The organism is Pseudomonas syringae group sp. 26L6, assembly GCF_032587815.1.
Taxonomy (GTDB): Bacteria; Pseudomonadota; Gammaproteobacteria; order Pseudomonadales; family Pseudomonadaceae; genus Aquipseudomonas; species Aquipseudomonas amygdali.
The window spans coordinates 1-57,671 of the sequence record NZ_JAWHPJ010000056.1 but is presented as its reverse complement, the minus strand read 5'-3'; the positions used below and the strand labels follow the sequence as shown (position 1 = coordinate 57,671).

Below are 57,671 nucleotides of genomic sequence, written 5' to 3'. Positions count from 1 at the left end.
AGATGCCATAGACATAGCCGGAACAGCCCAGTGAAATGTCGAACGCAGCGACATTGGTCGACAGACCCAGCTTGTCCTGAACGATGGCTGCGGTATGCGGCAGCCCCTCTTCGTCACCGTTCTGGGTGACGACGATCAAAACGTCAATACTTTCGCGCTTGAGCTGCGGGTTGTTGGCAAACAGGGTATTGGCCGCTTCAACGCACAGGTCCGAGGTTTCCTGGCCAGCGTCTTTACGCGGCAGGAACGTGGAACCGATTTTCCCGAGGATGAAATCTTCATCCTTGCCGAAACTGGCACCTTGAGCGTAGTTATCCACGCCAGCAGTGGGCACGTAACTCGCTATGCTTTTAATGCCAATCATCATGGCTTCCCGATGAGTAAACAGGTCATTTTTCGTCCCGATCAGAATCAGGGCGCTACCGAATAAGGGTGATTGCAGACATTTTCAGGGCGCAAGGCGTGTGAAAGCAAGCCAGGCGCGTGTCGCTCCCTATAACACAATACAGTGAAGATGCACGTTATGACCCGCAGGTCACGCCGGTTTGCACGCTTTGCGATTATTGGCGGAGGGAAAAAACAAAATGCTGCCGCAGCAGGAGGGCGACGATCCGGCCGTAAAACAGCCGGATCGCGTGATGCATGCAGCTTAAACCGCCAGTGTGAACCCCTTGCCGTCGAGATCGAGATTGGCGTTATAGGCTTCGTCCTGGGCAAACTGCGCCGCCCACTTTCCGGCCAGCGCGCCAAGCGCTGGTTGGGGAGCATTTACCACGCCTGAATGCACCACCTGAACATGCGGGGTCCAGACCGTCAGATAGCCCGCCTGCGCCGCCTTCAGGCACAGGTCGACATCGCCCAGAGACTCGGCAAAAGCCTCTTCGTCCAGCCCGCCCAGTGAGTCGTACAACGCTTTGGCAATCATCAGGCAGGCCGATGACACCGCGGAGTAGTTCTGCTCGACCACCAGCCGCTGCATATAACCGCGCGACGTCTTTGGCTCGCCAACGAAACCGGAACCGACACCGCCATTAAGTCCCAGAACAAGACCTGCCTGAGTAATGGTTCCTTCACGATCAACCAGACGGACCCCGACCACGCCCACTTCCGGACGTTGTGCCTGGTTGAGCAGCGACTCGATCCAGCCGACATTGACGATCTGGCTTTCGGCATCCAGCAGAATCAGGTACTCGCCCCTGGCTTCCTGGCTGACCAGATTGCGCAAGGCGGCCGTGCTGACACGCTGCTCGGCGCGGAATACGCGTACCCGGCTGGACAGCTGCTGCTGCTGATCAAGCCACGTCGATAATTCGGCAGAGGTGCTGGCGTTATCACCGATCAACACTTCATAGCGCTGATAGCGGGTGCGTTGCAGGATACTGTGCAGGCAACGTTGCAGTTCCGGCAGATTGTCCTGGCTGTGCAGCAGAATCGAGACCACCGGCCGATGGGCATGGCGATAATCGATCTTGTAGGTGCCGGGCAACGCCGAGCTGACCTCAGCCTGATAACCCCGCTGCCCCAGATGACGCGTCAGCGCCTTTTGCTCGTCCTGATTCTCTTCAAGCTCGGGGGCATCGCAGATCAGTACCGGCTCGCTCAAATGCGCCAGACCGCTCATGCCGCCTTGCTCGATCAGGCGCAGCAGCAGGTCGAATTCCAGCGCCTTGGGAAACTCTCGCGAATAGCCGCCCGCCTCGACCAGCAGTTCGCGGCGAATCAGCCAGTGCCGAGCGGCCAGCGTCGGCACACTTTGCAGCAGATCGAGGTTGAAGCCCGGACGGAACAACGGCGCCAGGGTGCCGTTGGCTTGACGGTGAATTTCATCCACAGCAACGGCTCGGCACTGCCCGGCGTCAGTCAGCTCGGCGCTGGCCAGCAGCAGACCGCTGCGGGTGAACTCTTCACCCGCCTGCGCCAGCATCAGCCAGTCGCTGGAAGCCTGTTTGACGACCTGATTGATCTTGTCGACATAGTTGCTTTCGGTGACTTTGACGAAGTGCAGTGTGTCGTTCAGGCTGGTGGTTGCCGGCAGATCACCGGTGGTGAATACCACGACCTTGAACGCTCGATAGTGGCTGTTGATAAGGCTGTCGAAGGTTGCCTGCAGCTTGAACACATCGGCGTCCAGATCAAGCAGCAAAATACCGATTTGCGAACCTGCTGGCCGACGCGTCAGCTGCGTGGTGAGCTTTTTCAGTTGTGCCGGTGCCGGATCACGCGCATCGAGCCAGTCGAGCAGCTTGCCGGAAGGCATGCCACGCAACAGCTGGCTGTTATCGAAAGCGGAATCAGACTGCAGGCGCTGGCCCCAGGCAACGATGCGCTCGGCGCGCTCGATGTCGTCCTCGTCCTCGGACTTGCCCAGCTCATCGGCCAGACGTTGCACGACGCTGTGACTGAAGGAGTAGTGTGCATAGGCTTGCCACAGACGGCTCAAAAGCGACTCGGCGTCCGGGTTGCTCTGTACACGCAACAGCTCGGCCTGCTTGACCAGCACGGACTCCAGCCCTTCCATCTGCACCTGCCCTGCCGGCAAGAGATGGATCAGAAACTCGATTTGCGCCAGTTCGTCGAACAACGGCTGGTTGTAGAACGGCAGTTCAACGAACTGGCGAGGCTCGAACTGCGCATCTGCCTGCGTCAGGGCAACGTTCCACGCTGAACTGATGATTTTTTCGCCGCCCTGATACGGCTGGGTTTCGAGGCATTCAGCCATGGCTGCCAGGCCGGCCAGTACAGCGTGCTCGCCCTGCTCACCTTGCAGATCGCGGCTATTGCCGAGCGACGAAACAACCAGGCGCGCAAGGGTTTCGCGCTCGGCTTTGGCCTTGGGGTCGATATGCTTGACTGCGCCTGCTATGGCAGCGCCATAGCGATGCTCTGCCTCCTTGCCGGCGTTGACGTGCAACGCATAGGGAATGGGCAGGATGCGCAATGAAGCAGCCGCAACCAGAAAGGCCATATGGCCGATTTCCTGCCAGTGCCGCTCGGTGCCCTCAGGCACTGACGTGAACCACTGACGCGCCAGCCTGGTCCGGGTCACGGCGTTGAGCAGTGACACGCTCTGACCCATGAAGCTCAGAAGCCGCTCGCCGGCCTGATCAGACGCGTAGTCCTCATGAACCTTGCGGTCGCGGCGGAAATAATCCACGTGATCGACGTAAGCCTGGTAACCCAGGCTATAGCCCTGGCAAGCACCGTAACGCTCGTTGCTTTCAAGGAAACTCACGGCCTCGGTCAGTGCGTCAGGCAGCAGGAAACTGTCGACCTGCGCGTACACCACAAAGGGCGTGGACACCTGCTTGAGGCCTTCTGCAATTCTGGCGCTGAGCCCGGTTTCACTGAGGGCGGCGTTGTGGACGTACTGCAGCCCGGCACGCTCCGCAACCTGCGCGTCGAGCGCAGGCGAGGCATCGACCACAATCACATTGCACGGATAACTGCTGTAGTACTTCAGCGCACGACGCAGGAAATCCGGCTGATTCTCGGCGAGCAACAGCAGGGTCAAACGCTGGCTCAACGGGGTGGTTTCATTTCCAGAATGGCTTTGCATGAGCTTTCCTTGATAGCGTGCCGATCGCGTCTCTAATCCTGGTGACCAGAAGAAACTCTGATAACCAAAAGACCCGGTCAACGCAAGAGCAAACAACACAGCTCCAGCCATCAGTGACTGGAGCGCATTAAACAGGTCGGGTCAGTCGGGCAACCAGCCGTTAGCCCAATATTGCAGGTTTTCTCCACGCAACATGAAATCGCGCAAGACGGTTTCGCGCAATTCGTCGCCCATACGATAGCTCGCATTGGGGTCTGACAGGTGCATGCGAATCGCCTGCAACCATTCTTCGGAGCTGTTGGTGTAGACCCGCGTAGCCGGCAAATGGCCCCGGTACGCCTCGGTGTCCGAACAGATGACCGGGTAGCCGCACGCACCGTACTCCAGCAGCCGCAGATTGCTCTTGCAGTCATTGAAGATATGAAATTCCAGCGGTGCCAGGGCCAGATCAAGGTTCAGGCTGGCCAGTTTGGCCGGGTAGGTTTGCAGGCTTACAGCTGTGTGATACTCATGAATGTAAGGCTTGAGCAAGTCCGGGCACATGCCGAAGAACACCCACTCGACCTCATCGGCCAGTTCACGCACGACATCGACAATCAATTCCAGGTCGCCCCGATGACTGGTCCCGCCGCCCCAGCCGATGCGCGGCTTGCCGGAAGTGCGACGCTGGCTTTTGAGGCTGCTCCACAAGTGCGTCGCCAACATGTTCGGTACGACACGAATATCGCTGTGCATGCTCGACAGCACCTGAGCCAGTGGCTGGGTAGACACCACCACTCGGTCGCACAGGCCTATGCCCTTGCGCAGCATCTCGGCAATGTTGTCGGGCATGCTGCGCCTGTGCTCGTTGCGCTCGGGCACATCGATGATGTAGTCATCCAGTTCAAAAATGCGCATGGCACTGGAGTAATTCTTGGCCAGAACGATATCCTTGATCTTGGGTTCGGAATAACGTCCTTGAAAGACGATGACATCCGGACGCTGGCGCTCGATCTCGACGGGCGTAGTCGACTCATAGGACATTCGGCCTACCACTCGCCCGGCTGCCATCAACTCAAGCAAGGGTTGGCTGACACGGTAGTGGCCTACCGCCGACGAGTTGACCAGCATGCCCAGAATCGAAGGCAGATGGCGGGTGCAGAACGGTTCCCAGCCCATTTGCAGACCTGGGTCAAGATCGAACGCCTGCACTTCATTGAGCTGAAGACTGGGGTTATAGGCCGGGTCCCGAGCCATTTTCGGCAGCCATTTTTCAAAGAACGATTGCTGCTCTTTATCCAGCGCCTGACGAGACGTTTCAGAGCGCTCGGCGGCGGCAGGCTCGGCCAATACCAGAGACGAATCGGGTGTGCCGACAATCAGGTAGCCGTCACGCCCGACCCGCATGCACAGGTCCAGATCCTGCAGCCCCTGAGTGAAGGTTGCTGCTTCCATGCCGCCTGCGTGGTCGAACACTTCCTTGCGGACCATCAGGCAATTGCCACTGACCGCGCTCCAGTTCTGTGTCAACTGCAAGCGCTGCATGTAGCTGCTTGAGCCTGTCGGATAATTGATGAAGGGCCGACCCGCCAGCCCGTCCATGCCCATCACCATCCCTGCATAGAGAATATTGCCCTGAGGGGTGAGGATTCGTGGACCGACGATACCGACTTCGGGGCGCTGAGCATGGTTGAGCAGGCCTTGCAGCCAGTCAGCCTGATGCAGCACGGCATGTGGGCTGAGCATGAGCAGATAATCGCCGTTGGCGTGCCGGGCGGCGAGGTTCTGGGCGCTGGCTTCGCTGCCGGGCTCGGTCAGCGCATAAATGCGCAGCTTGTCGCTGCCCAGCTCACTCATCGCGGCAAACCAGGCGCGGGTATCGGCGCTCTCGCTGGCGTTGTCGACGATCAGCACTTCAAAATAAGGGTAAGTCGTGTTGCTGAGCAGGCTTTCTACACAGCGCTCCAGGGCTGCCAGTTGATCCCGGGTGGTAATGATCACCGATACCAGCGGGCTTGTAGCATGCCGGTACTCGATCCGGTTCAGCAGTGGCAGCTGATCATGGTGGATGACGTGCTCTCGGCCAATGCGCGAAAGATGGGCCGATACGACCGACTCGTTATGCTCGATCACCTGAGGCAGCGAAAGCCATTCAGCGTAGGTCAGGGTCGATTCAACCTGAACCTCAGAGATGTGTTCCACAGCCTGAGGCCCGACGCCTTCCACCAGGCGCCAGATGAAATCGTGCGGTGCCAGCTCGCCGTGCACAGGGTCGAAGCCGCCTGTGTCCAGCAGCTTGCGGCGCTGGAACGCCAGCGTGCGGCCAACGTAAGGATAGGCCCGCATCAGGTCCAGGTTGAAATCAGGCTTGAAGATCGGCTCGCTGGATTTTCCATCGACCAGCGCGCCTTCGTCGCTGTAAATGCACAACAGGCCCTCGCTTTGCGCGACTCGCTCTGCCAGCACCAGCAATGACGGCTGAGTCAGCCGGTCCCCGGCACGCAGCAGATAAACCCAGTCGGCGTTCTCCAGCAGCGGCAGCACTTCGTTCAGTTGGCGTGCCCAATCCGGCTGCAACGAGAAACGCAGCACCTGCGGATCGTCAACATCGGCATTGGTCAACACAACCACTGAGTCAGCGGCGTAATCCTGCTCGGCAATGCTGCGCAGGGTGATATCCAGCCCTTCGGCATCGCCAAACGGGTCAACGACCACCGGAACGATGCGCGGCTGCCATGTCCAGTGTCCGATGCGTTTCTCGATCAGTTTTCTCTGCGGGGCGTTAAATTGCCGACACGACAGCCATTCGGTGTAGAGCTCGGCGTAGGTTTCGCTCTTGCTGCCCACCCTGCTGTGCATGACACCCTGACGGCTGGCCATTATCCCGTAAAGGCCGACCTCGTCCCACTCACGGGGCTGCTCCAGCGCCTTGCGCAAGGGCAAAAAGCGCACCCAGCCCTGGGCCGGGGCCTGCTCACCGCTACGTGCCTTGAGCATTTCGCTCAGCCAGCCCCATTCAGTGGCGGCCTTTTGAATCACGTCGGGCTGGCCGCTGAAACGATCCGGGTGCCGGCGCTCGACGTTTTGAATAGTATGCAGCGCCACCAGGTTGCCACGGCGCAACAGGCATATGAACAGGGCAAAATCCAGCAGTGCGATAAAACCCTGTCCCGACTGGGCAATCGAAGGCAGGTACTCCATAACATCGGCCCGGCGCATCAGAGCAGCACTGAACCCACCCAGATAATTGCGTGGCGTACGCTCGAAAATCGCCAGCATGTCCTCGCCTTTGAACACGGCGTCATAGGGCACAAGCCCGACGTTTTCCAGACGGGGTGGCAATACATAGTCATCGATGTCGACCAGATGTCGTCGGCCAACGACCAGACTCACGTCTTCATAGGCATCCAGGGCGCCTGCCTGATTAGCGATGAAGTACGGAAAGAGGCGGTCGTCGTCACACAGAAACTTGATGTATTCGCCGCGCGATTCTTCAAGGCACTTCAGCAGATTGGCCTGGAACCCCAGCCGCTGCGGGTTGCGCACGTAACGCGCAAGGTTGCTGGATGCAGGCACCAGTTCGTCGAAAACGGCCTTGATTTCATCGGTGCGGCAATCGTCGCAGACAATGATTTCCAGGTTGTCGTAAACCTGATTCAAGGCACTTTGTAGCGCGGCGCGGAAGAACCGGGGATTGAGGGCAGGAATGACGATACTGACGAGGGGGACTGAATTCACTATTGCAGACTCGCGAGCGGCGGGAAGTTACCGGTCAAGTAACCTCCCTCACCGCTGAAATAAAGACGGCGGATGCTCAATGCCAAGGTTACAGCTGGCTGAACAGGTTCAGCTTGGACAACTGGACAAATACCTGCTGAGAGGCATCCAGCATAGTCTTCTGCAACGTCAATCGGGTGGTGGCCTCAACGATATCGGCGTTGACGTAAGTGCCTTGCTCAACTGTGTTGTTACCCTTGAGCAAATCGTTGGTCGTGCCCTGCGCCGTCGCCGCCAATTGCCGTGCGCCGCCGGCGGAGCGCGCTGTGGACGCCTGGTCGATGCTGCTGGCAATGTTGCCAAGCGCCGAGCCCAATGCGGCATCAAGCTTTTGCGAGGCAACCAGATTGCCGTCAGTGGGTGTCGACAATGCCTTGATCGCTGCGGTCAGCGTATTGAGGATGTTCTCGGTCTGGTGCGTGCCGGACTCCACGACAAACTGGTCACCGGCTGCTGGCGTACCGCTGACCGTAAAATTGACGCCCGACGCATTGGCCGTTGAACCGGTCAACGTGCCACTCGACACCGGCTTGCTGCTGCTGGTGACGGGCGACGCATACAGGTCGTAGGCAGTGGCACTGGTGAACTTGAGAATCGCACCATTGGGCGGAAAGGTGTTGTTGAACGCCGTGCGGTCAGCCGTTGTGTTGCCTACTGCCGAACTGCTGATAGTAGCGGCCGACGTGTTACCCGGGCTGCGCGAGGCCGAGACCGTGTCCGGCGTCGAGGCCAGTTCATAGCTGCGATTGGTCAGTGCAGTAGCGGCCGTTGCAGGCGTGGCAGATTCGGCAGCTGACAGGTTGATGTTCATGGTCAGCTCGACACCGCGGAAGGTGAAGGTCTGATCAGCGAACGAGCCATAGCTGAATTTACCGGCAGTTGACGCATCGGTCGTGACATCGGTGCCGCTGGCATCGGTAATCTTGAACTGCGTGCCACTGAGGAACGTCATGGTGTACGGTTCGCCAGCCTGATAGCCCGAGTTGTAGGCGCTGGTAGACGTCACCTGACCGCCAGTCAGGCCAACCTTGCCGTCGTCGGTCGCTGGCGAAAGCAGGGTCGAGGACGTACGGGTAGTGTTGACGGCTTGCTCGAACGCTTCATAGCCTGTGGTGTTGCTCGGTAAAACCAGGCCATCACCAATCGCCAGATTGACGCTGGTCTGGTCCCCGCTATAGCTGTAAGTGCCATCGGCATTCTGCGCGTACGGCGGAGCCGAAGACTTGGACCCGGCAAAAATATACTGGCCGTTGGAGTCCTGGCTGTTCATCAAGCCGAGAAGCTGGCTCTGATACTGCTTGAGTTCAGCGGCCTTGGCCAGGCGGTCGGAATCGGTGTAGGCACCGTTGCCTGCCGACACGATCACTTCACGGGCTGTCTGCATCGTATCAACGATGCTGGTCAGCGCGGTCTCGGAATTGACGATGTTGGTATTGATCGTGCCGATGTTCGACGCGTACTGGGTCAGCATGGAGTTCTGCTGAGCCAGTTGCAGGACACGTGCAGCGCCTACCGGATCATCGCTGGCGGTATTGAGTTTGATGCCGCTGGAGACCTCTTCACTGGTCTTGAGCACATTCGAATAAGTACGCTGATAGTTGGTGTTGGTGGATTCGTAGAACTGGGTAGTTGAGATCCGCATGGTTCACGACTCCTTAAAGGCTGTTGATCAGCGTGCTGAAAATGGTTTGGGCCGCCTTGATGATCTGCGAAGAGGCGGTGTAGTACTGCTGATACTTGATCAGGTTGGCCGCTTCTTCATCAAGCGACACGCCGGAGACCGAATCACGCGCCGATTTGGCCTGTGCAACGACGGCAGCGCTGGCGGTGACATCGCTCTTGCCCTGCCCTGCCAGCGTACCGACCACCGAGACCAGATCGGCGTAAGCGCCGGACAGGCTGGTGCCCACGCCGCCGTTGGTGACGCCGACAGTCTTGGCCGTCTGCAACCCTACTACTGCCAGCGCGTTGCGGTTGTCCGAAGAGCCGGCACCCGTCAGGCCGATGCTGAACGTGTCATTGACCAACGGCGAACCGGAGAGGGTCATCTGCACTTCGAATGCCGTCTTGCCGGCTGGCGTGGTGGTGTTGTCGGTGTAACCGATGCTCAGCTTTATGGCGTTGCTCTGGCCCTGAATGATCGTGCCACTTACCGCGCTGCCATTCTGGTCGAGCACGGGCGCACCACTGGCATTGATCAGCGTGTAGCTCTGCACACCGGTACTGCTGACCGCGCCCATCACCAGCTTCATCGGCGCGGAGTCTTTGATCGCGTTACGCAGGTCAGACGTCTGAACGCTGTTATAGATGTCCGATTTGGTATTGAGCACGGGCTGCGTGAAGCCACCTGTACCCGAGTTGCTGGCCCCGGCAGTAGCGGTCAATGGCGCGGCGGCTGCAATGTCCTTGGGATCGGTCAACACCACCGAGATACCCGAGGCGCCGTTGCGTGTCGGAGTGACCTTGAAAACGTCGCCAGCAGCCAGCGCATTGCCATTGAGGCTGACACTGAAGCCATCGAACTGTTTAGGCGGGTTGTCAGTCAGCGCACCGGTGCCGACGCTTTCGCCGTTGGGCAGGCGACGAACCGTGAAGTTGGAGGCGTCGCTGAAGGTGACTTCATAATCGTCGGCGGTCAGTTTGCTGGTATCGCCAATGGTCACGTCCAGGTTGCCGGAACCGGCACTGTTGGTGGTCTTGCCGGTACTGCGCTGCGAAATGGCGTCGGCACTGTTGATGTTGGAATACAGGCTCGAACCGAAGTTGCCTTTGCTGTCGATGCCCTGGCTCATCTGGCTGTTGACCTGATCGGCCAGCACCATCGCGGCACGGCCAAGCTCATTGGTCGCAGGCACCAGCACGTCCGAGCGATAGCGCAGCAGACCGCCAATCGAGCCACCGCTGATCACCGAGGTGACGTCAGTCTTGGTCTGGCCGTAAGCGATTTGTACGTTGTACTGCAGAGGATCGGCAGGGCTCGGGGTCGCCGACATGGTGTACGACGTGCCACCGCTGACCAGCGATTGGCCGGTGCCGGTGTAGATATCGTAGTTGCCGTTGTTCTCGATTACTTTGACACCCACCAGCCCGTTGAGCTGGCGCACAGTCTCATTGCGCGAATCGAGCAGCGAGTTGGGCGTAGTGTTACCAGCCCCTGCCTGAGTGATCTGCTTGTTCAGGCTTGCCAGGGTCGTGGTCAGCTCGTTGACCTGTTTGGTGAAGGTGGTGAGCTGGGCATTGACGTTGTCATTCTGCGACGACAACTGTGAAGCGACCGAATTGAAGCGTGAGCTCAACGCAGAAGCCTGAGTCAGAAATGCCGAACGGTCCGACGACTGAGTAGCGTTGGTGGCAATACCCTGCATCTTGGTGAAAAAGTCAGCCAGCTGCGTGGACACGCCAGTCGCGCTATCGGACAGCAGCGTATCGGTCTTGCTGGCCTGGCCGGAGTACGCAACCGCGTCGGCGCTCAGGGCAGTACTGGTTTGCAATTGGGCATCAAGGTAGCTGTTGTAGATACGACGCACGTCGGACAGCGTCGTACCGGTGCCTATGTAACCGACACCCAGGCCGATATTGATCTGTGCCGAAGCCGTGGTCATTACCTGCTGACGCGAGTAACCGGCGGTATCCACGTTGGCCGTGTTGTTACCGATGGTGTTGATCGCGGCACTGCTGGCATTGATACCTGAGAGCCCAATTGAAATCAGCGACATGATTCAAAACCTTATAAAGTCGTGGAAGAGCCCGATGCAGCAGCGTAAGTCTGGTAACTCTTCATCTGCTTCGCGATCTGCGAAATCTTGCTGGCATAGTCCGGGTCAGTGGCGTAACCGGCCTTCTGCAATTCTTTTACAAACTGTTCCGGTTTATCGGCCGAATTGACCACTTCTTTATACCGATTGTTGTTCTGCAGCAGGCTGACCAGGTCATGGAAGCTGTCGGCGTAGGAATCGTAGGAACGGAAATCCGCGGTTTCCTTGACCATCTTGCCGTCACGGAACTCGCTGGTAATGGCGCGCGCTTCAGCGCCTTTCCAGCTACCCGCTGCCTTGATACCGAACAGGTTGTGACTGCTGCTGCCATCCTGCTGACGCATGATCGACTTGCCCCAGCCGGTTTCCAGCGCAGCCTGCGCCACCAGCATCACTGGATCGACGCCGATGCGTGCGGCTGCTTCCTTGGCCAGCGGCAGCATGGTTTCGACAAACTGATCGGCGTTGCTGAATGCGCGCTTGGCCGGTGCCAGCGGTGGCTGGGCCATGGAACGCACGTACTCAGGCGCGGGTGCCAGGTTGGGGTCGAGCGTCCAGTCGCCGTTGTTGCCGTTGCTGCTGGCCGTTGCGCGAGCAGGCACCGGGCTATTGCTGACGGCGGCTGTAGCGGAAGGCACGATGCCGGCCAGCAATCGGTCGGTGAGTTTGGTTGGCAACGACAGACGACGCGAGTTGAGCGCCGCCATGTCATTGCGCCCATCACTAGATGCCGAAACTGCCGCAGCCGCCTGATCTGCCGCCGCCGAGCGCGTGGCCCACAGCGGACGCTGATAGACACTGGTCGCCAGTCCGGTTTTGGCCGGGGTTGCATCGGTGGTCGTTGCAGGCGTGGCCGTCGTATCGGTCGGTGCTGCGTGCTGAATACCCTTGTCCTTGGACAGTTGACGCATCAACACGTCCTGCAAACCGATGCCGTTGCCACGGGTGGACAGGGTGACCGCCAATTGCTGGTCATACATGTCCTGATACTGGCGCGTCGCCGGGGTGTTCATCGGGTTGTCCTTGGCCAGCACTTCGTTGGCCGAGCGCATGGCCTTGAGCATCTGGCTGACGAACAGCGACTCGAACTCGCGGGCCACCTTCTTCTGGTTTTCCACACTGTCCTTGTCGCCATGCTTCAGCGACGCCAGACGGTTGACGTCGGTGTAGGCACCCGAATCGACCGCCGACGAAATTCCGCTCTTGGGCATGTCCATAATCGAGTCCTCAGATGACGATCAGGTCGGCTTGCAACGCGCCGGCCTGCTTAAGGGCTTCGAGAATGGCCATCAGGTCACCGGGCGCAGCGCCCACCTGATTGACCGCACGAACAATCTCATCCAGCGTGGTGCCTGGACCGAACTTGAACATCGGGTGTAGCTCCTGCTGGGCATTGACCCGCGAACGCGGCACGACCGCCGTCTGACCACCGGACAATGCGCCCGGCTGGCTGACAATCGGGTCTTCGGTAATGGTCACGGTCAGGCTGCCGTGCGTTACCGCAGCGGGCGAAACCTTGACGTTCTGACCGATCACGATAGTGCCGGTCCGCGAATTGATGATGACCTTGGCAGCGGTCTGGCCCGGATCGACTTCCAGGTTTTCCAGAATCGACAGGTAGTCGACACGCTGGCCCGGATCAAGCGGCGCGGTCACACGTACCGAGCCACCGTCCAGCGCCTGAGCAACACCAGGACCAAGCAGCTCATTGATCTTGTCCACAATCCGCTTGGCAGTGGTGAAGTCGGACCGGTTCAGGTTAAGGGTCAGGGTATTACCCTGATTGAAGCCGCTCGGCACCGAGCGCTCGACCGACGCACCACCGGGAATACGGCCCGACGACGGAACGTTGACAGTGATTTTCGAACCGTCACGGCCTTCCGCGTCAAAACCGCCGACCACCAGGTTGCCCTGTGCGATGGCGTAGACATTGCCATCGACACCCTTCATCGGCGTCATCAACAGCGCACCACCGCGCAGGCTCTTGGAGTTACCGATCGAGGAAACGGTGATATCGACCGTCTGACCCGGCTTGGCGAACGCTGGCAGATCCGCGTACACAGCAACTGCTGCAACGTTTTTCAACTGCACAGTGCCGGAACCGGACGGCACCTTGATGCCGAACTGCGACAGCATGTTATTGAACGTCTGCAGGGTGAACGGGGTCTGGGTGGTCTGGTCGCCCGTACCATTGAGACCCACGACCAGACCGTAACCGATCAACTGGTTGGCCCGCACGCCGGAGATGCTTGCGATGTCCTTCAAACGCTCGGCGTGAACGCCGAACGCTGTGGACAACAACAAGGTCGCCGCTATCAGTTGCTTGAGCTTGATCATGTTTATCCCGCTATCAGAAAGGGAACAACGGGCTGAGGAAGAACCGGTCGAACCAGCCTGGCTGGCTGGTATCGGCAAAGGCTCCAGTCCCCGAATAGGTAATACGTGCATCGGCAATACGGGTGGACGACACGGTGTTGTCGGTGGCGATGTCATCAGCCCGAACCAGCCCGGCAATCCGCACCAGCTCGTCACCGGTATTGAGGGTCATCCACTTCTCGCCACGCACAGCAAGAATGCCGTTGGGTAAAACATCCGCCACAGTCACAGTGACCGAACCGGTCAGGCTGTTGCTCTGTGCGGCCTTGCCATCGCCCTTGGTAGTACGAGCGCCGTTGTAGCCTGCGTTGAGGCTCAGGTCATTGCCACCAATCGGGTTGTTGGTGGTCAGGCCCGAACCGAACAGCGAGGTAAGACCAATACTGTTGGTGCTGTCCTTGGTCATCGCCGAAGTGGCCGCCTTGCTGGCTGCCATACGCTCGGAAAGCGTGATGGTGATGATGTCGCCGATACGGAAAGCCTTGCGGTCGCCGTACAGGTTCTGCTCGAAACCGGCCTGATAGATGGCACCATTGTTGGCAGCGGCCGACATGGGTGTACGCGGCAACACCGGAGCGTAATAAGGGTCATTGGGCTTGGCCGTCGGCGCAACACAGCCAGACAGCAGGGTGATCCCGCACAATGAAGCGATCAACACTGAAAAACGCGGAACACTAATGCGGTTCATGACACTTGAAACCTCGCGGTGTAACAGGCGCTTATCAGGCGCCCTATCGGATTGAGCAGTTTTACGAGCAACAACATCAAACACTTACAGGTTCTGAGTCAGGTTCTGCAGCATCTGGTCGGCGGTCGAGATCACTTTGGAGTTCATCTCGTAAGCACGCTGGGTGGTGATCATGTTGACCAGTTCTTCAACTGTGCTGACGTTGGAGTTTTCCAGGGTGTTCTGCAGGGTCGGCCCCAGGCCGTTGAGGCCAGGCGTGCCGATCTGCGGCGCGCCGCTTGAACCGGTTTCCAGATAAAGGTTGCCGCCAATGGCCTGCAGGCCGGCCGGGTTGATGAAGTCAGCGGTCTGGATGTTGCCGATGATCTGCGGTGTGGCGGTTGCACCTGCCAGGGTGACGGAAACAGTACCGTCCTGACCGACAGTGAAGGTCTGGGCGTTCTGTGGAACGACAATCGCAGGCTCAAGAGCGTAGCCGTTGGCAGTCACGATCTGGCCGTTGGCGTCCAGGTGAAAAGTACCGTCGCGGCTGTAGGCAACAGTGCCGTCCGGCTGGGTCACCTGAAAGAAACCACGACCGTTGACCGCCAGGTCCAGCGGGTTGTTGGTGGTCTGCAGGCTACCGGCTGTGAAGTTCTTCTGCGTACCGACAATGCGCACACCGGTACCCAATTGCAGACCGGATGGCAGCTCGCTGTCCTGAGTGGACTGGGCACCCGGCTGGCGTTTGATCTGGTACAGCAGGTCCTGAAACTCGGCACGGTCACTCTTGAAACCTGTGGTCGAAACGTTCGCCAGGTTGTTGGAGATGGTGGTCAGGTTGGTGTCCTGAGCGGCAAGACCGGTTTTAGCGACGTATAGTGCAGGAAGCATGTGTGTTCTCCTCAAGCGCCGGTTTGTCGGCGCAAGCTGTCATTGATTAGCCAAGTTGCAAGACGCGAGCCATCGACTGATCGTCTTCTTCGGCGGTCTTCATCATCTTGACGTGCAATTCGAATTGACGGGACAAGGCCAGTACCGAGGTCATTTCCTCGACCGCATTGACGTTACTCGCCTGCAGAAAGCCGGACTCGACCTGAACGGTGGCATCTGCGTCGGCAGGCCGACCGGTCTTGGTGTGGATCAGGCCATCGGGGCCTTTTTCCATGGTCTTGAGGTCAGGCTTGACCAGCTTGATACGGTCGACCTGCGCCATCACCTGTGGGCTTTCGCCCAGTGAGCGAATGCTGATTGTGCCGTCGGCACCGATCTCGATCTGCTGCTGAGGCGGCACGGCAATCGGACCGCCATTGCCCATTACCGGCAAACCGCTGCCGTCGCGCAACACACCCAGCGCATCGATGTTCATGCCGGAGCTGCGGGTGTAGGCTTCGCCACCATCGGGGGTCTGCACTGCAATCCAGCCATCACCTTTGACGGCGATGTCCAGTTCACGGCCGGTCTCCACCATGGCACCGGCGGAAAAGTCGGTCCCCGGACGTTCGCTCATCGCATAGGCACGCGACGGCATGACCTCGCCAAACACCGGCATCGAGCGGGCCTGTTCAAGGTCACGCATGAAACCGTTGGTTGATACGTTTGCCAGGTTGTTGGCGTGAGCCTTCTGCGCGATCGCGTTTTCGGATGCACCGCTCATTGCGACGTAAAGCAACTTGTCCACAGTCTTCCTCCTCCGACAGACGCTTGCCGCCTGTAGCTGTTCTGAAAGGGTTAAAGCAATTTTTGAACCAACTTGTCAGGCTCGATACAAATGCCTGATTAACCAGCAAAAACCGGCATTCGATGATGCCCTTCGGGCAAAGCGCCACCCAATAGCGGCGGAGGACTGCCGCCTGCCGATCATCAAGCAGCGAGCACCGCCAAAAAAACTTCATTGGTATGGGCTGACAAGCGGATCGACAGTGATAATCTTGCCGACACCGCAGCCCTGAACGGGAACCCTCATGCTTTTTCGTGCGTGCATTGCCGGCATCGCCAGCGCGAGCCTGATGACCCTCGCCCTCCTCGCCCAGGCCGCCCCCGCCCACTATTACAAATGGCAGGGCGACAGCCGGATTGTCTGCGCCCAGACCAGCCCCGGGCCTGGCTGGACACGGCTGAAAGGTCACTTCATCAAATCCGACTGCTCAATCTGATCAGGTCGACTGAATCAGCGTCTGCATCACGGTCGCCTCTGTCGATATGGCTTTGGAGTTGGCCTGATAAGCCGTCTGCGCCTGGATGAGAGCAATCAGCTCATCAGCCAGGACGACATTGGACCCCTCCAGCCCGTCGCCAATGAGGCTGCCCAGCGTGCCGACGCCCGGCACATCGTAATCGGCAACGCCAGAGTCGGCGGATTCGGTCCAGCGCGTATCACTGCGCGCCTGCAACCCCTGCGGATTGGCGAAGCTGGCGAGTATCACCTGACCGATATTCTTGTTCATGCCATTGGTAAACCCGGCACGCAGGATGCCATCGCGCCCCACGCTCAAGCTGCTCAACTGCCCCGCCGCATGGCCATCAACATGCGTGGAAGAACGCGAACTGGCGGCGTTGTGCTGCAGCAGGTTGGTGAAGTCGATCGTAATGCCCTTCGCACTGCCAGCCGCACCGTTGGGCACCCATTTTTCTGGCCCTGTGACCCGCTCGGCAGGCATGGCCGGTGTCCAGCCGGTCAGTTGCAGACCGTTGCTATGGGTACTCGCAAAACCAGGGCCGCCGGTCAATGACTGTACCCAGCCGCCAGAATCAAACACGATGTTTGCCGTCAGCGGGTCGGTGGAATCAGGCATCTGCGGGTTGCGGCCATCAATCAGCGCATGGATGCGCCAGCTGTTGGTGCCGTCCTTCACGAAATACTGCTTCAGCTCGTGCTGATTGCCCTGGCTGTCGAAAATCGCATTGGCAAACATATCGCTGTACGTCTTCAGGTCCGATGGATCGAACGCCGGAACCGGGCGATCCATCAACGCATCACCAGGATCAAGCATGCTGATCGATCCATTATTCAACGGCAGCGACACTGTGCCGCCATTGGCAGCGCCGTTACTGACCCAGGCACCACCGACCTCTTCAGCCGGCCGCCAGCCTTGCAGGGCAAATTCTGTGTCCGAGACCTTACGAAGGTGCTGGCTATTGCCGCTGTATGAAAGCGATCCGTTCGGTCTTTGCTCAAGGGTGACGTGCAACGGCGCCACGCTGTTCGGATCCACCGGATTGCGCCCATCGATCAGCACATACATGGACCACTGACTGTCGCCGGTCTTGACGAAGTACTGCTTGAGCTCATGATCCGCCGCAGGCAAAGCAGTAGCTCCCGCTCCAGACCCCGCGTCCTGAATGGTACGGCCAACGGCCCGCGTGTAGGTCGCAGGATCGGCCGGATCGAAGACCGGCAAACGCGCGAGCGAAGGCAGCGAGGCGTCCAGGTTGATGTTCTCGGCAACCCGCGTGGTGGCTCTGGCAGACACATTCGACGTGTCAATCTGCAAGTCGGTACGCAATCCCCGTTTGATCTTGCCCTGCTCGTTTGCCGCATAGCCTTGCAATCGTCCACCCTCGCTGTCGACAACGAAGTTCGCCGCGTCCTTGAGGAACGCTCCGGCACGGGTATAGGCAAGAGACCCACCGTCACTAACCACAAAAAAGCCGTTGCCCTGAATACGCATGTCGAGCGGATTACCCGACGTGGTCATGCTTTCGCCCTGATTGAAGTTTTGCTGCATTGAAGCAAGACGTACGCCATCACCTACAGCATTGCGACCACTGCCCAACTGGCTGGCTGAATACAGCGCCGAGAACTGCGCACGCGACGACTTGAACCCGATAGTGCCGGAGTTGGCAATATTGTTACCGGCCACCTCCAGCCTTTTATTCGCGGCATGAATGCCGCTGATCGCGGTATTGAACGACATGAAAACTCCTTTACCCCAAAGGGCAACTCATAGAGGAGTTTTGATTCTCACATCATCGCGCGTAGGAGATTTCCAAGTACATTGACTGAACTTTCTGCAAGTTTAATTAAACTCGAGCGTGCATCACTTTGTAAAAAACAACCAAAAAAAAGCCCCTTCGAAAAGGGGCTTTATTTAACGCTCTACACTATCAAGTCATCTGAATAGTGGTTTGCATGATGGTGCTTTGAGTGGAGATAGTCTTGGCGTTCGCCTGGTAGTTGCTCTGCGCCTTGATCAGGTTGACCAGCTCCATGGTCAGATCGACGTTGGACTCTTCCAGCGCCTGACCAGTGATGTAGCCGAGGGTGCCCGATTGCGGCGTGCCGCTGACCGGTACGCCCGAAGCGAAGGTTTCACGCCAGTTGGTGCCACCTGCCTGCGCCAGGCCTTGCACGTTGGCAAAGTTGGTCAGCGAGGTCTGCCCGATCACTTGGGATTTGCCGTTGGTGTAGGTCGCGAACAGGTTGCCGGTTGCATCAACGCTCATCGCGCTGAGCTGGCCAGTGGCGTAACCGTCCTGGTCCTGAGTGATCAGGCCCGACACCGACGCGGTCTGGGTAATACCGGCCATGTTCAGTTTGATGGAGGCACCCGTAGCACCGTTCGCGCCCCAGCTGGTGGTCGTGCCGGTGCCGGATTGCACACCTGGTACCCAGTTGGCGACAGTAAAGGTGCCATCAGTGTTGAACTTGATGTTCGCACTGTCGGTTGGTACGGCACCCGGCGCTGCGACGACCAGATTACCCGATGAGTCGAATGTCAGGTCGTTCTTGTCGGCCGTAGTAGTGGTCGGGTCGGAAATGCTGCGACCGTCCATCAGCGAGTACATGGACCAAGTGTTGGTGCCGGTCTTGACGAAATACTGATCCAGCGTATGCGCGTTACCCTGAGTGTCATAGGTCGGCGTGCTGTACTTCATGTTGTACGACTTGGTGTCAGTCGCGTCGAACGTAGTGAGCGACGGCAAGGCAGTGGTCGAATTCAGGTTGGCAACGTTGGTAATGGCGGTGGTTGCCTTGGGCTGAAGGTTGGACGAATCCACCCGCAGGTCGCTCAATGCACCGGTTACCACACTGCCGTTGGCATCAACGTTGTAACCCTGCAACTTCATACCGCCGCTGTTGACGACGTAGCCTTCCTTGTCGGTGTGGAATGCACCGGCACGGGTGTACAGCTTCTCGCCGTTATTGCTGAGCATGAAGAAACCGTTGCCGTTGATGGCAAGGTCGAGGCTGTTGGCAGTACCGGTAGTCAGGTTGCCCTGCGAGAACTGCTGGGAAACCGCTGCGGTTGTTACGCCGCTGCCCACATTGGTCTGGCCGGAAGTGCCGCGAATCGATTGAGCGTATTGATCGGCAAACTCCGCGCGCGACGATTTGAAGCCAGTGGTCGCAACGTTGGCAATGTTGTTGCCGGTAACGTCGAGACTTTTGTTTGCAGCATAGAGCCCACTAAGGCCGATATTGAAAGACATGTTTCACTCCTGCGCCTGGTAGGCTCTACAATCCGATGGTTTGAACTTTGGACAGGGCAACACTGCCGCTGGCCAGATTGAGCATTGTTTCTGCACCATTCACACCCAACGTGACGCTGTTGACCGTGGCAGGCAGGTAAGTCGAAAGCTGTGTGTTCTTGCCGTCAACCGAGCCTTCAGCCTTGAAGGTGTAGTTGCCCGACGCAAGCGCTGTACCGTCGCTGTCCGTACCGTCCCAGGAAAAGCTGGTGGTGCCGACTTTCTGCGCGCCCAGCTCGACGGTGTCGACCAGATTCGATTGCGAATCGTAAACCTTGATACTTGTCGCCGTAGTGGCGCTCGGAATAACGATCGAACCGGTCATACCCTTGGTGGTATCCACGGTGGTGGAGCTCGAATCGATGATCACCGAGCGACCTACCAGCGACGATGCCTGCAACGCCTGAGACGACTTGTAACTGGTTGCAATCGTGTCAACCGTCGACGTCAGGTTCTGCATGCTTTCAAGGCTGCTGAACTGCGCCAGTTGGGCCACGAACTGAGTGTTGTCCTGTGGGTCCAGCGGGTTCTGGTTTTTCATCTGCGTCACGAGCAGCTGCAGGAACGCGTCCTTGCCTAGCGTACCGGTGGAATTCGTCGCGGTGGGCGTCGGATTCTGCAGTGTGTTCAAGAACGTCGATGAGACGCTGCTTGCTGTGGTGTTATCGGCCATAACGTTCGCCTTCTATCACTGACCGAGGGTCAGAACCTTCTGCATCATGGATTTAGCGGTGTTCATGATTTCGGCGTTGGTCTGGAAAGACCGGCTGGCAGAAATCATGTCGGCCATTTCTTCCACGACATTGACGTTGGGGTAGTAGACATACCCGTCCTTGTCAGCGGAAGGATGATTGGGCTCGTAACGTGCTTCCAGGTTCGAGCTGTCTTCGATGATGCCGTTGACCTGAACGCCCTGCCCGGCTTCCCCCTGATCCTGGAACAGCGAACCGCCTGTGGACTGCTGACCCTGCATCACGGTGGCAAACACCGGGTGACGGGCGCGGTAGGTCTGGTCCATGCTCGAAGACACGGTCTCGGCGTTGGCGATGTTACTGGCCGTAGTGTTCAGACGCGTGGTCTGGGCACTCATGGCGCTACCGGCAATGTTGAACACATTGGCTAGTGACATGAATTATTCTCCGCGAAGGGCTGCAACCAGCCCCTTGAACTTGCTGTTGAGCAATGTGAAGCTGGCCTGAAAGCCCATGGCGTTCTCGGTGTAGCTGGCCTGCTCGACCTGGGAATCGACGGTGTTCTGGTCCAGCGAAGGCTGCGACGGGGTGCGATACAGCAGCGTCCCGTCATCATTGCCCATGCCTTCGGCTTCGATATGGCGGCTGTTGGTCTTGTTCAGCGCGAAATGACCGTTCTGCACCTTGTCGTTTTCGGCAGCCAGCACCGACGAGAAGTCCAGATCGCGAGCCTTGAAGTTCGGGGTATCGGCGTTGGAGATGTTGTTGGCCAACACCTCTGCACGCTGAGCCCGGAAGTTCAGAGCCTTTTCATGTATGCCTAGCGCTTTATCGAAGCTGATGCTCATTTCGGGAAACCTTTGCCGGTTGACCTGATTCTGTTGTTACTGACAAAGCAATCGGCGTGCCATGTTGCAAAAGCCAATGATTGCAGGGCCCGCAGGCGGCGGCGAGGCGGCAATGCCAGAAAAGCGGCAAGGCATTTCCGCTGTGGGAGAAGAAAGCGGCAAGAGGGGTGCCGTTTTTTTGCCAGTATCGGCTTGCCGCCTGACAATGGCGGCACTTCATTACTATTACTGCCTCATTCGGACACCCAATAAAAAAGAGACCCGAAGGTCTCTTTGACGACTGAATCAGAGGCCAAGCTCACTCAACCCAGGGTGGTCATCAGGTCGGCGCCCCAATGGCCAATGGTATTTGCGCTCGGACTCGGCGATCGGCAAATCGCTGATGCAGGCAAAGCGCCGCTGCATGAGGCCGTTTGCAGCGAACTCCCAGTTTTCGTTGCCATACGAACGGAACCAGTTGCCAGAGTCGTCACGCCATTCGTAGGCATAGCGCACCGCGATGCGGTTACCCGTGAATGCCCAGAGCTCCTTGATCAGCCGGTAGTCCAGTTCCTTGCGCCACTTGCGTTCCAGAAAGGCCTGAGCCTCTGCGCGGCCATTGATGAACTCGCTGCGGTTACGCCAGTAGGTGTCTTCGGTGTAGGCCAGCGCAACTTTAGCCGCATCGCGAGAGTTCCAGCCATCCTCGGCGCCACGGACTTTCTGGACAGCCGTCTCCAGGGTAAAGGGTGGAAATGGCGGTCTTCCTTTATCACTCATCTCAGCGTCCTCAGAACGGTTTGTAGGGCAGAAATTTTCCATCAAGGGTTATCACGGCTCGCTCACCCCCTTCCGGATCTTCGACTTTCTTGATGTCGAGCTTGAAGTTGATTGCGCTGATGATGCCGTCGCCGAACTGCTCATGCACCAATGCCTTCAGCGTAGTGCCGTAAACCTGAACCATTTCGTGGAAGCGATAGATAGTCGGGTCACTGGAAACGTCTTCGACATTGCCGCGCAACGGGATGGTTTGCAGTTCGGCGACCGCCTCCCTGTCCAGCCCGAGACGCTCGGCGACCACTTCGGCCACCGCTTCCGGCAATGGGTGCTGACCGAGCAATGCAGCTGTGACATACACCACGCTCAACCCCGTACCCTCTGCAAGCCCTGCCCACGTCAGGTTCTTTGCGGTCTTTGCCTGCAGCACACGTTCAGTCAGATTCTGGCGCGGCGCTCTGGAAATGTTGCTGTGCGGCATAGGTAACCCTCCGGAATGAATGCACATCAATCACAGCATCAGCAACTATCACCATAAGATCCAAGACTGATTTATGATCATCGCCATAATCCTGACTTATGGTGATGCCGTGCTGTTACGCCATATACGTTATTTGCTGGCGGTCGCCGACCACGGCAATTTCACCCGGGCGGCCGAGGCCCTGCATGTCTCGCAACCGGCGTTATCGCAACAGATCAGGCAACTGGAAAGCAGCCTGGGTGTACAACTGTTCGACCGCACCCGCCGTAGCGTCGTGCCGACCGATGCCGGCCGCGTGTATCTGGACCACGCGCGTCGCTGCCTGCTTGAGCTGGAGGCCGGGAAGCGTGCGCTCAACGATGTCAGCGACCTGTCACGCGGACAATTGCGCCTCGGCGTCACGCCAACCTTCAGTGAATACCTGATAGCGCCGTTGATCGACCGCTTCAGCGCGCTGTACCCCGGCGTGGCGATAATCCTCACAGAGCTGTCTCTGGAGCAGATTACCGAGGCATTGATCAATGACGCGCTCGATCTGGCCATTGGTTTTGCCGGCAGTCATGCTGTCGAGATAGACAGCCAGCCTCTGTTCGATGAACAACTGTGCCTGGTCATGGCAAAACCTGCCCCCGAAAAACAGACCGCGCTGACACTTGAGGACCTGCAAACGCTTCGCTTTGCCTTGCTCGCCCCCGGATTCGCCACTCGCCAGCTGCTGGATGCCTGGTGCCAGACGCAGAATTTCAAGCCTGCGGTCAACCTGGAGGCGAACTCGATCGCCATTTTGCTCAAGGTTGTTGCCCAGGGGCGCATGGCGACCATTCTTCCCGATGCCATCGTTCGCGAGCAGCCCGGGTTGCGCGAAGTTCAGACGATCCCTGCCCTGCCTGGGCGAACGGTTGCGCTGCTGCGGCGTAAAAACGGATACCAGAGCGCCGCCGCCAACGCTTTTGCCAAACTGGTGAGTAACAGTACGCAAACATGAATCGATGGGCAGACGATCGAAGCTGTTTTCAGCCGCGCACAAAAAAAGAGACCCGAAGGTCTCTTTTTTCAGCGCAGGCAACTGACAGACCGTCACTTGGCCTTATAGATGATCCCGGGGCTGCACTGAACCATCTGATAGTGATCCGGCAAACCATTGAGCGCTTCGGAAGCCCCCAGAAACAGGTAACCGCCTGGCTTGAGCGTACCGTGGATGCGCAGCAGGATGTCCTTCTTCACTTCAGCGGAGAAGTAGATCAATACGTTGCGGCAGAACACGATGTCGAACTTGCCCAGCGAGGCGTAGCTGTCGAGCAGGTTGAACGAGCGGAACTCCACACGGCTCTTGATCGGCGTCTTGACGACCCAGCGACCCGGACTTTTTACATCAAAGAAACGCTGCAGACGATCCGGCGACAAGCCGCGGCCGATAGCCAGGCTGTCGTACTCGCCAGTCTTGCAGTTGTTGAGCATTGCACCAGACAAATCGGTGGCAACAATCTGCACGCCCGATTTGAGCTGGCCCTGATTGGCGCGCTCGAACTCATCGATCGACATCGACAGTGAGTACGGTTCCTGGCCCGATGAACAGGCCGCCGACCAGATGCGCAGTCGCTGACCAGGGCTGGCCTTGATCTGCTCGGGCAGCACTTTGTTCTTCAGCACTTCGAACGGATAGGTATCGCGAAACCACAGGGTTTCGTTGGTGGTCATCGCATCGACAACCTGTTCGCGCAACCCGCTGCGCGGCTGGGTCTGGATGCGCTGAACCAACTCGCCAAGCGACTTGATGCTTTGCTGCTCCATCAGTTTGTTGAGGCGGCTGGACACCAGATACTGCTTGTTTTCCCCAAGCAAGATGCCACAGGCTTTTTCCAGAAATACCCGGAACTGATCAAAATCCAAATTACCCGTAGACAAGGTGCCGCCTCTCAAATCATGTGAATCACCGGGGACGACGCCCCCGGCTGGTTATTCTGCTGCATTGATCCGCGCAACGACCCTGGCCGCCAGATCATCAGGCCGGAATTTCGCGAGAAAGTCATCCGCGCCGACTTTCTTGACCATCGCCTGGTTGAATACCCCTGACAACGAGGTATGCAAGGTGATGTGCATCTTCTGCATGCGTGGATCATTACGTATTGCTGCGGTAAGGGTATAGCCATCCATCTCCGGCATTTCAATATCGGAGATCATCATCAGGAACTCTTCTTCAGGCTTTTTGCCTTCTGCGACCATCTTGAGCAGGTAGTCCAGCGCCTGACGACCATCGTTGAGCGCGACCACCTCCACCCCGACGGTTTCCAGGCAGCGGCTCACTTGCTTGCGGGCCACCGACGAGTCATCGACCGTCAGCACGCGCATGGAGACAGCCTTGTGCTGAACCTCGGCGTCAATGACACCGACCGAGATTTCTTCGGACACTGGCGCGACTTCGGCGAGAATTTTCTCGACGTCGATGATTTCCACCAGTTGGTTATCAACCCGGGTGACGGCGGTCAGGTAATGATCGCGCCCGGTCCCCTTGGGTGGTGGATGAATCTCTTCCCAGTTCATGTTGACGATGCGTTCTACAGAATGCACCAGAAACCCCTGAACCTTGGTGTTGTACTCAGTAATGATGACGAAGGAATTGACCAACGAAATCATGCCCGTGGAACCCGTCGCCATCGCCAGATCCATGATCGGGATCGTACCGCCACGAATATTGGCCACACCCCGGACGATCTTGCTCGATTTGGGCATGATGGTGAGTTTCGGGCATTGCAGTACTTCTTTTACCTTGAAGACGTTGATCCCGTAGAGCTGCTTGCCGTCGAGACGGAACAAGAGCAGCTCCAGGCGATTCTGACCCACCAGCTGAGTTCGCTGGTTTACCGAATCCATTACACCTGCCATGCCGAACCCCCTTACCAAAATGACCGCCGCCCAGACACCAGATCAACAAGCGGCACGGGCTTTGCTATTTATTACCTCATGAACGCAAAGACGACAATTTCTCGACACCTCGCATTAGAAACCCGCAGGCTTCTGTGCGCAATCGCTCTGCTGTGCCTTTGTGGCACGGTGAGCCTTGCTCGCGCAGAGAATTTCACACTGCCTGAACAGCTTATCGGCGTCACCCAAGGGTTTCTTGAGTTCACAGTAGAAGACTATTTGGCAACCAACCAGATTGACGGGCGTCATGACATACAGGTCAAGCAGCTCGACCCGCGTTTACGGATGGGTGCCTGTGACAAGGATTTGACAGCCACACTGGAAAGCCCGCGCCCGGTCGGCCGGGTTACGGTGCGGGTACGCTGCGAAGGTTCTTCGCCCTGGACAGTGTTTGTGCCAGCCCAGGTGCTGCTGTATCGCAACGTCGTAACCGTGATGCGCCCGTTAAAACGCGACGCCATCGTTACTGAACAAGACGTTGCGCTGCGTGAGCGCGACGTGAGCAGCCTGGGCCAGGGATTCCTGGCCTCCCTTGATCAGGCAGTCGGTCAGAAGGTTGTCCGACAAATGGTCATCGACCAGGTCGTTACCCCGGTGGCGCTGGAACAGCCACAAATGATTCACAAGGGCGACCAGGTGGTCATCATCGCCCGCAGCGGTTCGCTGGCGGTGCGCATGCCCGGCGAAGCGATGTCCGACGGCGGTTTCAACGAACAGATACGGGTGAAAAACCTTAATTCCCAGCGGGTGATCAAAGCGAATGTCACCGGCCCAGGGCAGGTGGAAGTGGCCATGTAATGCATTGATGCTGGCGCAGAGGGTGTGTTTTTTTTAGACTGCGGGGAATATCCGACGGTGAAAAGCGTCTATTGGGAAGCTTTCTCACAATCGGCCTAAAGTTTGATAGGGGTTGGCCGAAAACAAGGCAAGCGTCCAAACACCCAGAGGTTTTTTCAATCATGGTCATAGATTTCAGTCGCCTTAACAATTCACAGTCTGTTGCCGGTACAACACGTACCAGTGCCAGTAAAGACACCGTCAAAACCGATGCGACAGCTCCTGCAGCCACCGCAGGTATCAAAAGCACCGGGGAAACTTTTTCTTTGAGCAGTGAGGCTCAACAGTTGCAGAAAATCACGGACAAGCTGACCGATCTGCCAACCGTCAATAGTGCTCGCGTTGCCGAGCTCAAGCAGGCCATCGCCGACGGTAGTTACACAGTGGACAGCAACCGTGTCGCCAGCAAGCTGTTGAATTTCGAAACCCAACGCTAAGCCAAGGCTGGCGCTGGATATTCTGGACGCTTAAAAACCAGAGCATGCGATGCAAGACACTACTTTGTTGCAGATGATCACTGACGACATGGTTTCGGCCCGACAGCTTCTAGAGCTGCTGCAGGCCGAATCCCTGATTCTTCACGGCCGCGACATGGGCGAGATGGAGCAGGTGCTGGCGCAGAAACAGGCGCTGGTCATTCTTCTCGATCAACATGGGCGCAAACGTAGCCAGGTGCTTGCGGGCATGGGGCTGCCAGCCAATCGCAGTGGTCTCCAGCAACTGGCCAGCCAGTCGGATGTCGGCGAGCAATTGCTGATGGCCGGTGACGAACTGAATGCGTTGATCAATGAATGCCAGACGCTGAACGAGCAGAATGGTAGTCTGATCCAGCTGCAACAGATCAGCACCGCTCATCAACTTCGCATACTGAACGGCGGTGAGACGCCCACGCTCTATGACAGTCGCGGGTCAACTGCGCTTAGAGCAAAACCACGCCCTCTGAGTCAGGCGTAACTTCCTGTATCAAGGTTTCGTGCGTAGTGGCAGAATGCCTGTTGTTGCGTTGCCGTAGTATTTTGCCTGGAGATTCAAGAACGTGAATGGCTCAAGCGCGGACGATGCTCCGCAGCCCCCGAAGGTCCTCAACACACCTTTGGAAATTGCCGCTAACCTGCGGTTGCTACTCGAGAGTCATGATCCTCTGATCATTACCTTCCATGAGCGTGCTCAACGCTTTCAGAGCTACCTGCTTGAAGTCGACCGTGACAGCAACGTCATGGCGCTCGACGAAATGATCCCCCGTGATGGCGAACGCTTTTTAAGTAATGGCGAATCTTTCCGCGTCGAAGGTTTTCACGACGGCGTGCGTATCGCCTGGGAAAGCTCGTCTCAGATGGAGATTGTCGATACCGACGGGCAGCGCCTGTACCGCGGACCGATGCCTGAAGAAGTGATTTACCACCAGCGGCGCAACGCATTTCGTGCAGCGCTGAAGCTGGCACAGCTGGTCGACATCGAGATCGGCGGCGACCGTTTGAAATCCCCTCTGACCGGCAAACTGCTGGACATCTCTGCAACCGGTTGCAAACTGCGCTTTGAAGGCGATGTGTCCGAGCGCATGCAGTTGGGCCAGGTATACGAACGCTTTATTGCGAAGTTGCCATTCGGAGCAATGACAGCCCCCGTAGAGCTGCGTTATCTGCACTTCGAAGAAAGATTTCACACCACCTTTGCCGGCGTGCGCTTCCACAACATGAGTGGGCTTGTGCAGCGTCAGGTTGAGCGTTTCGTCTACCAGTTGCAGCGTGAAGCTCGCCGCTTCGACAAAGACGACGACTTCTGATCCCCGCTTCTGCTTGCTGGTGATTGCGGCAACCTGCCGCAATCACACCGTAATCCCCTGCTCTGCCCCCCGCTACACTCAAGCCTTCCAGGTCTCGCTTTCACGCTCGCGTTCGTGCTCTTCAGCTTCGGCTGTTTCCGTGCCCGCGACCGGCTCGGCCTGTGCCTCGGTTTCTGCGTCGGCGTCGGCCACCACTTCAGACTCAGGTTCGGACTCCGGCTCGACGGTGGTCTGCATCTGCTCCTGAACCACCTGCTCATCGACACGCGGGTCCAGTGCAACCACCAGGGGCGAACTGGACATGCTGTCCGGCATGGCGACGTGATGCAGCGGTGCGTTTTCGACCTGATGCAAATGGGTAACGGCCTTGGGTCTGATCAGCAGCACCAGAATCACCCCGGCACCACAGACGAACGCATACAGCATGTGGCCGCCAAACAGCTTCATGACCACGCCGGCAGCCAACGGGCCGATACTCGCGCCGATGCCATAGGTCATCAGCAACATGGCCGTCAGCGACACCCGGCGCTCGGCCTCGACGTGGTCATTGGCAAATGCCACCGCCAGTGGATAGAGGCAGAACTGCATCAGCGAGGCGAGAAAGCCGACGCCGAACAGGACTTCGACCGGCACACTCGGAAACACCGCCAGCGGCAATGACGCCACCACCAGTGCAGCGGCAAAGATGCGCATCAGTACGGATCGGTCATAGCGGTCGGAAAGCAGACCCAATGGCCACTGCACCAGGAACCCGGCCAGAATGCAGCAGCCCATGAACAGACCGACCTGCTCGGTGGACAGCCCCTGTTCGGCGGCGTAAACCGGTGCCAGACCGTAGAACGAACCGATGATTAGCCCGGCACCCAACACCGCCGTCAGCGACTGCGGCACACGCTTCATGAAGAAGAGCGGCTCCAGCGGTGCCGGGTGCAAAGGTGCGGGGTGAATTGCCCGGGTCATGGCGACCGGCACAAGACACAGCGCGAAGCACAATGCCACCAGCATCAGCAGCTCAGGGCCCAGTTGCGGGTGGACCACCAGTACCAGTTGCCCCAGCACCAGGCCCAGATAGGACGCAATCATGTAACCGCTGAACACCATGCCGCGCTGTTTGGCGGCGGCCTGCTCGTTCAGCCAGCTCTCGATGACCATGTATTGGCACATCATGCCAAGGCCGACAATCACCCGCAGCACCAGCCAGGCGGGCAACCAACTGATCAGGCCATGCCCGAGCACCGCAGCACCAACGATACCGGCGCAGGTGGCATAGGCCCGAATATGACCGACACGGCCGATCAGACGGTGACCGATCTTGCCCCCCAGGACCAGACCGAAATAGTTGGCGGCCATCAGCGCACCGACCCACAGACTGTCGACCTGATCGGCCGCCAGGCGCAGGGCCAGATAAGTGCTCAGCAGACCTGAGCCGATCAACATCATCAACGAGGCAAAATAAAGCGCTCGAAAGGACTTCCAGATTTGGCGCATCAACTTTCCAAAAATAGGGAGTCGCCCGACCGGGCGAGCCCAACACTGCGATTCTTAAACCTGAGCAGCCAGAACGCGCCGTTCCCAGGGGGTTATCTCGTCGAAAAAACTGGTCAGTTCCAGGGTCTTCGACGCGATGTAGCCTTCGATGAATTCATGACCAAACAGTTCCTTGGCCAACTGACTGCTTTTCAGACGCTCCAGAGCGGCGTGCAGGGTACACGGCAATGACAATTCTTCCGGCACCTCAATCGCGCCTTGCATGGGCGGGGTGGGTTCCAGCTTTTGCTCGATGCCATGCAGCCCGGCCGCCAGGCTTGCGGCGATGGCCAGATAAGGATTGGCGTCGGCGCCTGGCAAACGGTTCTCCACCCTTCGAGCCGCCGCTGCACTCGACGGGATGCGCAGGCCGGCTGCGCGATTGTCGTAGGACCAGCAGGCGTTATTGGGCGAAGCATAGGGCTGGCACAGGCGCTGATAGGAATTCACGTTGGGCGCGAACAGCGCTGTGAAATCAGCCATGCAGGCCTGCTGACCCGCGATAAAGTGACGAAACGTGTCAGTCGGTTGGCCATCTGCACCACTGAAGACGTTTACCCCGGAGTCTGTTGCTACAACGCTCTGATGAAGATGCATCGAACTGCCCGCCGTGTGCGCGAGCGGCTTGGCCATGCAGACCACAATAAGCCCGTGCTTGAGCGCGACCTCCTTGAGCAGGTGCTTGAACAGAAAGGTCTGGTCGGCGAGCAGCAGCGGGTCGCCATGCAGCAGGTTGATCTCGAACTGGCTGACGCCCATCTCGTGCATCACCGTGTCACGCGGCAGACCCAACGCCGCCATGCAGGCGTATACCTCGGCGAAAAAAGGCCGCAAGCCATTGTTCGAGCTGACACTGAACGCTGAATGCCCCTGCTCGCGTCGTCCGTCCAGCCCTGTCGGCGGCACGAACGGATACAGCGGCTCGGGGTTGGGCGCAAAGACAAAGAACTCCAGTTCGGTGGCCACCACCGGTGCCAACCCCCGTGCGGCGTAGCGGGCGATGACGGCCTTTAGCTGGCTGCGCGTCGAGAGCATGCAACGCTCGCCGCTCAACTCTTCGGCATCGCAGATGGCCAGGGCGCGCGGTTGCTCGCTCCAGGGCAGACGATGGACCTGCTGCGGATCGCTGAGCAGCGCGAGGTCGCCATCATCGCTACCGTAAAACCGTGACGGCGGGTACCCGCCCATGATGCATTGCAGCAACACCCCCCGCGCAAGCTGCAATCGCCTGCCCTCCAGAAAACCGGCAGCGGTCATCACCTTGCCGCGAGGCACGCCGTTCAGGTCCGGGGTCACACACTCCACTTCATCAATGCCCATCAGCAGCTGTGCCAGCGGATGGGGGTCATTGCGTGTCATGGTTCAATCCTTTGTCATGGGCCAGGCCGCTTGGCGGCAACCCGTACAAAATACGCAGCGGGCGTTCGGGATATCAAGCACTGAAACACCTTCGTGAGAATGATCACTACCCGACCTCTACCTGATCCGGCAAAAGCGGTCTTGGCCGGGTTCTTGCTGTGTACCCCGGTCACAACAGTTCGACTGTCATTTTTATGTCAATGGCAACGCCTTTGCCGGAAGCCCTTGAAGCAGATGCCCTTTCGAACAGCAATCGGATAAAACACGAGCAGAGAACCCTCCATGAGCGCACCGATTCCAGTAACTCGTCCTCTGTTACCGCCTCTGGAGGAGTTCATTCCCTACCTCGAACACATATGGGAAAGCCGCCAGCTCACCAATGGCGGGCCGTTTCACCAGCAGCTTGAAAAGGAGCTGGCCGAGTACCTGGGCGTGCAGCATCTCTCGCTGTTTTCCAATGGCACGCTGGCGCTGATGACCGCCATTCAGGCGCTGCGCATCAAGGGCGAAGTCATCACCACGCCCTACTCGTTCGTGGCAACCGCCCATTCGCTGCTCTGGAACAGCCTGACGCCGGTGTTTGTCGACATCGATCCGGGTACTTACAACCTGGACCCGGAGCGCATCGAAGAAGCCATCACTCCGGCTACCACGGCGATCATGCCCGTACACTGCTACGGCATCCCGTGTGACGTCGACCGCATTCAGCAGATCGCCGATCGCTATGGCCTTAAGGTCATCTACGATGCCGCCCATGCGTTCGGTGTCCAGCATCGCGGGCAAAGCCTGTTGAATCACGGGGATCTGTCGGTGCTGAGCTTTCACGCCACCAAGGTGTTCAACACCTTCGAAGGCGGGGCCATCATCAGTCCGGATGCCAAGACCAAGCAACGTATCGATTACCTGAAGAACTTCGGATTTGCTGACGAAGTGACCGTGGTCGCGCCGGGAATCAACGGCAAGATGAGTGAAATCAACGCTGCGTTCGGTCTGCTTCAGTTGAAGTACATCGATGAAGCGCTCTTGAAACGGCAACGTATCGATGAACGCTATCGCGATGCGCTGGCAACGGTACCGGGGCTGAAAATTCTCTGGAAAAGCACCGAAAAACACAATTACTCGTACTTCCCGGTGCTGGTCACCGAAGACTTCGCGATTTCTCGCGATGACCTTTATCAGCGGTTCCGCGACCACAATATCCTGGCGCGCCGTTACTTTTACCCGCTCATTTCCACATTCCCGATGTACCGGGGCCTTGACTCGGCAAAACCTGATCGCCTGCGTGTCGCGACCGGTCTGTCCAGTCAGATCCTGTGCCTGCCGATCTACGACAGCCTGACGGATGAAGCCTTCGACAGCATCGTTGATGTGATCGTCACAGCCAGTAAAGAGAACTGCTAATGCGAACGTGCCCGGTCTGCTCCTGTCGTTTTCCGAACTTCTATCCGCTGGGTAGAAGCCATCTGGAAATCCTCCACCGCCTGAACGTCCACTACTGCATCGAAGACTTTGAGACCCTTAACGTCGGGCAATACAGCTGCCCCGAATGCATGGCGTCGGACCGTGACCGGCTTTACGCGCTGTTTGCCATGAACATGCTCGACAACCCGCCGGGCAAACCACTGCGCATTCTCGATATCGCACCGGCAGTGGTGCTCTCGAAGTTTCTGCGCAGCCTGCCCAACGCCCGATATCGCTCGGCCGACCTGTTCTCGCCGCTGGCTGATGACGTGGTCGACATCATGGACATGCACATGTATGCCGACGAGTCCTTCGATTTCATGGTGTGCTCGCACGTACTTGAGCACGTACCCGATGACCGCAAGGCCATGTCCGAGCTGTTTCGGGTACTGGCCAAAGGCGGCTCTGCCATCCTGATGGTGCCGATTCTGCTGACCGCCACCGAAACCGAAGAAGACCCGGACGAGGCCAGCGTCGATGAGCGCTGGGCGCGCTTCGGCCAGGACGATCATGTGCGGATGTACGCCAGACAAGACTTCCAGTCCCGTTTGACGCAGGCCGGTTTCGACGTGAAGGCCCTCGGCTCGCAGGCATTTGGTGAAGGCGTCTTCAAGCAGCACGGCATTACGGAGCAGTCGGTTTTGTATATAGGCCAAAAAAGCTGACGACAACTGCAGATCATGGACGCCGACTGCGTTGCCCGGTTGGTTTTTAAAACTTTTTCAAAAGTGGTATTGCGATGAGTTCTTCACGCCTGGTCAGTATTGTCATCCCCGCTTACAAACCGGCTTTCTTCGAAGCAGCGCTTGCCAGCGCGCTGCGCCAGAACCACGACGACATCGAGATCATCATCACCGACGACTGCCGTGACGATGGCATCAAGGCTATTGTCGAAAAGCTCAGCCCGAACAGCCGCTGGCCCATTCACTATTTCAAAAATGCAACGCCGCTGGGCGAACCTCACAACATCGCACACGCCATAGCGCGTGCGCAGGGTGAGTACATCAAGTTTCTCTACGACGATGACATCCTTCTCCCGGACTGCGTGCGCCTGATGTTCGATGTCATGCACGACAGCCCGGACATCAAAGTCGTGTCAGCGACCAGAAAGAGGATCGACGCCAACGGCGCTCTGCTGGCAGACAACCTCTACACGGCCTACCCATTCGGCAAAAACGTCGTTCTGAACGGTCCTGAGCTGGTGTCCTTTCTGGCCAGTCACCCGATCAACTTCGTCGGCGAGCCCAGTGCAGTCATGTGTCGTCGCGAAGACCTGCTGGTATTCGGGCAGGACATCATGTCTCTGCAACAGGTGCTGATCTGGGGGCTGGGTGATTTGGCCATGTACGTAAAGCTCTTGCGTCATGGCAACCTGGCGATGCTCGCCCGTCCCCTTTCCTATTTCCGGGTGTCGGATCAGCAGAGCAGCGAGGCATTCAGAAAAGACCCGACCCTGCCTCGCGAAGGTCACGCCAACTTCAGGCGCATTCCCACAGAGCTGGGCTGGGTAAGGCCTGACGAGTTCAATGGCAAGGTCAAGGTTGCTCCGCTGTCACAACGCGACAATATTCAGGAAATGGACCTGCTGGCCTACTTCGACAGAAGGCCCGAAGCCACTGTTCGGAATACCCGTGTCGCCGGCTGGCTGGCTCAGCGTCGACCTACGCCAGCCCAGCATGTGTTGCTTGAAGAGTACCTGCAACAACACAACGGCGGCCCTGCGGTTGCGATTGTCGTGTCGGACTTCAATCAGCAGCCCGAGAGCGTGCTGAGCACGCTGCAAAGCCTGGCGTCCGATGCGCCGCTGCTCGACAAGCTCAAGGTGTTTGTCCTTGCCGACTACGACCGGGAACAGCAGACGCCGCTGCAAGCGCAACTGCCCTGGCGGGATGCCAGCATGGAAAACCGCGCGACGGTCATCAACGCGTTGATGCAGGAAAACGACCAAGCGTGGTGGATCCTGGTTGACGCCGGCACGACGTTCACCTCAAGCGGCCTGCTGTGCGCTGTCATGAAAATGATCGAAACACCCGAAGCCTGTGCAGTGTTCGGCGACGAAGTGACCCTGCATGCGCAGGCAGGTGCTCATCTGGCCTTTCGCCCGGACTTCAGCCTGGATTACCTGCTGACCTGCCCGGCGGCAACCAGCCGCAATTGGCTGTTCAATCGTGAAAAAGCTCTGGAAGTGGGCGGCTTCGACCCAGTCCACGCGCAGGCCATTGAACTCGACCTGATCCTGCGCATGATTGAGGGTTCGGGCTATACCGAATTTGCGCACTCTTGCGAGCCGATGATCATCTCGCCCTTATGGCAGGCGCAGGAGAACTACGATCAGGCGCGCACCGTGCAACGGCATCTGTACGTGCGTGGCTACGCAGGCAGTAAGGTGCATGCGCTGGAGTCGGGACTTTACCGGATCGATTACGGCCATGCCGATCAGCCTCTGGTCTCCATTCTCGTCACCTCGCAGGATCAGCTGGAAACGCTGCTGCCCTGCGTAGAGAGCATTCTGGAACACACGACATATCCGCACTATGAAATTCTGATCTGCGACAACAACAGCCAGTCGGCGCAGACCACGCAATGGCTGGCGACCATCGATTCGATGCAGTCGGAACGGATTCGCATCGTTCGCCACGAACAGGCACTGAGCCCGTCGGCGCTGCTCAACTCTGCAGCCGAACACGCGCTGGGCGACTATCTTGTGATGCTCGACAGCCACGCCCTGATCATTCAGCAGGACTGGCTCAACCACCTGCTCAACCACGCACTGCGCCCTGAAGTGGGTGTTGTCGGCGCGAAACTCATTTCGACGGATGGTAATGTCGTGCAGGCCGGCATCATCATGGGCCTCAATGGCACCGCGGCCACCGTCACTGCCAGCGACATCGCAGGATCTGCGAGCGATGCGCAACGTCTGGAAACAGATCAGAACTACAGCGCTGTCAGCGGCTCCTGCCTGATGATTCGCAAGTCCGTGCATGAAGAGGTGCAAGGCCTGGACGAACACTTGTTCCCCCTGCACTTCAATGATGTGGACCTGTGCCTGAAGGCGCGCAGCACCGGGCATCTGGTCGTCTGGACACCGCACGCCATCGTCGCGCTGCGCCCGGACGACGCACAGAGCGACGCTGAAGCACTGGACTTCGCGACGCGCGCGCTCTACCACCGCTGGCTGCACTACATGGCCTGGGACCCTGCGTACAACAAGAATCTGACGCTGACTGACAGTTTCGTTGCCCAGAGCAACCCGCAGTTGAGCTGGCGGCCATTGACCCACCGTCCACTGCCGGTGGTCCTTGCTCTGCCCTGCAATCATGCGGCTGCCGGCAATCGCATCAGCACCGCGCTGCAAAGCCTGAGCGCCGAGCGCGAGACAGACGGCATCATCAGCCATGCGCCGCTTCCATTCGTGGAAATTGCCAGACTCAGCCCGGATACGGTGGTTATCCAAGGGCCAGTAAACGAAAGCCTGATTGCCAGCATCAACGCGATCAAGGACCACACCAATGCCTGGGTGGCCTACGACCTGCCGCACTACCCGGCGTACGCTGAAATCGACAAGAGCGCTGTGCCACTCGCAACAGTGCAGGCTTCCCTGCGCCACGGGCTGGCGCGGGCAGATCTGATCACAGTCCCCACAACAGCGCTGGCGGAGCTGCTGGAGGGCTCACACCCCAACGTTCAGGTGATTGAAACCCGACTTGCGCCTGAGCCATGGCGCAATCTGCAAAGCCAGCGCCAGACTCGCCCCAGACCTCGTGTAGGTTGGGTAGGCACGGCGGCAGAAACGGGCGACCTGCTGATTCTGTCAGAAGTCATCAAGGCGCTGGCAGACCGTGTGGAGTGGGTCATCATGGGACCCTGCACGCGCTGGCTACGCCCTTATATTCATGAACTGCGTTCGCCCGTGGAGGGCACTTTGTTCCCTGGGACGCTGGCCAGTCTGAACCTGGATCTGGTGTTGGTGCCTGCAGAATCCAACCTGATCAATACGAGCAAAAGCCCGGTGGCCCTGCTGGAATTCGGTGCCTGCGGTTATCCGGTCATTTGCAGTGATGTGCTCAGTGCGCCTGAAGACCTGCCCGTCACTCGGGTGGAAAACGAGACGAATGCCTGGGTCAGTGCCATCGAGCAACACATTGATCAGTTGGATGAGTGCGCACGCAAGGGCGACGCCTTGAGACAGGCTGTCATTGATAACTGGATGCTTGAGGCCGATCACTTGCAAGCCTGGCGCGATGCCTGGCTGAAGGGCTGATCAGAAAGGATTAAAACCAACAACAAGCTCTGCGTCCGGGCGGTGACGCAGAGCGATGATGTTTACCAGCGTATGACGCACGCCCCCCACGAATAGCCCACCCCGAACCCGACTGCAGCAACCCGGTCGCCCGGTTTCAGCGTACCGCGGTTCAAGGATTCCTTCAGCGCAATGGGAATGGTGCACGACACCGTATTGCCACAGTGCTGGAAGGCAGAAACGAACTTCTCGACCGGCAACTTCAAACGCCGACGCAGGGCATCCAGCATGAAGTGGTTGGCCTGATGAAACACGAACAGATCGACATCGGCCACACCCAGTTCGTCATCGAACAACGATGCGAACAACTGCGGTACGCGGGTCATGGAAAACTCGAAAATCGCCGGGCCATTCATGTACAGGTGTGCATCGGTACGCACACTGCCACCGTCATCCTGATACTCGGCAGGCTGAAGGTTTTCCGCCGAGGGCCTTCGCGCACCGCCAATCGGGACCATCAGGTTTTCCGCCCCGGAGCCGTCACTGCCATAACGAAAACGTTCCAGGAAAGGCCCGCCCTCAGTCGCGCTGAGCAGGGTCACAGCCGCGGCGTCACCGAACAGGGTACGAACACTTTTGTCCTGCGGATGAATGTAGCGACTGTAGGTTTCCGCCGTCACCAGCAATACGTTCCGGCATTGCCCTGACTCGATCAACCCTTTGGCTATGCCAAGCCCGTAAATGTAGCCTGAACAGCCCTGATTGAAATCGAAGGCGGCGCAGTGGGTGGGGAGCTGCAAGCGGTGCTGCAGAATGCAGGCGGTGGCGGGCAATACATAATCCGGGCTTTGCGTGCAGTAAATCAACGCGTCTACTTCGCTGCGCTGAATATCTCCGTTGAGAAACAACTTCTCGCAGGCGCGGTACGCAAGGTCGGACGCAGTTTCATCCTTGTCAATGATGCGCCGCTCGCCAATACCGGTCTTCGAGAAGATTTTCTCGACATCCCATTCGGGAAATTCGCGCGCCAGTGTTTCATTGTCCAGCGAATGAGCAGGCAGTTCATATTCTATGTTCACGATCCTGGCATGAGCGCCCATGAGCGTTACCCCGATATGCGTGTGGCAGGTACACCGAATACTGTAGTGCCAGCGGCGACATTGCGTATTGCAACGCTACCCGCTCCGACCACAGCCTGTTTGCCGATCCTTACCTTTGGCAGGACGCTGGCATGCGTCCCCATGAAAACACCCTCCTCCAGCACGACACCGCCAGTGATATCGCAATGCCCGCTCAAGGTGGAGAAGTCGCCGATGTCTGCGTCATGCCCCACCAGACAGCCAATATTGAGGGTTACAAATGCGCCGATGCGAAGATCGACCGTGAGCACCGTTGAAGGACAGATCACCGCACCCTGGCCAATGGAAACATTTTCGCCAATGATGACCGAGGGGTGAATGAGGGTGAAAAATTGCGCGCCCCTGGCAAGGAGTTTTTCCACGACCAGGCGCTTGCCGCTCGGGTCGCCAATCGCGCAGACCAGATACTCTTCGGGCTTTGGCTGGTAGCCGTCCACCGTCGAAACGACAGGCGGATAATGGTCGAAGCGCTCGGTCGAGCCCGGGCCGTCATTGATGAATCCGGCGATGAGCCATCCCGGATTGTTCTCCACCCAATCCGTCAGCCAAGCGTGCACTTCACGGCCGAAAGCGCCGGCACCTACGATGAGCAATCTATTGGCATTCATTGCGCCAGGTATCCTCCATCCACAACCATCGCTGTTCCGGTCACCCAGCGAGCCGCCGGAGACAACAGGTAATTGACCGCATAGGCTATGTCCAGCGGCTCACCAAACCCCAGCGGGTGCTTCTGCTCAACCACGGCCATGGAATCGATACCGACCAGATCTTCAAGCTTGCGGGTCATTTCGGTTCGCACTATGCCCGGCGCAATGGCATTGACCCTTATTCCGTCTCTGGCCAGTTCAAGTGCCGCAGCGCGGACCATCGATTCCACTGCGCCTTTACTGGCGCAGTAGGCCATCAGGGAAGGCTGGGCGGCCTGAGCCATCACCGATGAAAGCAGAACAATACTAGCCCCTTGAACGAAGACGCCTTTCTGCCTGAATGACTTTATCAGCGAAAAGCCAGAGGTCACGTTGGTGGCAAATACCGTTTCCCATTGCTCGATTGCCAAGGCTCGAATCGGCAGCGGCATCTGTACACCGGCAGCATGCACCAGCCCGTCGAAAGGCCCGTAGGTGCTGGCCAGGGTTTTCATCCAGGCCGGGACTGCGTGCCCGTCAAGCAAGTCAAAAGGCTCGACCCCGTGACTCTCACCGTGAAGCTGGCGCCTTGTTGCTTCAAGCCGTTCGGTGTTCCTGGCAACCAGTACCACCCGGGCGCCCTGCTGGCTCAGCCATATCGCAACCTGGCTGCCGATGCCGGAAGAGGCACCTGTGACCATGATCAATTTGCCGCTTAATGAAAACGGATTACTCACCACCCAACGTTCCTCTTCAGGGCTGACCGGCACCGCCTGGAAAACCCCTGATCGCTTATGACTCTGTAACGAGACCGATGACGTCATCCACACTCTTGCAAGCGTTGAGACGGTTGGCCGACAGGTTCTTATCCAGCCGTTCATTCGCAAGCGACATGAAGGTCAGGACCGCAATGGAGTCCCAATCCAGACTTTGTTCTTTGCTCAAGGTGCCTTCGCCTGCTTCCATCGCTTCTTCGATCAGCTTAAGTACTTTGTCTTCCATATCGATGCTCCCGGACAGCCTGCTATTGGATTAAAACGCGCGCCGACCAAAGCCTGCGCCTGACAGGACGTTAGCAATAATCGAACCAAGCCATTGAGCACACGGGGAAGCCCCTGTTACCGGGCTGGACAGGGGCAAAAGGCAGGCATTGAGGACACGAAAGTCAAAAACATGACAGGCTTATCGACAACGGGATAACGCAAGTGCGCGGCACCGCGTCAATATAATGCTGGTGCGCGGCTGTCTCATATTTCGCAGCAATTGCAGTTCGGGTTTCAGGGCAGATAAATGCTGAACATTGCCCCGCCCAGCACGCCGCCGTTGGCGATTTCGATTCGCCCGCGCATGCCGTTGCGCACATGCAGCCGGGCAATGTGCGCAGCAAAGTACAAGCCCAGGCCGGTACTGCCACTGCCCTGATTGATGCCCTGCACGTATTCGGTTTGACGCTCGATCAGATACGCCGGGTAACCGGGACCATCGTCATTGAGGGTGATCTTCAACTGACCGCCTTCTTCACCGATGCTGATCACGATCTGCTCGCGGGCAAAGCCGATGGCATTGACGATGATATTGCCGACCACCGAGCCCACCAGTTCACGGTCAAAAAAGCCCAAGGGGCTCATGTCATCGATTTCATAGCGCGCGGCGATACCGCGGCTGGCCAGCACGTCCTGATGGTGCGCCAGCTGCGCTTCGATGAAATCGTCCAGTTCGTGGTAATCCGGACGCAACGGCAGTTGATTGACACCGAGTTTGTATAGGCCCAGCAGTTGCACGAGCATGCCGTTGAGATTGGCGAACTCATAGTCGATGACGCCCTGTTCCGGCATGTCACGCTGCTGACCGGAAAGCTTCGCCAGCCACTCGCTGTGCGCCTGTGTCAGGGTCGCCAGCGAGTTTTTCATGTCGTGCACGGTGGAGGCGATCACCATGGAAAAGTCGAGGCCCTGCTCTGTCTCTTCACTCATGCGCCAAACGCCCTCTCCCTGAGTTTCTGGTAACGCTCATAACGCGGATCGCTTTCCGGAATCTTGCCCAGCACCTTCAGGCTGGCACGGCATTCGTCAATGCCGGCCTGCCCGAGGTTCTGCCCCGGATGAAGCAGCGACTGCACCATGTTCAGCACAATACTGATGTTCTTCGGCTGCAAGCCCAGCGCGCTGCGGAAAAACGCCTGCGCCTCGGTGAGGTTGCCGGCCTTGTAACTGCGCACGCCTTGCAGGTTGAAATCGATTGCAGCCTTGCTGGCGCCCAGAATCGCGGGATCGTCGGTCATGTTGGCGACGCTTTTCATCACCGCCGGATCATCGCCATAGGCTTCAGCACAGCTCTTCAAAACACTGGCGCCCGCTTCTTCCTGCCCCAGCTTCTTGAGCTGCGCAGCCACCATCAGGGCGGCATCGGCACTGAGCACCTGCTCCATGCCATCGAGCCTGGTCATCGCCTGTTCGGTGAGCTTGGCTGCGGTTTCCGGGTCCGAGTGCTGCAGGCTGGCAGCCTTCATCAGGCGGGTGCGCACTTGCAGACCTTCGTCGTCGGTATGTTCCTTGGCAACGTCGACAAGGGCGTTGTTGATCTCGACACGCGTGCGCGCATCCAGCCCCTGCTCGCCGCCCTTGCTGATCAGAGCATGTGCCAGACCCAGGTTGGTTTCCGGGTCCTTGAAGCGCGAATGCTGTCCTTGGGAAACCGCCTGGCGATAAGCTTTGGAGGCACTTTCAAAATCCTCGTTGCCCAGCGCCAGCTTGCCCAGCAGCTTCTGTCGACGGACTGCCAGAGGCGACAGGCGCACAGCGCTTTCCAGAACCGTCTGCGCCCGCTTGGCATCGCCAAGCGCCACCAGCACATCAGCCAGGCCGTCGAATAGCGCCGGCATGGCCGGAAACGCCTTGATTGCCTGTTCATAGACGGCCTGCGCTTCGGCAGTCTTGCCGCGTTTCAGCAGCAGACTGCCCAACGCGCCGTAGGCCCACGGCGTGGCACGATCAGCCAGAATGGTCTTGAGAAAAGCTTCCAGTGGCTCGTTCTGCTTCAAATCACGCAAGGCATCCGCCTTGTAGCGCAAGCACAACGGCGCATAACGCGGGTCCTGCTCGATCAGCTTGTTGCACGCGGCCAGTACCTCGGCCGGTTTGCGCCGGTCGAGGGCCTGCAGAATCGGCTTGAGCAAGGTCTTGCGCTGCACCAGCTTTTCCAGGCGCTGGGCCAGCCCGGCACGGTTGAACGGCTTGGTCAGGTAACCGTCCGGCTCCCACTCAAGCGCACTCATGACCATCGCCTGACTGTTTTCGGCAGTGACCATAATGAATACGCTTTCGTAACTCAGCAGCCGCTCGACCATCAAGTCTTCCAGCACCTGCTGGCCATTCTTGCGGCCATCACCCAGATTGAAGTCGTGCAATACGAAGTCATAACGCTTTTGCGAGCACATGCGCAGCGCCTGCTCGCCGGTGTCGGCGGTATCCACTTCCTTGACGCCCAGTTCACGCAGCATCGACCGCACTGAACTGCGAAAGTCAGAGAAGTCATCAACGATAAGAAAGCTTTTTTGGTTGTACGCCAGCATCCGGATTCCTGCACAGGAGAGGGTGAAAATATGAGACCCACGGCCTGAAAACCACTCAGACCCGACTCGGCAGCCCATTTTTCAGGACGCACATAATAACTGATGGCAACATGCCATAACACAGTTCGCCGTTGCCGCCCTCTCCGCAACAAGCCACGCGGTTCAGGGCAACACTCAGTTTTTCGACCATACGGGCAGAAACTGTAGAACGAACATCAACTTCGCGCATTGTCCGGGCGGCAGGCATGCAGACATTTTGCGTGCTGGATCGTAATTGCAGGAGCAGGAAGGGAGTTTTAGCGGAGGCTCATCACCTTTCGTTCATGCCAGCGCGCGGCGCCAGCATGAACAGGTGTTTCGGGCAGGTTTACACCCAGCCATCGTTCTTCTTGCGACCCTTGGTCAACGCCGGAAGGATCAGGCCCACCAGCAGGCCTGCACCGGCAATGCTGCCGCCATAGACCATGTAGCGCATCATCACCTGCTTGTTCTCGTCGCCGAGCCGCGCCTGAGTGGCACGCAATTCGGCCTGAGAATCAGCCAGTTGATCGTTAAGGGTCTTGGTGCGGGCTTCCAGTTCGTCGACCAGTTTCTTGCGCGCATCAAGAGTCTCTTGCATACCTTGCACACGGGTCTTCCAAGTATTGTCGATGCCTGCCAGTTGATCGGTCAGCTCGGTGACCTGCTGGGTCAGTTGCGGCACACGCTCGGCCTGACCAGGCACCTCCTGCAGGTCAGTGCTGGGGATCCACACCGTGGAACCGCCTTCGCCGCGCACCTGGCTGAACTTGCCCGAAGAGCTGAGCAGCTCGACCTTCTGCCCGGATTTCAGCGTCCCCACAATCCGATGATCATCGGTTGGTCCGCTGCGTACGTAGGTGGTGAGGCTGTCGCTGACCCAGCGATCGCTGCCTGCGGCCTGCGCGTTGCCAGGAACGACAACGGTCAATGCAGCGCCAAACAGGCCTGCGCCGAGCAAGCGACGCGAAACAGCGAACAGGCCAGGGGCTCGGGAAAGAAGTGCGGAGAAATGACGAGACATGGCGATAATTATCTTTATCTGAAATGAAAATAAAGCCTCGTTTAACGGGCCGGCTAAGGATGGGAGCGGCAGGCGATCAAAGGTTTTGCAACTCCTGCCCGGACGGAATGTCTGCCTATCAGGCGCGCTTAAAAGCACCTGATGATCCCTTTCGTGCAGGCCGTCCAGAAAGTCCATCAGCTAACAGACTCCGTTAACGGGGTCAGGTTCACTATTGCCCGTTGTACGCGTCAAAATTCAGCCGCACGGTCATGCCGGGCAAGTGCCTGCTTTCAAAAGAATTCGCTTGCCGATTCAATCCTACGATGGCGCACAAAGGCTCAAACAGGGGACGTCTGCGGTCCGGCGTTTGCTTTCCCGGCCAAGTGCTGTAGAAAAGGCTCCACAGGGGTGAATGTTCTCAATGTTCACCATCCTGATGCTCGACTGCATCGCTCTAATGGAAAATAGAATGATCCCAAGACAAGTGATTAACGCCACCGTAAGCCCGAAAGGCAGCCTTGAAACCCTGTCCCAGCGTGAAGTGCAACAACTCAGCGCGGCCGGTTCAGGCAGCACCTACACCCTGTTTCGCCAGTGCGCCCTGGCCATTCTCAATACTGGCGCCCACGTCGATAACGCCAAGACCATTCTTGAGGCGTACGAAAGCTTTGAAGTACGAATTCATCAGCAGGATCGCGGTGTGCGCCTGGAGCTGCTCAACGCTCCGGCCGATGCGTTTGTCGATGGTGAAATGATCGCCAGCACCCGCGAGATGCTGTTCAGCGCCCTGCGTGACATCGTTTACACCGAAAGCGAACTGGACAGCCAGCGCATCGACCTGAGCAATTCTCAGGGCATCACCGATTACGTGTTCCACCTGCTGCGCAATGCCCGCACGCTGCGCGCTGGCGTAGAGCCGAAGATGGTGGTGTGCTGGGGTGGTCACTCGATCAACACTGAAGAATACAAATACACCAAGAAAGTCGGCCATGAACTGGGCCTGCGCAGCCTGGATATCTGCACCGGCTGCGGCCCTGGCGTAATGAAAGGCCCGATGAAGGGCGCGACTATTGCCCACGCCAAGCAACGCATTGTCGGCGGTCGCTATCTGGGCCTGACCGAGCCGGGCATCATTGCGGCCGAAGCACCCAACCCGATCGTCAACGAGCTGGTGATCCTGCCGGACATCGAAAAACGTCTCGAAGCCTTCGTGCGCGTTGGCCACGGCATCATCATCTTCCCCGGTGGCGCCGGCACGGCTGAAGAGTTCCTCTATCTGCTTGGCATTCTGATGCACCCGGACAACAAGGACGTACCGTTCCCGGTAATCCTGACCGGTCCGAAAAATACCGAGCCGTACCTGCAACAGCTGCACGCGTTCGTCGGTGCCACGCTGGGTGAAGAAGCGCAGCGTCATTACCAGATCATCATCGACAACCCGGCAGACGTCGCCCGGCAGATGACTCAGGGCCTGAAAGAAGTGAAGCAGTTCCGCCGCGAGCGTAATGACGCGTTTCACTTCAACTGGCTGCTGAAGATCGAAGAAAGCTTCCAGCACCCTTTCGATCCGACTCACGAGAACATGTCGAAGCTGCAACTGAACCACGACGTGCCCACTCACGAGCTGGCCGCCAACCTGCGCCGGGCGTTTTCCGGGATTGTCGCGGGCAACGTCAAGGACAAGGGCATTCGCCTGATCGAGGAGCACGGTCCTTATCAGATTCAAGGCGATCCTTCGATCATGGGGCCGCTGGACAAGCTGCTGCAGGCGTTTGTCGATCAGCACCGGATGAAGTTGCCCGGTGGCGCGGCCTACGTGCCGTGCTATCAGGTCGTGGCCTGATCCCACGGCAATAATCGGCAGACAAACGGGGCGCTCTTTAGCGCCCCGTTTCTATTTCTGCTGACGAAACGCTTTGGGCGACTGCCCGGTGGCGCGTTTGAAGAAGCGCGAAAAATAAGCGGGTTCGGAAAACCCGAGGCTGTCGGACACCTGATTGATGGTCATGGTGGTGTAGATCAGGTTGCGCCTGGCCTCCAGCAACAGCCGCTGGCTGATGATCTGCAAAGCCGACTGGTTGCACAGGCGCCGACACAGCGAATTCAAATGCGCGGCGCTGATGCCCATGGCCTGCGCATGCTGGTGAATGGACCAGTGCTCGCGAAAACTCGCCTCCAACTGATGCATGAACACCTGCAAATGCTCACGGCCGCGGTCCATGGCGTGAATTTCTTCGCCAGCATGCTCGCTGCTGCGCCGACTGAGCCAGACCACCAGCACGTTGATCAATGAATGCAGCATCAGATCGCGACCAGCCCTGGGCTGCCGGTACTCGCGGGCGATGGCGCTGAACAGCGTATCAACGTAATGGCTGTCCGCCGCTAGCTCGTAACACCGTGCCGTGCGCATTGCCGAGCTGTCGAGTGCCGTCTCAAGCTGCTCCACCAAGGGTTTGGCCAGACTGAGAATGTGCCCCTGAATATCTTCGGCAAACCTGAAGGTGTGCACGCTTAACGCCGGAACCACCTGCAGCGAAGGTGTCTCGACCTCGGTGACCACATCCTCGACCTTGAGCATCGCCCTGCCGGACTGCACATACAGCAACTGCACCAGATCTCCATGGCGATGCGGCTTGATCTCCCATTCGTGCATCTTGCTGCGCTCGGGGATCGACTCGCAATGGATCAGGTCCGGGGTCGGCCAGGCCGCGGTTTCCCCGTAAAGCTTGAACACCGGTATCGTTGCAGTGGCAGGTCTGGCCATGTGTTCTTCTCCCGTCCTGACCCTCGAAAAGTCCAGATAATGCGTCGAATATTGCCTTCTTATCTCGATGGCATCCATTAAAAATGCAGGAGACAAAAACAATCATATCCCGCTGATGACACTTGGCAGGGATCAAAAACAGGACCATCGCCATGAAAACCCAGGTTGCCATTATCGGTTCAGGCCCTTCAGGGCTGCTGCTTGGCCAACTGCTGCAGCGTGCCGGCATCGACAACGTGATTGTCGAGCGCAAGGACCCCGATTACATCCTCTCGCGCATCCGCGCCGGCGTGCTTGAGCAAGGCATGACCGACCTGTTGCGTGAAGCAGGCGTCAGCGAACGAATGGACGCCGAGGGCTTGATTCATGACGGTTTCGAGCTGGCCTTCGACGGGCGCTGTGAGCGCATCGACCTGAAAACCCTGACCGGTGGCAGAACCGTGATGGTTTACGGCCAGACTGAAGTCACCCGCGACTTGATGGCCGCGCGCGCAGCAGCAGGTGCGATGACTGTCTATGACGCGTCTGACGTGAACATCCACGATCCAAAAACCGACAGTCCCTATGTGACGTTCGTGAAAGACGGCGAAACCGTGCGCCTGGACTGCGACTACATTGCCGGCTGCGACGGTTTCCATGGTGTATCGCGGCAATCGATTCCTTCTGAAACGCTGAAAATCTTCGAGCGCGTTTACCCGTTTGGCTGGCTCGGCGTGCTGGCCGACACGCCGCCGGTCAATGAGGAGTTGGTCTACGCCAATCACCCGCGTGGCTTTGCCCTGTGCAGCATGCGCTCGGCCATCCGTACCCGCTATTACGTGCAGGTCAGTGCCGAAGAGAAGGTCGAAGACTGGTCGGATGATCGCTTCTGGACCGAACTCAAAGCCCGTCTGCCCGAGCATCTGGCAGACCGCCTGGTGACCGGTCCGTCCATCGAGAAAAGCATCGCGCCGCTGCGCAGCTTCGTGGTGGAGCCCATGCAGTATGGCCGTCTGTTCCTGCTCGGCGATGCTGCGCACATTGTCCCGCCTACCGGCGCCAAGGGACTGAACCTGGCGGCCAGCGATGTCAGCACGCTGTACCGGATTCTGCTCAAGGTTTACCGCGAGGGCCGCACCGACCTGCTGGAAAAGTATTCGCAAATCTGCCTGCGCCGCGTGTGGAAGGCCGAGCGTTTTTCCTGGTGGATGACCTCGGTGCTGCACAACTTCCCCGATACCGATGCGTTCAGCCAGCGCATCCAGCAAACCGAACTGGACTACTACGTCGGCTCGCAAGCCGGGCGCAGGACCATTGCAGAAAATTATGTGGGTTTGCCGTATGAGGCGATTGAGTAGCGTATTTCACCTATTGCGTATGAGGACGCAGAGCGTCCTGAAAAGCATGCCGACGCCGAGCGTCGCACGATAGCGGTAGTGAGCTCTGCGTCCGGTCTTGAGCAGTTTCGCCAAGAGGATGCGCAGCCACCTGATGCAGGCCTGCGCAGAGCCCTGCGTTGTGCAATCACACAACGCACGCCCTCCACAGCCGTGCAAAACCCCAAAGCGTTTTCATGGGCACCACCCTATGATCGGCAGTGCACCTGACAGCTCCATAGCTGCATAAAAACAACAAGCACAGAGGAACACACGCCATGACCGCTACCTCGACCCACGAGGCGGGCGACGCTGACCGCAATCATGTCTACCGTCGTATCACCCTGCGCCTTATCCCGTTTATCTTCATCTGCTACCTGTTCAATTACCTGGACCGCGTGAATGTCGGCTTCGCCAAGCTGCAGATGCTCGACGCCCTGAGTTTCAGCGAGACTGTCTATGGCCTCGGTGCCGGTATCTTCTTCATTGGCTACGTGCTGTGCGGCTTGCCCAGCAATCTGGCGCTGAACCGCTTCGGGCCGCGCCGCTGGATCGGCCTGATGATGATTACCTGGGGCATCTTCTCGACCTGCCTGCTGTTCGTCACCACGCCGGTCGAGTTCTACGTACTGCGCTTTCTGACCGGCATGGCAGAAGCCGGTTTCTTCCCCGGCATTGTGCTGTACCTCTCGCGCTGGTACCCAAACCAGAGGCGTGGGCGGATCATGGCACTGTTCATGTCGGCCATTCCGGTCTCCGGGCTGTTGGGCGGTCCGTTTTCCGGCTGGATCCTCAACCACTTCGCCGCGGGTCAGGGCGGCATGGCGGGCTGGCAGTGGATGTTCCTGATTCAAGGCCTGCCGACCGTGGCGCTCGGTGTGCTGGCGTTCGTTCTGCTGTGTGACAAGGTCGAGGACGCACGCTGGCTGACGCCCGAACAGCGTCAGCGGGTCAAGACCGATATCACCAACGATGAACTGAGCCGTCCGGTGCAGGGTAAAAGCTCGGTGGCTTCGGTACTGAGCATGCCGTTCATATGGATTCTGGGCTTTATCTATTTCTGCATTCAGAGCGGCGTCTACGCAATCAACTTCTGGCTGCCGTCAATCATCAAGAATCTCGGTTTCAGCGATGCCTTGGTGATCGGCTGGATCAGCGCCGTGCCTTACCTGATGGCAGGCGTGTTCATGCTGCTGGTCGGCCGCTCCGCCGACCTGCGCAATGAGCGTCGTTGGCATTTGGTGGTGCCGATGCTGATGGGCGCCACGGGCCTGATCATCGCCGCCAACTTCGCGACAGTGCCCATCATCGCCATTCTCGGCCTGACCATCGCGACCATGGGTGCCCTCACCAGCCTGCCAATGTTCTGGCCCTTGCCAACCGCACTGCTCAGCGCCAGCGTTGCAGCGGGCGGGCTGGCGCTGATCAACTCGATCGGCCAGATGGCAGGTTTCCTCAGCCCGTATCTGGTGGGCTGGATCAAGGACCAGACCGGCTCGACCACTCTGGCGCTGTACTCGCTGGCCGCGCTGACCATCGTCGGCAGCCTGGTGGCCTTGCGAGTCAGTCGTCAATCGACAGGCAAGGTTGCGGCGACCGCCTGAACTTAACTACACCGTTCTCTTGAGCCAGGCCATGTGCCTGGCTTTTTGATTGAACCTGTCACTTTCAGGCAGAAACCCTACCAAAACATGAAAAAAACGATCAAAACGCTTGCCAGAAATGATTGATTCAATCATTATCGTTTTACTAAAAATAAAACGAGAACCTGGCCATGCAATTTCGCGGCATCATTCCAGCTCTGGTCACACCCTTCACTGCTGATCAGCAACTCGACGAGCAGGCCCTGCGTAATCTGATCGAAAACCTCCTGAATGCAGGCGTTCACGGGCTTTTCGTACTGGGCACCAATGGCGAATTCTTTACCCTTTCCGAATCGGAAAAACTCAAAATCGCTCGAATCACTGTCGAAGCCGCGGCAGGACGTGTGCCGGTTGTGGTCGGTACCGGCGCGTTCGCTACGCATGAAGTGATTGAAATGAACAAAAAGATGATTGATGTGGGCGCAGATGCCCTGTCGATCATCACGCCGTACTTCAACGCCATCAGCCAGTCCGAGCTGATCAAGCACTACACCGCCGTCGCCGACGCTTCCGAGCTGCCGCTGATGATGTACAACATCCCGGCCAAGACCGGCATGTCGATCGGCATCGGTGCCGTGGCAACCCTCAGCCAGCATCCGCAGATCAAGGGCATCAAGGACAGCGCCGGCAATTTCGACGCACTGGTGCAGATGATGCAGTACCGCAGCGACGACTTTGCGGTGTTCGCCGGAACCGACTCGCTGATCTACTGGAACCTGCTGGCTGGCGGTGACGGCGCTATTGCCGCAACCGCCAACGCCGTGCCGGAGGTGGTCATGTCGATCTGGAACAACTTCCAGTCAGGCAACCACGAAGCGGCCCGTGCCGCGCAGGAAGCCCTGCGCCCGCTGCGCGATGCCTTCGCGCTGGGCACCATGCCGGTGGTGCTGAAAACCGCAACGCAACTGCTCAATGTCCCGGTCGGCCCATGCCGTGCGCCCGTGCAGCCGCTCGATGCCGCCGCACTGGAAAAACTCCAGAACCTGCTGGCCGTCTACCGCCAAGCCTGAGGTAATCGCGATGTCTGCTACCTACCACTTCCAGACTGTGAAACATGTGCTCCACGGTCCCGGCAGCCTCGACCTGCTGAGCGAAAAACTGCCGCTGCTCGATGTACCTGTAAAAAGCGTGATTCTGGTTACCCAGAACGCCATGCATAACCTGGGGGTTACCCAGCGCGTCACCGAACAACTCAGTGCGCAGAATATCCGTGTGCACATGCTTGATAACGTCGAAATAGAACCGACGCTGGAAAATATCGAGCGGGTATTCCGCGAAGATGTCGCGCCGCACGCCCCGGACGCCCTGATCGCGATTGGCGGGGGCAGCGTGCTGGATGCCGCCAAGCTGTTCGCCGTCATGCTGACCAACGACACACCGCTCAGAGACCTGCTGGGCATCGACAAGGTGACTCACCCCGGCAAGCCTATGGTGCTGGTCCCGACCACGTCCGGTACGGGGTCGGAAGTGACACCCAATGCCATCGTCACTCTGCCCGATGAAGAACTGAAGATAGGCGTCGTCAGCCGTCATCTGCTGCCGACGCTGGTCATTCTCGACCCGCTGCTGACCCTCAGCCTGCCGCGCCCGATCACCGCCGCGACCGGCATGGATGCCTTCACCCACTCGCTGGAGTCCTTCATCTCCACCAAGGCCAACCCGATCAGCGATGCGTTTGCGCTGGAATCGATGCGCCTGATCGCAGGCAGCATTGTCGAAGCCTGGCAACAACCGGAATCGGTTCGCGCACGTGGCGACATGCTGCTGGGCTCGATGTATGGGGGCCTGGCGCTGACCGCCGCCGGAACCGCAGCGGTGCATGCACTGGCTTACCCGCTGGGTGGCAAGTTTCACGTCACCCACGGCGTGGCCAACGCCATGCTGTTGCCCCACGTGATGGCTTTCAACCTGGACAGCTGCGCCGAACGCCTCAAGCGCGCGGCACTGGTCTGCGGCGTGGCGCAGCAGGACGACAGTAACGAGACCGCTGCTCACAAGCTGATCGAACAGATTCGCCAATGGACCCAGGTGCTGAACATCCCACAGAACCTGCGTGAATTCGGGGTTGCCGAAGAGCATCTGGCGGACATGGCGGTAGCGGCTTCCAAGGTCACACGCCTGATGGCCAATAACCCCAAAGCCCTCAGCCTGGATGATATCCAGCAACTGTATCGGTGCCTGCTGCCATGAGCCGCGCCGAATTTCCGGGCCTGCTGATCATTGCTGACGACCTGTCGGGGGCAGCCGATTGCGCAGCGGACTTTGCTTCACGGATCGACACTCACGTGGTCCTGACCGGCAATGCCAAAGACTTGTCGGGGGTGATCGCCATTGATGCCGACTCACGTCGCCTTGACCCGCAACAGGCCGCCGATCAGAACCGCGCAGCCCTGCAACAGCAGTCCCGAACCGGGATGGCGCTGTACAAGAAAATCGACTCCACACTGCGCGGCAACGTCGCCAGTGAGGTCGATGCCTTGCAAGGCCTGCGCGGCATGGCGCTGGTCGCTCCGGCGTTCCCGGCCATGAAACGCACGACCGTTCAGGGTGTGCAATTGATTGACGGTGTGCCGGTCGATCAGAGCGATGTCTGGCGCAACGAGAACCTGCACGGCACCGGCAACCTGCTGGATCTGTTTGTCGCGCAGGGCCTGCGTACCCAGTGGCTCGGCCTGGACACCCTGCGTGATCCTTCACGGCTCAAAACCACATTGCGCAACGCACTTGAACAGGGTGTACAGGCGCTGGTCTGCGATGCACAACTGGACAGTGACCTGCTGCGACTGGCCCTGGCATCGGTGGCCTGGCATGACGAACTGTTCTGGGTCGGCTCTGCCGGGCTGGCTCGCCATCTGCCGCACGCCTTTGGGCTGGCCGAAGCCTTGCCGATCAAGGTCGAGCCGCGTTCACCGGTGCTGACCGTGGTGGGCAGCATGTCCCGGCATTCCCAGGCCCAGGCCGACCGGCTCGCACAGGCCAGCAAGCCACTGTGCCTGACACTGCAACCGGCAATGTTACTCAATGAAGATGCGCACGCCGAGCGCGCCGCAGCGTACCTGCAACTCCAAGAGCATCTGGCTACCGGGCGAGATGTGCTGGTACGCCTTGATCAACAACAACGCGACCCGGCGCAGGCGGCCATGTTGAGCAACGCGCTGGCGCAGTGGCTGGCCCCCGCCCTGCCCCATGCCGGTTCAGTGGTAGCCACCGGTGGCGAAACCGCCAGAGCCATTCTGATTGCAGCGGATATCAAACGCTTGACGCTGTTTGGCGAACTGGCCACCGGCGTGGTTCTGGCCGAGGCCCGACTGGGCAAGCACACGTTCAATGTCGTGACCAAAGCCGGGGGGTTCGGCAACCCCGACACCTTGCTCACCGCCTGGCAAATGCTCCACGCACCGGCTGCGACCGGCACCCCTTTCAACGAGGAAGCTTCCTATGTCTGAGCGTCTGTCTGAACGTCCCGTCATTGGTATCACCATGGGCGACGCCGCCGGGGTGGGACCGGAAATCATCATGAAAATGCTCACCCACGCCTCGGTGTACGCCACCTGCCGTCCGCTGGTGATCGGCGATGCCCAACGCCTGGAAGACGCCAACCGCATCGTCGGCAGCCAGTTGCGCGTCAACAGCATCGCCAGCCCTGCAGAAGCCCGTTTCATCCAGGGCACCGTGGACTGCATCGATCTGGACCTGATACCCGCTGACCTGCCCTACGGCAAACTGTCGGCGGTGGCCGGCAATGCAGCGTTCCGCTACATCGAGCGCACCGTGCAGCTGACTCAGGCCGGAGAGCTGGACGCCATATGCACCGCCCCCCTGAACAAGGAAGCGCTGCACGCAGGCGGGCATATCTTCCCCGGCCACACCGAAATGCTCGCGCACCTGCTGGGCATCGAAGAAGTCTCGATGATGTTGATGACCCCGACCTTGCGCGTCATTCACGTCACGACGCACATCGGCATCATCGACGCCATTGCGCGGATCGAGCCAGGGCTGGTCAAGCGCACCATAGAACGCGCCCGGGAAACCCTGATCCGCGCCGGTATCGAAAATCCGTTGATCGCGGTGTGCGGCATCAACCCGCATGCCGGGGAAAACGGCCTGTTCGGTTATGGCGAGGAAGCCACCAAGATTCAGCCCGCAATCGATGAACTGCACGCCCGCGGCTGGCGTGTGGAAGGCCCGCTGCCCGCCGACACGCTGTTTTTCCGCGCCGGACGTGGCGACTTCGATGCAGTGGTTGCGATGTACCACGACCAGGGCCACGGCCCGGTCAAGGTCATGGGCCTGGAAGCCGGCGTCAACGTAACCATCGGCCTGCCAGTGATTCGTACCTCGGTGGACCACGGCACCGCCTTCGATATTGCCGGCAAAGGCATTGCCGACGAACGCAGCCTGATCGAAGCCATGCGTCAGGCCGTGGAATTGGCAACCCGTAAACGCGACACCCGCAATTCCATCGCCGTCTGAGGCCGCTGCACTGACAGCAGCGGCCTATCCGAGCGGCACCCCATAACGCGCCAGAACAACAACAATGGAGCGAGACTGATGGATACCTTCAACGCGCAAGACACCTCGATCATCATCGGCATGGTGGTCGTCTATATCGTCATAACCACCTGGATGAGCATGCGCCTGCGCAGCAAGACCAGCGAGCAATACATGGTCGCCTCGCGCACCATGCCCGCCTTCGTCGTCGGCGTGCTGATGATGTCCGAGTTCATCGGTGCAAAGTCGACGGTCGGTACGGCACAGGCCGCATTCGAGAGTGGTTTTGCCGCCTCCTGGTCGGTGATCGCCGCGGCCATCGGCTTCCCGCTGTTCGGCCTGTTGATGGCGCGCAAACTGTATAGCTCCGGCGAGTTCACCATTTCCGGCTTCATCGCCAAAAAGTACGGCACCTCCACCAAGCTCGCGGTCTCGATCATCATGATCTACGCGCTGTTGCTGGTGAACGTCGGCAACTACGTCAGCGGCGCGGCAGCCATTGCCACGGTCCTGAAGATCAACCTGACCACCGCGGCGTTCATCACGGCGATCATCAGCACGCTGTACTACGTGTTTGGCGGTCTGAAAAGCGTGGCCTACATGAGCATCCTGCACACCGGGGTGAAATACATCGGTGTATTGATCGTACTGGGCGTGGCGTTGAAAATGACCGGTGGCTTCAGCCCCGTGGTGCAGAACATGCCCGAGCATTACTTCACGTGGGACGGGGCCATCGGCGGCTCGAAAATCATGGCCTGGATCATCGGCACGGTCGGCGCGATTTTCTCCACGCAGTTCATCATTCAGGCCATCTCCTCGACCCAGAATCAGAACGCGGCACGCCGCTCGACCTTCTACGCCTCGCTGCTGTGCATCCCGATTGCCCTGGCGCTGGGCTTCATCGGTGTCGCCTCCAAATACCTGCACCCGGAAATGAGCAGCCTGTACGCCCTGCCGATCTTCCTGCAATCGATGAGCCCGGTATTGGCTGGCGTCGTGACCATCTCGCTGGTTGCCTCGATTTTCGTCAGCGTCAGCACCGTGGCACTGGCCATCGCCTCGCTGGTGGTCCGTGACTTCTACGTACCGTGGCGCAAACCGTCGGTGGATCAGGAGTTCAAGACCACGCGCCTGATTGCACTGGTGATCGGTTTCGTGCCGCTGTTCTTCGTATTCTTCGTGCCCGAGATCCTTAACCTGTCGTTCTTTACCCGTGCCCTGCGCCTTTCGATTGCCGTGGTCGCCATGATCGCGATCTACCTGCCGTTCTTCGGTTCGGGCCGAGGCGCTACCCTGGGGTTGATCGCTTCAGCCATCACCACCAGCGTCTGGTATCTGCTGGACAACCCCTACGGCATCGACAACATGTATATCGCGCTGGTGACACCGGCTATCGTCATTGCCATCGAGCGCCTGCTGCCGCAGTCCGCGTCGTCCAAACCTGCTCAAACCGAGGTTCCTCATGCCAACCGCTGATACCCGCCAGGACGCATTCCTGCCAACGCCTTACGCGCAGAACCATGCCGCGAACCTGCACGAGCTGGCCGACGGCACGCTGCTGTGTACCTGGTTCGCCGGTACTCAGGAGGGCATGGCCGACATCTTCGTGCTGCTGTCGCGCCGCGACCCGGCCACCGGCGTCTGGAGCGAGCCGCAGAAAATGTCCGAAGATTCGTCCCGCTCGGAACAGAACCCGATTCTGTTCCAGGCACCCGGTGGCCCGTTGTGGCTGATCTGGTCAGCACAGATTTCCGGCAATCAGGAGACCGCCATCATCCGCCGTCGTCTGTCACTGGATAACGGCCAAAGCTGGGGGCCGATTGATACCCTGTTCGACGAGCCCGGCACCTTTGTGCGCCAGCCGCCAGTGGTGCTGGATAACGGCGACTGGTTGCTACCGGTCTGGTACTGCATCACCGGGCCCGGCGAAAAGTGGGTCGGCAACCATGATGTCAGCGCGGTGATGATCTCCACCGATCAAGGCCACAGCTGGACGCGCCACGATGTGCCGGACAGCACTGGCAGCGTGCACATGAATGTTCATCAATTGCCGGATGGCAGCCTGCTCGGCCTGTTCCGCAGCCGCTGGGCGGACTTCATCTACAGCAGCCGCTCAACCGACCGTGGCCGCTCCTGGAGCGCCCCGACGCCGACCGAACTGCCTAACAACAACTCGTCGATCCAGTTCGTGAAGCTGGCGACCGACGAACTGGCCCTGGTCTACAACCCGGTCAGTGCCGAAGGCCACGCCCAGCGCCGGGCCTCGCTGTACGACGAAATCGAGGATGAGGGCGACGACCGCGTCACACCGGGCGCACGTCAGGACGGCAAGGCAGCGGTGTGGGGCATCCCCCGCGCACCGATGAGCCTGGCGATCTCCCGCGACGGCGGGCACAGCTGGCCGACCCGGCTGGACCTGGAGCTGGGTGACGGCTTCTGCCTGACCAACAACTCGCAGGAAAAGCTCAATCGCGAGTTCTCCTACCCCAGCATCATTCAGGCCGCCGATGGCAGCCTGCACGTCGCGTTCACCTACTTCCGGCAGAAGATCAAGCATGTCCACCTGCCGCTGAACGCGATCCGCTGACCCACCCGCGTCGATTGGCCTGTTGCTGATCGACGCCTTTGCGGAACCCATGTCATGCCCGAACCGATTCAGTCCGTACTCGTCACCGGTGCCAGCTCCGGCATCGGCAAAGCCATTGTCACGCGCCTGCTGGAACAGGGCCTGCAGGTCACCGGTCTGAGCCGTCGTGCGCCGGACCTGCAACACCCGAACTTCACCTGGCGCGAGTGCGACCTCAATGACTTCGCCGCGCTGGACAAGGCGCTGCAACAGACGCCGCACATCGATGCGCTGATCCATGCGGCAGGCTTCATGCGCACCGCGCCGTTGGGCGAGCTGAACGATGCCGATGGCCAGGCCATGTGGCATCTGCATGTCGCCGCTGCCAGTCACATGGTCAACGCGCTGTACCCACGGCTGCGCGCCGGTTCGCGGATTCTGATGATCGGCAGCCGGACCATGCAGGGTGCGGCCGGGCGCAGTCAGTACGCTGCCAGCAAAGCGGCGCTGCAAGGCATGGTTCGTTCCTGGGCCATCGAACTGGCGCCACGCGGCATCACCGTCAACCTGATCGCCCCCGGTGCCACCGAAACGCCCATGTTGCAGGCCCCCGGACGCAGTGGCACGCCACCGCGAAAACCGCCCATCGGCCGTTTTGTGCAACCGGATGAAATCGCCGGTCTGGCGGCGTTTCTGCTTGGCCCCGACGCGGGTGCAATTACCGGGCAAAGCCTGGTGGTGTGCGGCGGTGCGTCGTTGTAAGGTTGCATCCCGTTTCCAGGCTTTAACACAAGGGCTGTAATGAAAGTCGCCAACCGTCGTCAAGCGATACTCGAACTGGTTCTTTCCGGCAAATCCAACGTGGACGAGCTGTGCACCCAACTCGGCGTCTCGGAAGCCACTGTACGCCGCGACCTCACAGCCCTGGCCGAAGACGGCTTGATCCTGCGCACCTATGGCGGCGCGGCGCATGTCGGCCAGCGCGAACCGGAAACCTCGCTGGAAGAGCGAAGCCGCCAGCACAGCCAGGAAAAAATGGACATCGCCCGTGCCGCGTTGGCGCATATCAACGATCACGACACACTGTTTCTTGAAGGCGGCACCAGCACCAGCGCGCTGGCGCACATTCTCAATCAGCGACGCGGGCTTCATGTAATCACCAACAACCTGTTGGCACTCAGCGATCTGGCGTTGATACCCGATGGGCGCATTACCGTGCTGGGCGGCACACTGCGGGCATCGAGCATGTCGACTTATGGCGTGGCGGCGCAGGCAGCGCTGGAGCACCTGAGCGCCGACAAACTGTTCATCAGTGCCGACGGTGTGGTGGCTGAACTGGGCCTGTGCGAGGCCAGCGCCGAGCAGGCGTACCTCAAGGAAAACATGCTGGCGCGGGCTGCACAGGTTTTCGTACTGGCCGACGTTACCAAGCTGGGCCGCGCGCGTCAGCAGCACTGGACACCGTTGCGCCAGCCCTGGACGCTGATCACCAACCCGGTGGATGACGAGTCACTGCTCACCCCTTTCAAGGCGCGCAAAAGCATTCAGGTGGAAATTGCCATGCCCGGCTGACTTCACGCTCATAGCATAAAACAGTGATGTGCAAATTCTTGCGCATCACATGAACGCTGAAACTGGTCACGCCCCATACACAAAGCCCTCCAGCACCTAAACGAGCTTGCGCATACATGCGCAAAAGCCTGCGCACTATTTCGCGTTTTTTGCCTGGCCATTGAGCTTTTTTTAAACTTTTAAACGCTATCTATTTGTTTTAAATAGATAAAAAAATTGTCGGCACACATCTTGGAATGTACTTCTGCATACAGCGGGCGAAATTGCCCGTTTCTGCGCTGAGAATTTCCCACATGACCGATAAGCACGGCACGCACCAGCAACGACGCGCCGCACTGTTCCCCAAGACTCCGGCGACGGCCACCAGCCTTTGTCCTTTCAGAGGACCGAACGTCGCCATCGTGCCGGTGCGCTACGCACTGGATCGCTCCC

At 58.8% G+C, this 57,671-nt stretch carries 49 protein-coding genes (1 of these 49 running past the window's edge); 20 read left to right on the top strand and 29 right to left on the bottom strand.

Features of this window, described 5'->3' with window-relative positions; translation table 11 throughout:
* The 10 genes from RYA97_RS24630 to RYA97_RS24585 all read right to left on the bottom strand — a co-directional run.
* On the bottom strand, positions 1 to 364 hold the 5' portion of the coding sequence (locus RYA97_RS24630) for a ketoacyl-ACP synthase III (RefSeq protein WP_005780433.1). It extends 563 nt beyond the left edge of the window; only the first 364 of its 927 coding nucleotides appear in the window; it begins with the start codon at positions 362 to 364; the stop codon falls past the left edge of the window.
* Positions 365 to 649: 285 nt separating this feature from the next.
* Positions 650 to 3,556 (bottom strand): glycosyltransferase, encoded by a 2,907-nt coding sequence (locus tag RYA97_RS24625; RefSeq protein ID WP_316893263.1) that lies wholly within the window; start codon positions 3,554 to 3,556, stop codon positions 650 to 652.
* Positions 3,557 to 3,697: 141 nt separating this feature from the next.
* Entirely contained in the window at positions 3,698 to 7,273 is a 3,576-nt protein-coding gene (locus RYA97_RS24620) for a glycosyltransferase (RefSeq protein WP_316893261.1), read from the bottom strand.
* Between the two features lie 88 nt (positions 7,274 to 7,361).
* Positions 7,362 to 8,954: a flagellar hook-associated protein 3 gene (locus RYA97_RS24615; protein WP_002554305.1), complete on the bottom strand. Its 1,593-nt coding sequence runs from the start codon at positions 8,952 to 8,954 to the stop codon at positions 7,362 to 7,364.
* A 13-nt stretch (positions 8,955 to 8,967) separates the two neighbouring features.
* Positions 8,968 to 11,028: a flagellar hook-associated protein FlgK gene (flgK, locus tag RYA97_RS24610; protein ID WP_005744568.1), complete on the bottom strand. Its 2,061-nt coding sequence runs from the start codon at positions 11,026 to 11,028 to the stop codon at positions 8,968 to 8,970.
* A gap of 11 nt (positions 11,029 to 11,039) precedes the next feature.
* Entirely contained in the window at positions 11,040 to 12,284 is a 1,245-nt protein-coding gene (gene flgJ, locus RYA97_RS24605) for a flagellar assembly peptidoglycan hydrolase FlgJ (RefSeq protein WP_016981490.1), read from the bottom strand.
* Between the two features lie 10 nt (positions 12,285 to 12,294).
* Entirely contained in the window at positions 12,295 to 13,404 is a 1,110-nt protein-coding gene (locus RYA97_RS24600) for a flagellar basal body P-ring protein FlgI (protein WP_003404340.1), read from the bottom strand.
* Positions 13,405 to 13,417: 13 nt separating this feature from the next.
* On the bottom strand, positions 13,418 to 14,131 hold the full coding sequence (gene flgH, locus RYA97_RS24595; RefSeq protein WP_004658720.1) for a flagellar basal body L-ring protein FlgH: 714 nt from the start codon (positions 14,129 to 14,131) through the stop codon (positions 13,418 to 13,420).
* A gap of 84 nt (positions 14,132 to 14,215) precedes the next feature.
* Positions 14,216 to 15,004 carry a flagellar basal-body rod protein FlgG gene (flgG, locus tag RYA97_RS24590; protein ID WP_002554310.1) on the bottom strand — a complete coding sequence of 263 codons (789 nt, stop codon included), beginning with the start codon at positions 15,002 to 15,004 and terminating at the stop codon, positions 14,216 to 14,218.
* Between the two features lie 46 nt (positions 15,005 to 15,050).
* Positions 15,051 to 15,791, bottom strand: a complete 741-nt coding sequence (locus RYA97_RS24585) for a flagellar basal body rod protein FlgF (protein ID WP_004658719.1) — start codon at positions 15,789 to 15,791, stop codon at positions 15,051 to 15,053.
* A gap of 283 nt (positions 15,792 to 16,074) precedes the next feature.
* Between RYA97_RS24585 and RYA97_RS24580 the strand changes: the two genes are divergently transcribed.
* Positions 16,075 to 16,266 (top strand): hypothetical protein, encoded by a 192-nt coding sequence (locus RYA97_RS24580; RefSeq protein ID WP_005754776.1) that lies wholly within the window; start codon positions 16,075 to 16,077, stop codon positions 16,264 to 16,266.
* On the opposite strand, the gene RYA97_RS24575 is transcribed toward RYA97_RS24580, so the two are convergent.
* From RYA97_RS24575 to cynS, 7 genes are all read right to left on the bottom strand, one after another.
* Positions 16,267 to 18,027 carry a flagellar hook protein FlgE gene (locus tag RYA97_RS24575; protein WP_016981491.1) on the bottom strand — a complete coding sequence of 587 codons (1,761 nt, stop codon included), beginning with the start codon at positions 18,025 to 18,027 and terminating at the stop codon, positions 16,267 to 16,269.
* A gap of 190 nt (positions 18,028 to 18,217) precedes the next feature.
* Positions 18,218 to 19,543 (bottom strand): flagellar hook protein FlgE, encoded by a 1,326-nt coding sequence (gene flgE / locus RYA97_RS24570; protein ID WP_054078063.1) that lies wholly within the window; start codon positions 19,541 to 19,543, stop codon positions 18,218 to 18,220.
* A 25-nt stretch (positions 19,544 to 19,568) separates the two neighbouring features.
* Positions 19,569 to 20,255 (bottom strand): flagellar hook assembly protein FlgD, encoded by a 687-nt coding sequence (gene flgD, locus RYA97_RS24565; RefSeq protein WP_002554315.1) that lies wholly within the window; start codon positions 20,253 to 20,255, stop codon positions 19,569 to 19,571.
* Positions 20,256 to 20,270: 15 nt separating this feature from the next.
* On the bottom strand, positions 20,271 to 20,711 hold the full coding sequence (gene flgC / locus RYA97_RS24560) for a flagellar basal body rod protein FlgC (RefSeq protein WP_002554316.1): 441 nt from the start codon (positions 20,709 to 20,711) through the stop codon (positions 20,271 to 20,273).
* A 3-nt stretch (positions 20,712 to 20,714) separates the two neighbouring features.
* The gene (gene flgB, locus RYA97_RS24555; RefSeq protein WP_002554317.1) at positions 20,715 to 21,122 is read right to left on the bottom strand and encodes a flagellar basal body rod protein FlgB; all 408 of its coding nucleotides are present in this window, start codon (positions 21,120 to 21,122) and stop codon (positions 20,715 to 20,717) included.
* Positions 21,123 to 21,407: 285 nt separating this feature from the next.
* Complete coding sequence (locus RYA97_RS24550; RefSeq protein ID WP_316893258.1) at positions 21,408 to 21,881, bottom strand: nuclear transport factor 2 family protein; 474 nt, start codon at positions 21,879 to 21,881, stop codon at positions 21,408 to 21,410.
* A gap of 10 nt (positions 21,882 to 21,891) precedes the next feature.
* A complete protein-coding gene (cynS, locus tag RYA97_RS24545) occupies positions 21,892 to 22,359 on the bottom strand; it encodes a cyanase (protein ID WP_005780415.1) in 468 nt (155 codons plus the stop codon).
* 73 nt (positions 22,360 to 22,432) lie between these two features.
* Here cynS and cynR point away from each other — a divergent pair, with 73 nt between their 5' ends.
* A complete protein-coding gene (gene cynR / locus RYA97_RS24540) occupies positions 22,433 to 23,344 on the top strand; it encodes a transcriptional regulator CynR (protein ID WP_316893254.1) in 912 nt (303 codons plus the stop codon).
* Between the two features lie 92 nt (positions 23,345 to 23,436).
* On the opposite strand, the gene cheR is transcribed toward cynR, so the two are convergent.
* Positions 23,437 to 24,264, bottom strand: coding sequence for a protein-glutamate O-methyltransferase CheR (cheR, locus tag RYA97_RS24535; protein ID WP_005744560.1), 828 nt, complete (start codon positions 24,262 to 24,264; stop codon positions 23,437 to 23,439).
* Positions 24,265 to 24,315: 51 nt separating this feature from the next.
* A complete protein-coding gene (locus RYA97_RS24530) occupies positions 24,316 to 25,242 on the bottom strand; it encodes a chemotaxis protein CheV (protein ID WP_004658711.1) in 927 nt (308 codons plus the stop codon).
* Between the two features lie 78 nt (positions 25,243 to 25,320).
* On the opposite strand from RYA97_RS24530, the gene flgA reads away from it, so the two are divergent.
* The 4 genes from flgA (at position 25,321) to RYA97_RS24510 (ending at position 27,901) form a co-directional block, all read left to right on the top strand.
* Positions 25,321 to 26,079, top strand: a complete 759-nt coding sequence (gene flgA / locus RYA97_RS24525) for a flagellar basal body P-ring formation chaperone FlgA (RefSeq protein ID WP_044299339.1) — start codon at positions 25,321 to 25,323, stop codon at positions 26,077 to 26,079.
* Positions 26,080 to 26,240: 161 nt separating this feature from the next.
* Entirely contained in the window at positions 26,241 to 26,555 is a 315-nt protein-coding gene (gene flgM, locus RYA97_RS24520; RefSeq protein ID WP_004664423.1) for a flagellar biosynthesis anti-sigma factor FlgM, read from the top strand.
* A gap of 49 nt (positions 26,556 to 26,604) precedes the next feature.
* Positions 26,605 to 27,072: a flagella synthesis protein FlgN gene (locus RYA97_RS24515; RefSeq protein ID WP_002554325.1), complete on the top strand. Its 468-nt coding sequence runs from the start codon at positions 26,605 to 26,607 to the stop codon at positions 27,070 to 27,072.
* Between the two features lie 82 nt (positions 27,073 to 27,154).
* A complete protein-coding gene (locus tag RYA97_RS24510; RefSeq protein WP_005759338.1) occupies positions 27,155 to 27,901 on the top strand; it encodes a flagellar brake protein in 747 nt (248 codons plus the stop codon).
* A 78-nt stretch (positions 27,902 to 27,979) separates the two neighbouring features.
* Here RYA97_RS24510 and RYA97_RS24505 read toward each other — a convergent pair whose 3' ends face one another.
* On the bottom strand, positions 27,980 to 29,389 hold the full coding sequence (locus RYA97_RS24505; protein WP_004664422.1) for an MFS transporter: 1,410 nt from the start codon (positions 29,387 to 29,389) through the stop codon (positions 27,980 to 27,982).
* 54 nt (positions 29,390 to 29,443) lie between these two features.
* Positions 29,444 to 30,685, bottom strand: coding sequence for a glutamine synthetase family protein (locus tag RYA97_RS24500; protein WP_162491510.1), 1,242 nt, complete (start codon positions 30,683 to 30,685; stop codon positions 29,444 to 29,446).
* Positions 30,686 to 31,069: 384 nt separating this feature from the next.
* Here RYA97_RS24500 and vioA point away from each other — a divergent pair, with 384 nt between their 5' ends.
* The 3 genes from vioA (at position 31,070) to RYA97_RS24485 (ending at position 36,509) form a co-directional block, all read left to right on the top strand.
* Positions 31,070 to 32,188: a dTDP-4-amino-4,6-dideoxy-D-glucose aminotransferase VioA gene (gene vioA, locus RYA97_RS24495; protein ID WP_005780401.1), complete on the top strand. Its 1,119-nt coding sequence runs from the start codon at positions 31,070 to 31,072 to the stop codon at positions 32,186 to 32,188.
* Positions 32,188 to 32,913: a class I SAM-dependent methyltransferase gene (locus RYA97_RS24490; protein WP_316893250.1), complete on the top strand. Its 726-nt coding sequence runs from the start codon at positions 32,188 to 32,190 to the stop codon at positions 32,911 to 32,913. The genes vioA and RYA97_RS24490 overlap by 1 nt, the downstream gene beginning before the upstream one ends.
* A gap of 74 nt (positions 32,914 to 32,987) precedes the next feature.
* Positions 32,988 to 36,509, top strand: a complete 3,522-nt coding sequence (locus RYA97_RS24485) for a glycosyltransferase (RefSeq protein ID WP_316893248.1) — start codon at positions 32,988 to 32,990, stop codon at positions 36,507 to 36,509.
* Between the two features lie 62 nt (positions 36,510 to 36,571).
* Here the strand turns inward: RYA97_RS24485 and RYA97_RS24480 are convergent, their stop codons facing one another.
* The 7 genes from RYA97_RS24480 to RYA97_RS24450 all read right to left on the bottom strand — a co-directional run bounded on the left by RYA97_RS24480 (position 36,572) and on the right by RYA97_RS24450 (position 42,866).
* Positions 36,572 to 37,588, bottom strand: a complete 1,017-nt coding sequence (locus RYA97_RS24480) for a ketoacyl-ACP synthase III (RefSeq protein ID WP_004658699.1) — start codon at positions 37,586 to 37,588, stop codon at positions 36,572 to 36,574.
* 5 nt (positions 37,589 to 37,593) lie between these two features.
* The gene (vioB, locus tag RYA97_RS24475; RefSeq protein ID WP_002554333.1) at positions 37,594 to 38,235 is read right to left on the bottom strand and encodes a dTDP-4-amino-4,6-dideoxy-D-glucose acetyltransferase VioB; all 642 of its coding nucleotides are present in this window, start codon (positions 38,233 to 38,235) and stop codon (positions 37,594 to 37,596) included.
* Positions 38,232 to 38,993 (bottom strand): SDR family NAD(P)-dependent oxidoreductase, encoded by a 762-nt coding sequence (locus RYA97_RS24470; RefSeq protein WP_011169104.1) that lies wholly within the window; start codon positions 38,991 to 38,993, stop codon positions 38,232 to 38,234. Before RYA97_RS24470 ends, vioB begins: the two co-directional genes overlap by 4 nt.
* 52 nt (positions 38,994 to 39,045) lie before the next feature.
* The gene (locus tag RYA97_RS24465; protein WP_005780394.1) at positions 39,046 to 39,255 is read right to left on the bottom strand and encodes a hypothetical protein; all 210 of its coding nucleotides are present in this window, start codon (positions 39,253 to 39,255) and stop codon (positions 39,046 to 39,048) included.
* A 275-nt stretch (positions 39,256 to 39,530) separates the two neighbouring features.
* Complete coding sequence (locus RYA97_RS24460) at positions 39,531 to 40,226, bottom strand: sensor histidine kinase (protein ID WP_005759355.1); 696 nt, start codon at positions 40,224 to 40,226, stop codon at positions 39,531 to 39,533.
* Positions 40,223 to 41,824: a tetratricopeptide repeat-containing response regulator gene (locus RYA97_RS24455; protein WP_016981590.1), complete on the bottom strand. Its 1,602-nt coding sequence runs from the start codon at positions 41,822 to 41,824 to the stop codon at positions 40,223 to 40,225. The genes RYA97_RS24460 and RYA97_RS24455 overlap by 4 nt, the downstream gene beginning before the upstream one ends.
* Before the next feature lie 367 nt (positions 41,825 to 42,191).
* A complete protein-coding gene (locus RYA97_RS24450) occupies positions 42,192 to 42,866 on the bottom strand; it encodes a TIGR04211 family SH3 domain-containing protein (RefSeq protein ID WP_005731537.1) in 675 nt (224 codons plus the stop codon).
* A gap of 451 nt (positions 42,867 to 43,317) precedes the next feature.
* Between RYA97_RS24450 and ppnN the strand changes: the two genes are divergently transcribed.
* The gene (gene ppnN / locus RYA97_RS24445) at positions 43,318 to 44,691 is read left to right on the top strand and encodes a nucleotide 5'-monophosphate nucleosidase PpnN (protein WP_002554339.1); all 1,374 of its coding nucleotides are present in this window, start codon (positions 43,318 to 43,320) and stop codon (positions 44,689 to 44,691) included.
* A 51-nt stretch (positions 44,692 to 44,742) separates the two neighbouring features.
* Here ppnN and RYA97_RS24440 read toward each other — a convergent pair whose 3' ends face one another.
* A complete protein-coding gene (locus tag RYA97_RS24440; RefSeq protein WP_005744545.1) occupies positions 44,743 to 45,612 on the bottom strand; it encodes a helix-turn-helix domain-containing protein in 870 nt (289 codons plus the stop codon).
* 152 nt (positions 45,613 to 45,764) lie between these two features.
* Between RYA97_RS24440 and pobA the strand changes: the two genes are divergently transcribed.
* The 10 genes from pobA (at position 45,765) to RYA97_RS24390 (ending at position 57,239) form a co-directional block, all read left to right on the top strand.
* The gene (pobA, locus tag RYA97_RS24435; RefSeq protein WP_005744544.1) at positions 45,765 to 46,949 is read left to right on the top strand and encodes a 4-hydroxybenzoate 3-monooxygenase; all 1,185 of its coding nucleotides are present in this window, start codon (positions 45,765 to 45,767) and stop codon (positions 46,947 to 46,949) included.
* 296 nt (positions 46,950 to 47,245) lie between these two features.
* On the top strand, positions 47,246 to 48,571 hold the full coding sequence (locus RYA97_RS24430) for an MFS transporter (RefSeq protein ID WP_316893244.1): 1,326 nt from the start codon (positions 47,246 to 47,248) through the stop codon (positions 48,569 to 48,571).
* 170 nt (positions 48,572 to 48,741) lie between these two features.
* Positions 48,742 to 49,620, top strand: coding sequence for a 4-hydroxy-tetrahydrodipicolinate synthase (dapA, locus tag RYA97_RS24425; RefSeq protein WP_316893242.1), 879 nt, complete (start codon positions 48,742 to 48,744; stop codon positions 49,618 to 49,620).
* A 10-nt stretch (positions 49,621 to 49,630) separates the two neighbouring features.
* On the top strand, positions 49,631 to 50,800 hold the full coding sequence (locus tag RYA97_RS24420) for an iron-containing alcohol dehydrogenase (protein ID WP_005744541.1): 1,170 nt from the start codon (positions 49,631 to 49,633) through the stop codon (positions 50,798 to 50,800).
* Positions 50,797 to 52,056, top strand: a complete 1,260-nt coding sequence (locus RYA97_RS24415; protein ID WP_117139648.1) for a four-carbon acid sugar kinase family protein — start codon at positions 50,797 to 50,799, stop codon at positions 52,054 to 52,056. The genes RYA97_RS24420 and RYA97_RS24415 overlap by 4 nt, the downstream gene beginning before the upstream one ends.
* On the top strand, positions 52,049 to 53,083 hold the full coding sequence (gene pdxA, locus RYA97_RS24410) for a 4-hydroxythreonine-4-phosphate dehydrogenase PdxA (protein ID WP_016981601.1): 1,035 nt from the start codon (positions 52,049 to 52,051) through the stop codon (positions 53,081 to 53,083). The genes RYA97_RS24415 and pdxA overlap by 8 nt, the downstream gene beginning before the upstream one ends.
* Before the next feature lie 78 nt (positions 53,084 to 53,161).
* A complete protein-coding gene (locus RYA97_RS24405; RefSeq protein WP_005744538.1) occupies positions 53,162 to 54,577 on the top strand; it encodes a sodium:solute symporter family protein in 1,416 nt (471 codons plus the stop codon).
* Complete coding sequence (locus RYA97_RS24400) at positions 54,564 to 55,688, top strand: sialidase family protein (protein WP_117139649.1); 1,125 nt, start codon at positions 54,564 to 54,566, stop codon at positions 55,686 to 55,688. The genes RYA97_RS24405 and RYA97_RS24400 overlap by 14 nt, the downstream gene beginning before the upstream one ends.
* A gap of 54 nt (positions 55,689 to 55,742) precedes the next feature.
* A complete protein-coding gene (locus tag RYA97_RS24395; protein WP_005780377.1) occupies positions 55,743 to 56,429 on the top strand; it encodes an SDR family NAD(P)-dependent oxidoreductase in 687 nt (228 codons plus the stop codon).
* Between the two features lie 39 nt (positions 56,430 to 56,468).
* A complete protein-coding gene (locus RYA97_RS24390) occupies positions 56,469 to 57,239 on the top strand; it encodes a DeoR/GlpR family DNA-binding transcription regulator (RefSeq protein ID WP_005780375.1) in 771 nt (256 codons plus the stop codon).
* The last annotated feature ends 432 nt before the right edge of the window (positions 57,240 to 57,671 follow it).

Coding starts and splice junctions, on each gene's coding strand:
- RYA97_RS24625 (WP_316893263.1), bottom strand. CDS start 3,556: ATGCAAAGCCATTCTGGAAATGAAACCACCCCGTTGAGCCAGCGTTTG.
- RYA97_RS24615 (WP_002554305.1), bottom strand. CDS start 8,954: ATGCGGATCTCAACTACCCAGTTCTACGAATCCACCAACACCAACTAT.
- flgK (WP_005744568.1), bottom strand. CDS start 11,028: ATGTCGCTGATTTCAATTGGGCTCTCAGGTATCAATGCCAGCAGTGCC.
- flgJ (WP_016981490.1), bottom strand. CDS start 12,284: ATGGACATGCCCAAGAGCGGAATTTCGTCGGCGGTCGATTCGGGTGCC.
- RYA97_RS24600 (WP_003404340.1), bottom strand. CDS start 13,404: ATGATCAAGCTCAAGCAACTGATAGCGGCGACCTTGTTGTTGTCCACA.
- flgH (WP_004658720.1), bottom strand. CDS start 14,131: ATGAACCGCATTAGTGTTCCGCGTTTTTCAGTGTTGATCGCTTCATTG.
- flgG (WP_002554310.1), bottom strand. CDS start 15,004: ATGCTTCCTGCACTATACGTCGCTAAAACCGGTCTTGCCGCTCAGGAC.
- RYA97_RS24580 (WP_005754776.1), top strand. CDS start 16,075: ATGCTTTTTCGTGCGTGCATTGCCGGCATCGCCAGCGCGAGCCTGATG.
- RYA97_RS24575 (WP_016981491.1), bottom strand. CDS start 18,027: ATGTCGTTCAATACCGCGATCAGCGGCATTCATGCCGCGAATAAAAGG.
- flgE (WP_054078063.1), bottom strand. CDS start 19,543: ATGTCTTTCAATATCGGCCTTAGTGGGCTCTATGCTGCAAACAAAAGT.
- flgD (WP_002554315.1), bottom strand. CDS start 20,255: ATGGCCGATAACACCACAGCAAGCAGCGTCTCATCGACGTTCTTGAAC.
- flgC (WP_002554316.1), bottom strand. CDS start 20,711: ATGTCACTAGCCAATGTGTTCAACATTGCCGGTAGCGCCATGAGTGCC.
- flgB (WP_002554317.1), bottom strand. CDS start 21,122: ATGAGCATCAGCTTCGATAAAGCGCTAGGCATACATGAAAAGGCTCTG.
- RYA97_RS24550 (WP_316893258.1), bottom strand. CDS start 21,881: ATGAGTGATAAAGGAAGACCGCCATTTCCACCCTTTACCCTGGAGACG.
- cynS (WP_005780415.1), bottom strand. CDS start 22,359: ATGCCGCACAGCAACATTTCCAGAGCGCCGCGCCAGAATCTGACTGAA.
- cynR (WP_316893254.1), top strand. CDS start 22,433: ATGATCATCGCCATAATCCTGACTTATGGTGATGCCGTGCTGTTACGC.
- RYA97_RS24530 (WP_004658711.1), bottom strand. CDS start 25,242: ATGGCAGGTGTAATGGATTCGGTAAACCAGCGAACTCAGCTGGTGGGT.
- flgA (WP_044299339.1), top strand. CDS start 25,321: ATGAACGCAAAGACGACAATTTCTCGACACCTCGCATTAGAAACCCGC.
- flgM (WP_004664423.1), top strand. CDS start 26,241: ATGGTCATAGATTTCAGTCGCCTTAACAATTCACAGTCTGTTGCCGGT.
- RYA97_RS24515 (WP_002554325.1), top strand. CDS start 26,605: ATGCAAGACACTACTTTGTTGCAGATGATCACTGACGACATGGTTTCG.
- RYA97_RS24505 (WP_004664422.1), bottom strand. CDS start 29,389: ATGCGCCAAATCTGGAAGTCCTTTCGAGCGCTTTATTTTGCCTCGTTG.
- RYA97_RS24500 (WP_162491510.1), bottom strand. CDS start 30,685: ATGACCGCTGCCGGTTTTCTGGAGGGCAGGCGATTGCAGCTTGCGCGG.
- vioA (WP_005780401.1), top strand. CDS start 31,070: ATGAGCGCACCGATTCCAGTAACTCGTCCTCTGTTACCGCCTCTGGAG.
- RYA97_RS24490 (WP_316893250.1), top strand. CDS start 32,188: ATGCGAACGTGCCCGGTCTGCTCCTGTCGTTTTCCGAACTTCTATCCG.
- RYA97_RS24485 (WP_316893248.1), top strand. CDS start 32,988: ATGAGTTCTTCACGCCTGGTCAGTATTGTCATCCCCGCTTACAAACCG.
- RYA97_RS24480 (WP_004658699.1), bottom strand. CDS start 37,588: ATGGGCGCTCATGCCAGGATCGTGAACATAGAATATGAACTGCCTGCT.
- vioB (WP_002554333.1), bottom strand. CDS start 38,235: ATGAATGCCAATAGATTGCTCATCGTAGGTGCCGGCGCTTTCGGCCGT.
- RYA97_RS24465 (WP_005780394.1), bottom strand. CDS start 39,255: ATGGAAGACAAAGTACTTAAGCTGATCGAAGAAGCGATGGAAGCAGGC.
- RYA97_RS24460 (WP_005759355.1), bottom strand. CDS start 40,226: ATGAGTGAAGAGACAGAGCAGGGCCTCGACTTTTCCATGGTGATCGCC.
- RYA97_RS24455 (WP_016981590.1), bottom strand. CDS start 41,824: ATGCTGGCGTACAACCAAAAAAGCTTTCTTATCGTTGATGACTTCTCT.
- RYA97_RS24450 (WP_005731537.1), bottom strand. CDS start 42,866: ATGTCTCGTCATTTCTCCGCACTTCTTTCCCGAGCCCCTGGCCTGTTC.
- ppnN (WP_002554339.1), top strand. CDS start 43,318: ATGATCCCAAGACAAGTGATTAACGCCACCGTAAGCCCGAAAGGCAGC.
- RYA97_RS24440 (WP_005744545.1), bottom strand. CDS start 45,612: ATGGCCAGACCTGCCACTGCAACGATACCGGTGTTCAAGCTTTACGGG.
- pobA (WP_005744544.1), top strand. CDS start 45,765: ATGAAAACCCAGGTTGCCATTATCGGTTCAGGCCCTTCAGGGCTGCTG.
- RYA97_RS24430 (WP_316893244.1), top strand. CDS start 47,246: ATGACCGCTACCTCGACCCACGAGGCGGGCGACGCTGACCGCAATCAT.
- dapA (WP_316893242.1), top strand. CDS start 48,742: ATGCAATTTCGCGGCATCATTCCAGCTCTGGTCACACCCTTCACTGCT.
- RYA97_RS24420 (WP_005744541.1), top strand. CDS start 49,631: ATGTCTGCTACCTACCACTTCCAGACTGTGAAACATGTGCTCCACGGT.
- RYA97_RS24415 (WP_117139648.1), top strand. CDS start 50,797: ATGAGCCGCGCCGAATTTCCGGGCCTGCTGATCATTGCTGACGACCTG.
- pdxA (WP_016981601.1), top strand. CDS start 52,049: ATGTCTGAGCGTCTGTCTGAACGTCCCGTCATTGGTATCACCATGGGC.
- RYA97_RS24405 (WP_005744538.1), top strand. CDS start 53,162: ATGGATACCTTCAACGCGCAAGACACCTCGATCATCATCGGCATGGTG.
- RYA97_RS24400 (WP_117139649.1), top strand. CDS start 54,564: ATGCCAACCGCTGATACCCGCCAGGACGCATTCCTGCCAACGCCTTAC.
- RYA97_RS24395 (WP_005780377.1), top strand. CDS start 55,743: ATGCCCGAACCGATTCAGTCCGTACTCGTCACCGGTGCCAGCTCCGGC.
- RYA97_RS24390 (WP_005780375.1), top strand. CDS start 56,469: ATGAAAGTCGCCAACCGTCGTCAAGCGATACTCGAACTGGTTCTTTCC.